General features: G+C 75.0%; 50 protein-coding genes and 1 tRNA gene. 11 read left to right on the top strand and 40 right to left on the bottom strand.

Annotated elements, in window-relative coordinates; translation table 11 throughout:
• Nucleotides 1-589 precede the first annotated feature (589 nt).
• The 3 genes from KJP73_RS08065 to KJP73_RS08055 are packed head-to-tail and all read right to left on the bottom strand — an operon-like array spanning nucleotide 590 to nucleotide 4,513.
• Nucleotides 590-1,528 (bottom strand): tetratricopeptide repeat protein, encoded by a 939-nt coding sequence (locus KJP73_RS08065; protein ID WP_213282280.1) that lies wholly within the window; start codon nucleotides 1,526-1,528, stop codon nucleotides 590-592.
• A gap of 37 nt (nucleotides 1,529-1,565) precedes the next feature.
• Nucleotides 1,566-2,606 carry a hypothetical protein gene (locus KJP73_RS08060; RefSeq protein WP_249669212.1) on the bottom strand — a complete coding sequence of 347 codons (1,041 nt, stop codon included), beginning with the start codon at nucleotides 2,604-2,606 and terminating at the stop codon, nucleotides 1,566-1,568.
• Nucleotides 2,603-4,513, bottom strand: coding sequence for a hypothetical protein (locus KJP73_RS08055; RefSeq protein ID WP_213282279.1), 1,911 nt, complete (start codon nucleotides 4,511-4,513; stop codon nucleotides 2,603-2,605). Before KJP73_RS08055 ends, KJP73_RS08060 begins: the two co-directional genes overlap by 4 nt.
• A gap of 220 nt (nucleotides 4,514-4,733) precedes the next feature.
• Between KJP73_RS08055 and KJP73_RS08050 the strand changes: the two genes are divergently transcribed.
• Nucleotides 4,734-7,025, top strand: coding sequence for a hypothetical protein (locus tag KJP73_RS08050; protein ID WP_213282278.1), 2,292 nt, complete (start codon nucleotides 4,734-4,736; stop codon nucleotides 7,023-7,025).
• Complete coding sequence (locus KJP73_RS08045; protein WP_213282277.1) at nucleotides 7,022-7,465, top strand: hypothetical protein; 444 nt, start codon at nucleotides 7,022-7,024, stop codon at nucleotides 7,463-7,465. Before KJP73_RS08050 ends, KJP73_RS08045 begins: the two co-directional genes overlap by 4 nt.
• Before the next feature lie 24 nt (nucleotides 7,466-7,489).
• Here KJP73_RS08045 and KJP73_RS08040 read toward each other — a convergent pair whose 3' ends face one another.
• The 9 genes from KJP73_RS08040 to KJP73_RS08000 all read right to left on the bottom strand — a co-directional run bounded on the left by KJP73_RS08040 (nucleotide 7,490) and on the right by KJP73_RS08000 (nucleotide 17,958).
• Nucleotides 7,490-8,287: an alpha/beta fold hydrolase gene (locus KJP73_RS08040; RefSeq protein ID WP_213282276.1), complete on the bottom strand. Its 798-nt coding sequence runs from the start codon at nucleotides 8,285-8,287 to the stop codon at nucleotides 7,490-7,492.
• Nucleotides 8,284-9,114, bottom strand: a complete 831-nt coding sequence (locus KJP73_RS08035; RefSeq protein ID WP_213282275.1) for an alpha/beta hydrolase — start codon at nucleotides 9,112-9,114, stop codon at nucleotides 8,284-8,286. The genes KJP73_RS08040 and KJP73_RS08035 overlap by 4 nt, the downstream gene beginning before the upstream one ends.
• A 41-nt stretch (nucleotides 9,115-9,155) precedes the next feature.
• Nucleotides 9,156-9,467, bottom strand: a complete 312-nt coding sequence (locus KJP73_RS08030; protein WP_213282274.1) for a hypothetical protein — start codon at nucleotides 9,465-9,467, stop codon at nucleotides 9,156-9,158.
• 71 nt (nucleotides 9,468-9,538) lie between these two features.
• Nucleotides 9,539-10,993, bottom strand: coding sequence for a glycoside hydrolase family 1 protein (locus tag KJP73_RS08025; protein ID WP_213282273.1), 1,455 nt, complete (start codon nucleotides 10,991-10,993; stop codon nucleotides 9,539-9,541).
• 297 nt (nucleotides 10,994-11,290) lie between these two features.
• Entirely contained in the window at nucleotides 11,291-13,564 is a 2,274-nt protein-coding gene (gene yicI / locus KJP73_RS08020; RefSeq protein ID WP_213282272.1) for an alpha-xylosidase, read from the bottom strand.
• Nucleotides 13,565-13,579: 15 nt separating this feature from the next.
• The gene (locus KJP73_RS08015; protein ID WP_213282271.1) at nucleotides 13,580-14,494 is read right to left on the bottom strand and encodes a carbohydrate ABC transporter permease; all 915 of its coding nucleotides are present in this window, start codon (nucleotides 14,492-14,494) and stop codon (nucleotides 13,580-13,582) included.
• Entirely contained in the window at nucleotides 14,494-15,465 is a 972-nt protein-coding gene (locus KJP73_RS08010) for a carbohydrate ABC transporter permease (protein ID WP_213282270.1), read from the bottom strand. The genes KJP73_RS08015 and KJP73_RS08010 overlap by 1 nt, the downstream gene beginning before the upstream one ends.
• 75 nt (nucleotides 15,466-15,540) lie before the next feature.
• Entirely contained in the window at nucleotides 15,541-16,851 is a 1,311-nt protein-coding gene (locus KJP73_RS08005; RefSeq protein ID WP_213282269.1) for an ABC transporter substrate-binding protein, read from the bottom strand.
• Between the two features lie 75 nt (nucleotides 16,852-16,926).
• Nucleotides 16,927-17,958 (bottom strand): LacI family DNA-binding transcriptional regulator, encoded by a 1,032-nt coding sequence (locus tag KJP73_RS08000; protein ID WP_213282268.1) that lies wholly within the window; start codon nucleotides 17,956-17,958, stop codon nucleotides 16,927-16,929.
• Between the two features lie 414 nt (nucleotides 17,959-18,372).
• Here KJP73_RS08000 and KJP73_RS07995 point away from each other — a divergent pair, with 414 nt between their 5' ends.
• Nucleotides 18,373-19,377 carry a LacI family DNA-binding transcriptional regulator gene (locus tag KJP73_RS07995; RefSeq protein ID WP_213282267.1) on the top strand — a complete coding sequence of 335 codons (1,005 nt, stop codon included), beginning with the start codon at nucleotides 18,373-18,375 and terminating at the stop codon, nucleotides 19,375-19,377.
• A 46-nt stretch (nucleotides 19,378-19,423) separates the two neighbouring features.
• Here the strand turns inward: KJP73_RS07995 and KJP73_RS07990 are convergent, their stop codons facing one another.
• From KJP73_RS07990 to rpmE, 17 genes are all read right to left on the bottom strand, one after another.
• Nucleotides 19,424-20,728 carry an N-acetylglucosamine-6-phosphate deacetylase gene (locus tag KJP73_RS07990; protein WP_249669210.1) on the bottom strand — a complete coding sequence of 435 codons (1,305 nt, stop codon included), beginning with the start codon at nucleotides 20,726-20,728 and terminating at the stop codon, nucleotides 19,424-19,426.
• Between the two features lie 132 nt (nucleotides 20,729-20,860).
• Nucleotides 20,861-21,556: an endonuclease NucS gene (nucS, locus tag KJP73_RS07985; protein WP_213282265.1), complete on the bottom strand. Its 696-nt coding sequence runs from the start codon at nucleotides 21,554-21,556 to the stop codon at nucleotides 20,861-20,863.
• Nucleotides 21,557-21,614: 58 nt separating this feature from the next.
• A complete protein-coding gene (locus KJP73_RS07980) occupies nucleotides 21,615-22,031 on the bottom strand; it encodes a DUF2550 family protein (RefSeq protein ID WP_213282264.1) in 417 nt (138 codons plus the stop codon).
• A gap of 10 nt (nucleotides 22,032-22,041) precedes the next feature.
• Nucleotides 22,042-22,323 (bottom strand): F0F1 ATP synthase subunit epsilon, encoded by a 282-nt coding sequence (locus tag KJP73_RS07975; RefSeq protein ID WP_213282263.1) that lies wholly within the window; start codon nucleotides 22,321-22,323, stop codon nucleotides 22,042-22,044.
• 57 nt (nucleotides 22,324-22,380) lie between these two features.
• On the bottom strand, nucleotides 22,381-23,859 hold the full coding sequence (atpD, locus tag KJP73_RS07970; RefSeq protein WP_213282262.1) for a F0F1 ATP synthase subunit beta: 1,479 nt from the start codon (nucleotides 23,857-23,859) through the stop codon (nucleotides 22,381-22,383).
• A gap of 59 nt (nucleotides 23,860-23,918) precedes the next feature.
• Nucleotides 23,919-24,809, bottom strand: coding sequence for a F0F1 ATP synthase subunit gamma (locus KJP73_RS07965; protein ID WP_213282261.1), 891 nt, complete (start codon nucleotides 24,807-24,809; stop codon nucleotides 23,919-23,921).
• A gap of 1 nt (nucleotide 24,810) precedes the next feature.
• Nucleotides 24,811-26,439: a F0F1 ATP synthase subunit alpha gene (gene atpA, locus KJP73_RS07960; protein WP_213282260.1), complete on the bottom strand. Its 1,629-nt coding sequence runs from the start codon at nucleotides 26,437-26,439 to the stop codon at nucleotides 24,811-24,813.
• Between the two features lie 73 nt (nucleotides 26,440-26,512).
• Complete coding sequence (locus KJP73_RS07955) at nucleotides 26,513-27,325, bottom strand: F0F1 ATP synthase subunit delta (protein WP_213282259.1); 813 nt, start codon at nucleotides 27,323-27,325, stop codon at nucleotides 26,513-26,515.
• Nucleotides 27,325-27,909: a F0F1 ATP synthase subunit B gene (locus KJP73_RS07950; RefSeq protein ID WP_428830393.1), complete on the bottom strand. Its 585-nt coding sequence runs from the start codon at nucleotides 27,907-27,909 to the stop codon at nucleotides 27,325-27,327. The genes KJP73_RS07955 and KJP73_RS07950 overlap by 1 nt, the downstream gene beginning before the upstream one ends.
• Nucleotides 27,906-28,151, bottom strand: a complete 246-nt coding sequence (atpE, locus tag KJP73_RS07945) for an ATP synthase F0 subunit C (RefSeq protein WP_282946475.1) — start codon at nucleotides 28,149-28,151, stop codon at nucleotides 27,906-27,908. Before atpE ends, KJP73_RS07950 begins: the two co-directional genes overlap by 4 nt.
• A gap of 97 nt (nucleotides 28,152-28,248) precedes the next feature.
• A complete protein-coding gene (gene atpB, locus KJP73_RS07940) occupies nucleotides 28,249-29,040 on the bottom strand; it encodes a F0F1 ATP synthase subunit A (RefSeq protein ID WP_213282283.1) in 792 nt (263 codons plus the stop codon).
• Nucleotides 29,041-29,160: 120 nt separating this feature from the next.
• Nucleotides 29,161-29,667 (bottom strand): hypothetical protein, encoded by a 507-nt coding sequence (locus tag KJP73_RS07935; RefSeq protein WP_249669209.1) that lies wholly within the window; start codon nucleotides 29,665-29,667, stop codon nucleotides 29,161-29,163.
• Nucleotides 29,664-31,028 (bottom strand): MraY family glycosyltransferase, encoded by a 1,365-nt coding sequence (locus KJP73_RS07930; protein ID WP_213282258.1) that lies wholly within the window; start codon nucleotides 31,026-31,028, stop codon nucleotides 29,664-29,666. Before KJP73_RS07930 ends, KJP73_RS07935 begins: the two co-directional genes overlap by 4 nt.
• Nucleotides 31,025-31,681 carry an L-threonylcarbamoyladenylate synthase gene (locus KJP73_RS07925; protein WP_213282257.1) on the bottom strand — a complete coding sequence of 219 codons (657 nt, stop codon included), beginning with the start codon at nucleotides 31,679-31,681 and terminating at the stop codon, nucleotides 31,025-31,027. Before KJP73_RS07925 ends, KJP73_RS07930 begins: the two co-directional genes overlap by 4 nt.
• Nucleotides 31,678-32,625: a peptide chain release factor N(5)-glutamine methyltransferase gene (prmC, locus tag KJP73_RS07920; protein WP_213282282.1), complete on the bottom strand. Its 948-nt coding sequence runs from the start codon at nucleotides 32,623-32,625 to the stop codon at nucleotides 31,678-31,680. The genes KJP73_RS07925 and prmC overlap by 4 nt, the downstream gene beginning before the upstream one ends.
• 14 nt (nucleotides 32,626-32,639) lie before the next feature.
• A complete protein-coding gene (gene prfA / locus KJP73_RS07915; RefSeq protein WP_213282256.1) occupies nucleotides 32,640-33,737 on the bottom strand; it encodes a peptide chain release factor 1 in 1,098 nt (365 codons plus the stop codon).
• A gap of 141 nt (nucleotides 33,738-33,878) precedes the next feature.
• Nucleotides 33,879-34,094 carry a 50S ribosomal protein L31 gene (gene rpmE, locus KJP73_RS07910; RefSeq protein ID WP_213282255.1) on the bottom strand — a complete coding sequence of 72 codons (216 nt, stop codon included), beginning with the start codon at nucleotides 34,092-34,094 and terminating at the stop codon, nucleotides 33,879-33,881.
• 127 nt (nucleotides 34,095-34,221) lie between these two features.
• On the opposite strand from rpmE, the gene KJP73_RS07905 reads away from it, so the two are divergent.
• Nucleotides 34,222-35,364 carry a glycosyltransferase family 4 protein gene (locus KJP73_RS07905; protein ID WP_213282254.1) on the top strand — a complete coding sequence of 381 codons (1,143 nt, stop codon included), beginning with the start codon at nucleotides 34,222-34,224 and terminating at the stop codon, nucleotides 35,362-35,364.
• Between the two features lie 178 nt (nucleotides 35,365-35,542).
• On the opposite strand, the gene rho is transcribed toward KJP73_RS07905, so the two are convergent.
• From rho to KJP73_RS07860, 9 genes are all read right to left on the bottom strand, one after another.
• A complete protein-coding gene (gene rho, locus KJP73_RS07900) occupies nucleotides 35,543-37,618 on the bottom strand; it encodes a transcription termination factor Rho (RefSeq protein WP_213282253.1) in 2,076 nt (691 codons plus the stop codon).
• A gap of 270 nt (nucleotides 37,619-37,888) precedes the next feature.
• Nucleotides 37,889-38,845: a homoserine kinase gene (thrB, locus tag KJP73_RS07895; protein WP_213282252.1), complete on the bottom strand. Its 957-nt coding sequence runs from the start codon at nucleotides 38,843-38,845 to the stop codon at nucleotides 37,889-37,891.
• 7 nt (nucleotides 38,846-38,852) lie between these two features.
• Entirely contained in the window at nucleotides 38,853-39,944 is a 1,092-nt protein-coding gene (thrC, locus tag KJP73_RS07890; RefSeq protein ID WP_213282251.1) for a threonine synthase, read from the bottom strand.
• On the bottom strand, nucleotides 39,944-41,308 hold the full coding sequence (locus KJP73_RS07885) for a homoserine dehydrogenase (RefSeq protein WP_213282250.1): 1,365 nt from the start codon (nucleotides 41,306-41,308) through the stop codon (nucleotides 39,944-39,946). The genes thrC and KJP73_RS07885 overlap by 1 nt, the downstream gene beginning before the upstream one ends.
• Entirely contained in the window at nucleotides 41,305-41,796 is a 492-nt protein-coding gene (locus tag KJP73_RS07880; RefSeq protein WP_213282249.1) for a HepT-like ribonuclease domain-containing protein, read from the bottom strand. Before KJP73_RS07880 ends, KJP73_RS07885 begins: the two co-directional genes overlap by 4 nt.
• Nucleotides 41,793-42,416, bottom strand: coding sequence for a nucleotidyltransferase family protein (locus tag KJP73_RS07875; RefSeq protein ID WP_213282248.1), 624 nt, complete (start codon nucleotides 42,414-42,416; stop codon nucleotides 41,793-41,795). Before KJP73_RS07875 ends, KJP73_RS07880 begins: the two co-directional genes overlap by 4 nt.
• A gap of 37 nt (nucleotides 42,417-42,453) precedes the next feature.
• Nucleotides 42,454-43,833, bottom strand: a complete 1,380-nt coding sequence (gene lysA / locus KJP73_RS07870) for a diaminopimelate decarboxylase (protein WP_213282247.1) — start codon at nucleotides 43,831-43,833, stop codon at nucleotides 42,454-42,456.
• Nucleotides 43,830-45,509: an arginine--tRNA ligase gene (argS, locus tag KJP73_RS07865; RefSeq protein WP_213282246.1), complete on the bottom strand. Its 1,680-nt coding sequence runs from the start codon at nucleotides 45,507-45,509 to the stop codon at nucleotides 43,830-43,832. The genes lysA and argS overlap by 4 nt, the downstream gene beginning before the upstream one ends.
• A 115-nt stretch (nucleotides 45,510-45,624) precedes the next feature.
• Nucleotides 45,625-46,902 carry an MFS transporter gene (locus KJP73_RS07860; protein WP_213282245.1) on the bottom strand — a complete coding sequence of 426 codons (1,278 nt, stop codon included), beginning with the start codon at nucleotides 46,900-46,902 and terminating at the stop codon, nucleotides 45,625-45,627.
• A gap of 107 nt (nucleotides 46,903-47,009) precedes the next feature.
• On the opposite strand from KJP73_RS07860, the gene KJP73_RS07855 reads away from it, so the two are divergent.
• From KJP73_RS07855 to KJP73_RS07825, 7 genes are all read left to right on the top strand, one after another.
• Nucleotides 47,010-47,663 carry a FadR/GntR family transcriptional regulator gene (locus KJP73_RS07855; protein ID WP_213282244.1) on the top strand — a complete coding sequence of 218 codons (654 nt, stop codon included), beginning with the start codon at nucleotides 47,010-47,012 and terminating at the stop codon, nucleotides 47,661-47,663.
• 71 nt (nucleotides 47,664-47,734) lie between these two features.
• Nucleotides 47,735-47,810: transfer RNA gene (locus KJP73_RS07850), tRNA-Arg, on the top strand.
• 123 nt (nucleotides 47,811-47,933) lie between these two features.
• On the top strand, nucleotides 47,934-48,407 hold the full coding sequence (locus KJP73_RS07845; protein WP_213282243.1) for a hypothetical protein: 474 nt from the start codon (nucleotides 47,934-47,936) through the stop codon (nucleotides 48,405-48,407).
• A 74-nt stretch (nucleotides 48,408-48,481) separates the two neighbouring features.
• A complete protein-coding gene (locus tag KJP73_RS07840) occupies nucleotides 48,482-48,778 on the top strand; it encodes a hypothetical protein (protein WP_213282242.1) in 297 nt (98 codons plus the stop codon).
• Nucleotides 48,778-50,067: a WXG100 family type VII secretion target gene (locus KJP73_RS07835; RefSeq protein WP_213282241.1), complete on the top strand. Its 1,290-nt coding sequence runs from the start codon at nucleotides 48,778-48,780 to the stop codon at nucleotides 50,065-50,067. The genes KJP73_RS07840 and KJP73_RS07835 overlap by 1 nt, the downstream gene beginning before the upstream one ends.
• Nucleotides 50,064-50,843, top strand: a complete 780-nt coding sequence (locus tag KJP73_RS07830; RefSeq protein ID WP_213282240.1) for a hypothetical protein — start codon at nucleotides 50,064-50,066, stop codon at nucleotides 50,841-50,843. The genes KJP73_RS07835 and KJP73_RS07830 overlap by 4 nt, the downstream gene beginning before the upstream one ends.
• Nucleotides 50,840-51,451, top strand: coding sequence for a hypothetical protein (locus KJP73_RS07825; RefSeq protein WP_213282239.1), 612 nt, complete (start codon nucleotides 50,840-50,842; stop codon nucleotides 51,449-51,451). The genes KJP73_RS07830 and KJP73_RS07825 overlap by 4 nt, the downstream gene beginning before the upstream one ends.
• A 128-nt stretch (nucleotides 51,452-51,579) precedes the next feature.
• Here KJP73_RS07825 and KJP73_RS07820 read toward each other — a convergent pair whose 3' ends face one another.
• Both KJP73_RS07820 and KJP73_RS07815 read right to left on the bottom strand, forming a co-directional pair.
• Entirely contained in the window at nucleotides 51,580-53,196 is a 1,617-nt protein-coding gene (locus tag KJP73_RS07820) for a methyl-accepting chemotaxis protein (protein ID WP_249669208.1), read from the bottom strand.
• Between the two features lie 135 nt (nucleotides 53,197-53,331).
• Nucleotides 53,332-54,447, bottom strand: a complete 1,116-nt coding sequence (locus tag KJP73_RS07815; protein WP_283770224.1) for a WxL protein peptidoglycan domain-containing protein — start codon at nucleotides 54,445-54,447, stop codon at nucleotides 53,332-53,334.
• Nucleotides 54,448-54,555 lie beyond the last annotated feature (108 nt).

Genomic DNA, 54,555 nt, shown 5'->3' with positions numbered 1-54,555 from the left:
CCACCCCGAATGAGGCGACCACCCGAGCCGATGAACCATCTTGGCATCAACTACTTGGCACACTGTTGAGTTCTCAAAGAACAGACGCGCATCCCCCACTCACCCTTGCGGGCTCCTGGCCGGAGGCAACCGTTCAAACTTATCCGATCTTCGTCATCCGGTCAAGTCCGTTCGGACCGTTCCATCTGAGATGATCGATCCTCGGCACGTTCGTCAGCGGGCGCATGTGTCCCGTCGAGGCCGTACCAAGGGGGTGGTCCCCCGCGGGACCAGCCACCGGGGTGATCCCTGGTGTCTGTTCCTCCCTGTCGGGGCGACGTCGTAGAACATTACGCACCCGCCGTCGGGACCGTCAACTCGGGTGGGCCGTGACCCCGGTCACCCGCATGATCACGCGGATCTGGCCCCATCGGGGGCGCTCAGAGGGCCGGTCGGACCTGCTCGCCGACGTGCGGGACGGGCGCCGGCGGGCGTGGACCGGGCCGCCGGACGACGGAGGCCCGGCCGACCAGGACGGTCGACCGGGCCTCGCGGACCTCCGCGCCCAGCGCGGCGGGCTCGCCGTGTCAGTGCCGGCGACGCAGCTTCGTCAGTACAGGGCGCTGGCGAGCGCGCGCCGAGCAGCAGCCACGCGCGGGTCGTCGCTCCCGACGACGTCGAACAGCTCGACCAGCCGCAGGCGCACCCGCTCCCGCTCGGGCCCGGAGGTCGAGCGCACCGTGTCCACCAGCCGGGCGAACGCGTCCTCGACCTGCCCGCCCAGCACGTCCACGTCGGCGACCGCGAGCTGCGCGTCGACGTCCGCCGGGTCGTCGGCCGCCGCCTTCCGCACCGCAGCCAGGTCGGCGTCGTGGGTCCGGGACAGGAGCCCCACCTGAGCGAGGCCGGCTCGCGCCATGTCGTCGCGGGGGTTCTCCCGGAGCGCCTGCTCGTACGCGGCCGCCGCCGCGGGCAGGTCGTCGCGCTCGATCGCGTCGTACGCCTCCTGGTGCAGCGGGGGCAGCGGCGGCTCCTCGGGCTCGGCCGGCACGGGAGCGGCGTCGCGCGGCTCCACGGTCCCGGTGATGCCGTTCGCCGCGGCCGCCTCGAGCACCTGGTCGAGCACGCCGCGGAGCTGGTCCGCCGGCGGGGCGCCCTGGAACAGCGGCAGCGGCTGGCCGGCGATGACGGCGATCACCGCGGGCACCGACTGCGTCTGGAAGGCGGCCGCGATCTGCGGGTTGGCCTCGGAGTCGATCCTCGCGAGCAGCAGCCTGCCCCCGTACTGGTCCACCACGGCGCCCATGTCCCGTGCGAGGTCGATGCTCGTCTCGCTCCACGACGCCCAGAGCAGGACGACGACGGGGTGCTGGGTCGAGGACTGCACCAGGGCGGGGAAGCCCTCGGTGTCGACGTCGACCGCGTAGGGCCCCGGTGCGGGCAGGCCGCCCGGGGTGCCGGGGGCCGGCGTGGCGGGACGCCCGAGACCGGACAGGTCGACCGCGCCGCGCACGTCGAGGCGCGGCTGGGGGGCCGGGTTCTGGCTCATGCTGCTCTGCTCCTGCTGTCGCGTGGTGTCGAGGATGTCACTGACCGGAGACTGCCGTGCGGGCGTGCTCGGCGGCCAGGACCTGGATGGGCGTGGTGGCCCCCGCCGGCGGCACGTACATCGCGACGACGTCGGTCCACGTCCGGACCAGGTTGCTGGTCACGCTGGGCTTCCCCGCGAGCGCCGCGTCGAAGGGGTCGTTGAGCGTGATGCTGCCCTGGCTCAGGGTCACCGTGGTGACCGTGCTGAGCTGCCCGACGACGATCGCTCCCCCGTCGGCGGTTCGCAGCGCCGTCACCTGGCCGTCGACCGGCGTGACCGTCTCGGCGACGGTCGCCACCGCCTGCAGGCTCGCCGCGGTCTGGTTGCGGGCCTCCGTCAGCGCGGTCCGGAAGAAGTCCGCCGGGAACGTCGCCGCGTAGCCCGAGGCGTCCCCGTTGGTGAGCACGTCCGCGTACTGGGCGAGGGCCTCGGCCGGCGGGACGACCAGGGACGTGTCGTCGGGTGCGACGGGCTCGCTCCCCACGGTCGGGTCGGCGGTCGCGGGCATCTGCACCGAGGGGCCGAGCCGCGCCCAGCTCCAGAGGCGGTAGGGGTCTCGCGGCCCGTTCTGCTGGAGGACCAGCAGCAGCGGCGCCTGCAGGTCGTCGGGCTGGACGGTGACGACCATCTGCGTGCGGGGCCAGGTGTCGGTGTCCGGGACGATCGTCGTCTGCGCGGACATCGGCAGCGACACGGGCGGGCGCTGCCCCGCGGTGGCGCTCGCCCGGACGTACTCCGCGGTGCGGATGGCCAGGGCGGGACCGCTGAGCCGGGCGGGCAGGCCCGCGGGGTCCAGCGCGGCGTCCCCGGCGGCCAGCACCTCGCCGACCTGCGTCAGCACGTCGGTGGACTGCGCGACCGTGAGGGCGGGCGGCGGGACCGCGGGGACCGCATCGGGCCGCGGCTCCGGGACGGGCTGGGCGCACGCGCCCAGCCCGAGGAGCGCGACGGCGGCCAGCGCGGTGCCGGCGAGGCGGCGGCGGGCCGAGCGGCGGACGCCGGCCCTGGCCGCGGGGTTCGTGGTGCGTGCGGTCATCGGCCCTCCTCCGTCCCCTGTGCGTCGTCCTGCGGTCGTGCGGTCCCGTGGTCGCCCTCGCCCTGGCCGGTACCACCGGCGGCGTCGGCGGGGAACCCCCACATCCGTCGCCACGCATCGGCGCGCTGGGCGCGGGACGCGGCGTCGTCCTCGGGGTCGGCGTCGCGTGGGCCTTCCGCCCCCGCGGCGCCCTGCGGAGTCGCGGCCGGTCGGGTGGCGGGAGCGGGGACCGAGGGCGCGGCGCCCGGCCGTGGGGTGGGTGCGGTGGGCGAGGCGGGTGCGGTGGGCGCTGCGGACGAAGCGCGCGCGCCCGGCGACGCGGGCGGGGCGCCGGGGACCGGAGTCCACGCCGAGGCGGGGGTCGCCTCGCCCGGGGCCGCGTCCTGCTGTGCCCCGCCCTCGGCGCGGCCCCGACGCCACGGCAGCCGGGCGGCGAGCCCGCGCGGCTTGTCGTCGTCCACCGGAGCGGGTGCCGCGGTGGGTGCAGGGGCGGAGCCGGCTCCGTCCGTCGCGGCCGGCGTGGTCGCGGCCGGCGTGGTCGCGGCCGGAACGGCAGCCGCAGGTGCCGGCGCGGTGGGTGCGCTCGTCACCTGTCCCCCGGCGGGGCTGCCCGGGGCCGCACCCGCGCCGGGGCGGGTGGACGTGGCGGAGCCGGTGGACGTGGCGGAGCCGGTGGACGTGGCGGAGCCGGCGGCGGGAGCCACGGTCGCGCCAGCAGGTGCGCTCGGGCCCGACGGGCGGGCGAGAGCGGAAGCAGCAGCGCTCGGGCCGCCGGCCTCCGGTGCCGCGCTCGGCGCTCCGGGTGTCGGCGTGGCGCCGGACGGGCGCGAGGCCGCAGCGCCGTCGGCCGGCCCGGCGGACGCGGTCTGCGCGTCGGCTGCGGGAGGCTCGGTGGCGGCGGGAGGCTCGGTGGCGGCGGGCTGTGCGGCCGCCGGGACGGAGCCCGTCACCGTGGGGATCGCTCCGGTGACGACCGGGATCGCGCCGGTCGGCGTGCGGCGCCCGCGTCGTCCGGCGGCTGCCGCCGCGGCGGCCTCGGCCTCGCGGATCTGCCGGCGGGTGAGCGGCGTGCCGTCGGGGGCGACGGTCGCGACCGGGATGGCGCCGGTGACGGTGCTCGTCGCGCCCGAGGACGGACCGGTGCCGGACGTCCCCGAGGCGGAGGCACCGGCGGCGGGGACCGCGGCGATCTGCCCGGTGGCCACCGAGTGCCACCCGGCGTCGGGGCCCTCGCGGCGCTCGCGCAGGATCCGCACGAGCAGGATCGCGGCGACGGCCAGCAGGAGGACGCCCAGCGCGACGCCCGGCCACAGCCACGGCGTGGTGACGGTCTGCGGCCAGGAGAGGTCGAGGGTGGGAGCGGTGTCGCCCAGGCTCACGGCGACGAGCGACCAGCGGCCCTCGGTCACCGGCCACTCGAGCGTCGCGGAGCCGTCGCCGGACACCTCCGCCACCCACATGTCCGAGCCGGTCGGGTCGGCGGCCTGCACCGGCGCCTCCTCGGCCCCTGCGCTCGCGCTCGGGGACGGGGTGGGCGCGGGGGTGGCCGCGGCAGACCCGGACGGCTCCGGCGCGGGCTGCTCCACCGCGGTGGTCGCGAGCGTGTGCCAGTCGGACAGGCCGGTCACGCGGACGTAGGGGTCGGTCCCGACCCACCCGGTGACGTCGGTGTCGCGGCCGACGGCGAGCACGACGGGCGAGCCCTCCGCACGGACGGTCACCGTCACCGGGTCGCCGGCGAGCTCGAGCACGCCCGGGTCGGTGACGAGGGTGCGGGCATCGCCCCCGGGGGCTGCGGTCGCGACCAGGGGGTCGTCGGCACGCCAGGCCGTGGCCGACGCGATGCCGAGCCCGATGGCGGCGATGCCGAGCACCCCGAGGAGGGCGGCGATCAGTCGCTGGAGCACGCGGTTTCCTCTCGAACGTGACGTCCCAGGATAGGCGTGCCACCTGTGGGCCGGCGCAAGTCGGGCCCCCGCGGCCCCTCACGGCGGCTGCGGGACGACCGGTGCCCGGTGCCGGGATCGTCCCGATACCCTGGGCGGCGGACGCGGGCCGACCGACGCCCTGAGCCTCCCGCCCGGAGGCCGTCCCCACAAGCGCACGCGCGCCCGCAGGAGGAACTTCGTGGCAGAGGACCGTACGCCCTTCCCGGTGGTCAACTTCCGTGGCTACGACCGCGCACCCGTCGACGCACGGATGGACGAGCTGGAGCGGGCGCTGAACGACGCCCGCAGCCAGGTGTCCTCGCTGGACGAGCGCGTGCTGCAGATCTCCGGCGAGCTGTCCGAGGCGCACCGCCAGCTGCGGGAGGCCGAGCGGCCCACGTACTCGGGCCTCGGTTCGCGGATCGAGATGCTGCTGCGGTCGGCCGAGGAGCAGTCCTCCGACGTCGTGCAGCAGGCCAACGCGCAGGCGTCCGACGCCCTCGCGCGGGCGCGGCTCGCCGCGGGGCAGCTCCGGGCCCGGGCCGAGAACGAGGTCGCTGAGATGCTCGCGACCGCCCGCCGCGAGGCCACCGAGGAGCGGTCGACGGCCCACACCGAGGCCGAGAGCGTGCTGACCGGCGCCCAGCGCCGCGCGGAGGAGCTGGTCGGGTCCGCCGAGCGCGAGGCCGCCCGCATCCAGGCCGCGATCCAGACCGAGGAGAGCGAGCGCCGCGCGACGCTGGAGCGGGAGCTGGGCACGCTGCGGGCGACCGTGGAGCGCGAGACGACGGAGCTGCGGATCAGCACCGAGCAGGCGGCCGAGGAGCTGCGCACGCGCACCGAGGCCGAGACCACCGCGATGCGCGCCGACGCCGAGCGCTACGACCAGGACCTGCGCCAGCGGGCGGACGCGGACACCACCGCGCTGCGCCAGCGCGTGACCTCCGAGCTCGCAGAGCTGCGCACCGAGGCCGAGCGGTGGGCCGCGATACAGCGGTCCGTCGCCGCCACGGAGATCGCCGAGGCGCGGCAGGCCGCCGGCGACGAGATCACGTCCCTGCGGGCGGAGGCGCAGTCCCACGCGGACGCCGTGCGGTCCGCCGCCGAGCGCGCCGCCGCCGAGCTGCAGCAGCGGGCCGTCGCCGAGACGACCGCGCTGCGCGCCGAGGCCGAGCAGTACTCCGGCTTCGTCCGGGCGAGCGCCGACCGGGAGACCGGCGAGCTCCGCGCGGCCGTCGCGGACGAGATCGCAGCCGCCCGCCAGGAGGCGGAGCAGGCGATCACCGCGCAGCGCGTCGAGGCCGAGCAGTACTCGGCCGACCTGCGGGCGACCGCTGAGCGCGAGACCACGGAGCTGCGGGAGCGGACCCAGCACGAGACCAGCCACCTGCGGGCCCTCGTGGAGCGGGAGACGACCGAGCTGCGGGAGCGCACGGAGCGGGAGACCGCCGACCTCCGGGAGCGCACGGACCGCGAGGTCGCGGAGCTGCGCGAGGCCACCCGCCTCGACGTCGAGCGGCAGGTCACCGAGGCGTCCCGCACGGCGGACGAGCTGCGGGCGCAGGCGCGCACCGAGTCCGAGGCCCTGCTCGCCCAGGCCCGCCAGGCGCTGGCGGACGCCGAGCTGTCCATCGCCGCCCAGCGCGAGGCGGCCGAGCGCGCGGACGCCGAGCGGCACGCCGTCGCGCGCGCCGAGACGGAGAAGCTGGTCGCGGACGCCGAGGCGCACGCCGCCGACGCGGAGCAGCGCGTCGCGAAGGCGCTCGAGCAGGCGGAGAAGATCCGCGTCGACTCCCAGGAGCACGCCAAGGAGCTGCTGTCGAACGCCCGGCAGAACGCCGACCGCGTCGTCGCCGAGGCCCGCGAGCACGCCGAGAAGACGCTGTCGGAGTCGATGTCCGAGGCCGAGCGCGAGCGCACCACCGCGCAGCGTCAGGTCGAGGACCTCAACCGTCAGCGGGAGTCGATCACGTCGTACCTGGACGAGCTGCGCAACCTGCTCGGCCACGACCCGGTCCCCAGCAGGAAGACGCTGGAGCGGGCGGACCAGGCGCAGGCGCAGTTCGAGCAGAAGCAGGCGCGCCCCGCCGCACGCCCCGCCCGCGGTGCCAAGGGCCGGCCGGCGCCGGTCTCCGCCGCTGCCCCCGCTCCTGCCCCCGAGGCGGAGCCGGCCCAGGGCGCGAAGGACGCGGGCGACGCGAAGCCGGGGACCGACGAGGCGGCTGCGGGCGAGGCGCCCGCCGACGCGCAGACCCCGGCCCCCGCGGGCGCCCAGCCGACGGGTGACCAGCCCGCGGTGACGCCGGCCGAGGACGCCGACGCCACCCCGGCCGACGCACCCGCGGGCGCGTCGGTCGCAGGCACGCCGGCCGCGGGCACGCCGGCCGAGGGCACGCCGGCCGAGGGCACGCCGGCCGAGGGCTCCGCGGCCCAGGGCTCCGCAGCGGAGGGCGGAGCGGACGAGGTCGCCACGGCGCCGGCCGACAAGTGAGCGACCCCGCCCCCGACGCCGGCGCCGACTGGCGGTCCCGCCGCCGGGAGGCCGCCGACGCGCACGAGGCGGCCCTGCGCGCGCGCCGGCAGGCGGAGTCCGCGAAGGCCCGTGAGCTGATCGCCCGGTTCGTCGCGGACGCCACCGCGCGGGGCGTGGCGCCGGTGCCGCTGCACGCGCAGGGGTACGGCGGCCGGGGCCGGTACCGCACGCCGCTGCAGGGTTGGTACCTGCGCCGCGACCAGACGGTCGCGGTGGGGACGGACGGCGGCTTCTACGTGCTGACCGTCCCGCCGTCCCTGGCCGCGCGGCTGCGGGGGGTCAGCCCGGAGCCGCAGGACCCGCCGCTCGTGCTGGGCGCCGGCGGCAAGGACGGCGAGTCCCTGGACCTGCCGGTCGCGCTGGCCCGCGCGCTCGGGGACGACGCCGCACCGCGCTGAGTCGGTCGCGGGTTCGGAGCAGGCTCAGGCGCGGGCGCGCGTCATCAGGTCGCCGAGCGCCGCGGCCACCCGGGCCGGCGCCTCCACAGCGGTCAGGTGCCCGGCGTCCGGGACCACCACGGGCTGCACGCCGAGGGCGTCCGCCATCCGCTGCGCCTCCGCGACGGGCGTCGGCACGTCCTCCTCGCCGACCAGCACCAGCCCGGGCCCGGGGAACCGCTCCAGGACGGCCGTGCGGTCCGGGCGGGCGGCCATCGCGCGCTGCGACCAGCCGACGCCGGACGGGGGCTGCGCCCCGATCCAGGCCTCCAGGCGCCCGACGAGCTCGGGCCGCTCGCGCGACGCCCCTCCCAGCAGGCCGGTCGCCATCGGGAGCACCTCGTCGACGGTGCCCGCGTCCTCGACCACACCGGCCACGCGCAGGCGGTTCGCCCGCGCCTCGTCGGTGTCCTCGATCGACTTCGTGTCCAGCAGGCCGAGGCCGGCGACGATCTCGGGGTGCCGCTCGGCGAGCGCCAGGGCGACGTACCCGCCCATCGACAGCCCGGCGACGACCGCCCGGTGGTGCCCGGCCTGGGCGAGGGCGGCGGCGACGGCGTCGGCGGACGCCTCGAGCGCGGGCTCGGGCAGCGGGACGCCCTGGGCCGCCCCGAGCCCGGGCAGGTCGAGCGCGAGGACCGGCAGCCCCGCCGGGAGCAGGGCGGCGACGTCCGCCCACATGCGGGAGTCGAGCGGGAAGGCGTGCAGCAGCACGAGCGGCACGCCGGTGCCCGGCCGCAGCGCGTGCAGGACCGCGGTGGCGTGCGGCCGGTGGTGCGTCATGCGTCCTCCTCCGCGGACCCGGCGAAGCCGGTGTCCTCCTGCGACCGCGGCACCGGCGGCGGGTCCGCCTGCTCGCTCGGCCCGTCCCACGTGGTCGGCAGCGGCACCGCGACGTCGGGCCGCACGTGCCGCACGATCTCGTCCAGCACCCGGCGCACGTACGGCTCCCCCACCCAGAGGTGCTTCGCGCCGTCGACGCCGACCACCTCGGCCTGGCGCACGCGGGCGAACCGCTGACGCGCCTCGTCGGGACGCAGGTAGTCGTCGTGCTCCGGGACCAGCACGACGAGCGGCTTGCCGTCGGCGTCCCAGGCGTCGAGGTCCGCGTCGGTGGCCCGGTGCAGCGGCGGCGAGAGCAGGACGGCGCCCTCGACGCTCGGGTCCAGGCCGTGCATCAGGGCCAGCTCGGTGCCGAACGACCAGCCGACCAGCCACGGATGCGGGAGGTCCCGGAACTCCGCGAGCTCGATCGCGGCGTGCACGTCGAACTTCTCCGACCGCCCCTCGTCGAACGCGCCCTGGCTGGTGCCGCGCGGGCTCGACGTGCCGCGGGTGTTGAACCGCAGCACGGCCAGGTCGGCCAGGGCCGGCAGCCGCCAGGCGGCCTTGCGGAGCACGTGCGAGTCCATGTAGCCGCCGTGCGTGGGCAGCGGGTGCAGCGTGACGAGGGTCGCCGCCGGCGTCTTCGGCGTGCCGTCCGGGTGCACCGGGAGGGCGAGCTCGCCGACCAGCGTCAGGCCGTCGGCGGTGTGCAGCTCGACGTCCTCGCGGTGCGCGGGCAGCACGGTGAGGGAGCGGATCGTGGTGGGCGCGGCGTCGGTGGTCATCGCCGTCGAGGGTAGTCCGGACCCCGGCGGGACCCCAGCGGTCAGCGGCGGGTCGGGCGGCGGCGCGCCCGCGCGGACCAGCAGGTGCTGTGCCAGTGCCGGCGGTCGGCGATCGCCGCCTCCGCCCCGAACAGCCCGTCGGACGCCCAGGCGACGACGTGCGGGGTGCCGGGCGCGATCTCCTGGTCGCAGCCGGGGCAGCGGTAGGTGCGCTCCGACCCGGCCACCCGCTGCACCGTCCACGTCCCGTCGGCGGCGTCCTCGGTCGTCCGGCCGCCGCGGACCCGCTCCGTGTCGAGCGGCACGTGCTCCGCGGAGTACGGGCGTTTGCTGGAGCGACGGCTGGACGGCACGCACCGATTCTCCCGGACGCGCCGGAGGGCGGCCACCGACGCGCGGTGACCGCCCTCCGGCGCGTGCAGGATCAGGACAGCGTGACGGCCGTCCCCGCCGGCGCGATGGTGCGCGTGGCGATGAGGTCCCGGTACCAGAGCGCCGAGTCCTTCAGGGTGCGCTCGCACGTGTCGTAGTCGACGCGGACGATGCCGAACCGGCGGTCGTACCCGTACGCCCACTCGAAGTTGTCCATCAGCGACCACACGAAGTACCCGCGCACGTCGGCGCCGGCATCCATCGCGGCACCGACCGCGTCGATGTGGTCGTGCAGGTACTCCACCCGGGGCAGGTCGTGCACCCGGCCGTCGGCCGACACCTCGTCGGCGAACGCCGCACCGTTCTCGGTGACCGCCAGGGGCAGCGAGGGGTAGCGCTCGTGCAGCGAGACCAGCAGCTCCGTGAGGCCGGCGGGCTCGATGTTCCAGCCCATCGCGGTGTGCGGGCCGGGCTGCGGCAGCCACTCCACGTCGTCGCAGCCGACCCACGGGCTGACCTCGGACGACTTGTGGCCGTCGACGCCCGGGCTGCCGTCCCCGACCACCGGCTCGCCCTGCAGGCGCTGGACCCGGCCCGTCGAGTAGTAGTTGACGCCCAGCAGGTCGATCGGCTGGCGGATCAGCTCCAGGTCGCCGTCCTGCACGAAGGACCAGTCGCTGACCGCGGCGGTCTGCGCGAACACCTGCTCCGGGTAGCGGCCCTCGAGCAGCGGCTGCAGGAACACCTCGTTGGCCACGGTGTCGACCTGCTGCTTCGCGGCGACGTCCTCCGGGGCGTCCGACGCCGCGCGGGTGACGTGCAGGTTCAGGGTGATGGACACCTGCGCGGAGTCGCCGAGCACGTCCCGGACGGCCCGGGCCGCGAGCCCGTGGGCGAGGTTGAGGTGGTGCACCGCCGCGAGCGACGCGGCCTGGTCGGTGCGGCCGGGCGCGTGCACGCCGGAGGCGTAGCCCAGGTACGCCGAGCACCACGGCTCGTTGAGCGTGGTCCACACGGTGACCTTGTCGCCCAGCGCCTCGGCCATGCGGCGGGCGTAGTCGGCGAACCGGTAGGCGGTCTCGCGGTTGGTCCAGCCTCCCGCGTCCTCCAGGGCCTGCGGGAGGTCCCAGTGGTACAGCGTCACGACCGGGGCGATGCCGGCCTCGACCAGGCGGTCGACCAGGTCGACGTAGAAGTCGATGCCCTCCTGGTTGAACTCCCCCGAGCCCGTGGGCTGCACGCGCGGCCAGGCGATCGAGAGGCGGTACGCCTGCAGGCCGAGGCCCTGCATGAGGGCGACGTCCTCGGGCACGCGGTGGTAGTGGTCGGCAGCGACCGCGCCGGTGTCGCCGTTGAGCACGGCGCCGGGCTTCGCGGAGAACGTGTCCCAGATGGACGGGCCGCGGCCTCCCTCGGTCGCGGCACCCTCGATCTGGTACGAGGCGGTGGCCGACCCCCACAGGAAGTCGGCGGGGAACTGGCGTCCGGACGGACGGGACGTGGTCATGGGGTTCCTCGGGGCTGTCGGTGGGACGGGACGACACTGTCGAATCGATACGATACACGAGCGTGGAAGCGCTCCCGCACGCGGTTCCGGCTACGCGCCGGACTGCGGCCGCACCCCACACTGCCCGGGCTCCGCCGAGATCGCACTCCTCGCCTGACGACCGGGTGGCGGTCGCAGGCCGGGAGTGCGATCTCGGTGAGGGCGGCGGGCGCGGGCGCGGTGCGGCGGCGGCGGGCGCAGCAGCGTGCGAGCGGCGCGCGCGGCGGCGGCGCAGCAGCGCGGGTCAGGCAGCGCGGGTCAGGCCGGGAGCGTCAGCTCCGCCGTGGCGCCCTCCGCGGCGACCGGGGCGCCCAGCCCGTCCGCGACCGACCACGCCGCGGGCACCGCGCCGCTCGCCTCGACCAGGACGGTGCTGCCCGCGCGGGTCACGTGGAACACCGCGTCACCGCGAGCGCCCGCGACCGTCACGACGCGCTCGTCGCCGTCGCCCAGGCCGAACACCCGCAGCGTGACGCCCTCCGCGTGGTCGTAGTCCGGCCGGTCGGTCCGCGCGCCGACCGGGAGCACCGTCCCGGGCCGCACGAGCAGCGGCAGCGAGTCGAACCCGTGGGTCTGCGTGTACCAGCGCGGGCCGGACAGCGTGGACCCGTCGAGCAGCGACGTCCACTCCCCCTCGGGCACGTAGACCTCGACCGTGCCGTCCGCCGAGAACACCGGCGCCACCAGCAGCGACCCGCCCAGCATGTACTGGGTGTCGACCGTCGCGGCGCCCGGCTCGTCCGGGAACTCCACGACCATCGGCCGCATCGCGGGCAGCCCGTCGGTGTGCGCCTCGCGTCCGACCGCCGACAGGTACGGCATGAGCGACAGCTTCAGCTCGGTGAACCGGCGCGTGACGTCCACGGACTCCTCGTCGAACGCCCACGGCACCCGGTACGACGACGACCCGTGCAGCCGCGAGTGCGACGAGAGCAGGCCGAACGCGAGCCACCGCTTGAACACGGCGGCGTCGGGCGTGCCCTCGAACCCGCCGATGTCGTGCGACCAGAACCCGAACCCCGACGACGCGAGCGACAGCCCGCCGCGCAGGGACTCGGCCATCGAGACGAACGTGGACTCGCAGTCGCCGCCCCAGTGCACGGGGAACTGCTGGCCGCCGGCGGTCGCGGAGCGCGCGAACAGCACGGCCTCGCCCTCGCCGCGGACCTCCTCCAGCAGCTCGAAGACCGCCTTGTTGTACAGGTGCGTGTAGTAGTTGTGCATCCGCTCGGGGTCGGAGCCGTCGTGCCACACGACGTCGGTGGGGATCCGCTCGCCGAAGTCGGTCTTGAACGCGTCGACCCCCATGTCCAGCAGCTCGCGGAGCTTGCCCTGGTACCAGGCGGTGGCGTCGGGGTTCGTGAAGTCGACGAGCGCCATGCCCGCCTGCCACAGGTCCCACTGCCACACCGAGCCGTCCGCGCGCTTCACGAGGTAGCCGAGCTCGCGGCCCTCCTCGAACAGGTGCGAGCGCTGCGCGATGTACGGGTTGATCCACACGCACACCTGCAGGCCGCGGTCGTGCAGCCGGGCGAGCATGCCCTTCGGGTCCGGGAACGTCGCCGGGTCCCAGACGAAGTCGCACCAGTGGAACCGGCGCATCCAGAAGCAGTCGAAGTGGAAGACCGACAGCGGCAGCCCCCGGTCGGCCATGCCGTCGATGAACGACATGACCGTGTCCTCGTCGTAGTCCGTCGTGAACGACGTGGACAGCCACAGCCCGTAGGACCAGTCCGGCACGCGCGCCGGCCGGCCGGTCAGCGCGGTGTAGCGGCGCAGCACGTCCTTCGGCGTCGGGCCGGCGATGACGAGGTACCGCAGCCGCTCCCCCTCGACGCTGAACTGCGTCCGGGACACGACCTCGGACCCGATCTCGAACGACACGTGTCCGGGGTGGTCGACGAACACGCCGTACCCGGCGTCGGTCAGGTAGAACGGCACGCTCTTGTACGCCTGCTCGGAGGCGGTGCCGCCGTCGGCGTTCCAGACCTCGACCGTCTGGCCGTTCTTGACGAACGGCGTGAACCGCTCGCCCAGCCCGTACACGTGGTCGGCGACGCCGAGCCCCAGCTGCTCGCGCACGAAGTGCCGGCCCTCGGCGTCGGTGACGACCCCGACGCCGCGGGACGTCGCCCCGGTGACGTGCCGGCCGTCGACCTCGACGTCCAGCGCCCACTCCCCCGACGTCGCGACGCGGGCGGTGAGGTTGCCGGTGGTGAGCGTCGCCCGCGGGTCCTCGGCCGTCGGCCCGGTGACGGTCACGTCGGGGCGGGTGCCCGCGAGCGCGAACGCCGGCCCGGGGTCGACCCCGCCGCGGTGGTGCTCGATGGTCACGCCGAGCACCCCCTCGGCCGGGGAGTCGAGCGTGAACGTGATCAGGGGGCTGTTCAGGGTGTCGCCGCGCGTCTCGAGGCGGCCGGTGCCCGCGTAGGCGGTCAGGGACCGCTCGCCGACCACGACCTCGTCGACCGCACGCGGCCGCAGGACCGTGACGCCGGGCAGGTTCTGCCAGTAGCCGTCGGTGAACTTCATGTGGTGGTACCCGTCCTACTTGACCGCGCCCGCGGTGATCCCGCGGGTGAGCGTGCGCTGGAAGATGAGGAAGAAGACGATCGCCGGGATCATCGACACGAGGGCGCCCGCGTTGGTCGTGGGGGCGTCCATCATCCGGTCGCCCTGCAGCGACGCGAGTGCCACGGGGATCGTCTGGGTGGCGTTCGTGGTCAGCATGACCAGCGGGATGAAGAACTCGTTCCAGGTCCAGATGAAGAAGAAGATCACCAGGACCGACAGGGTCGGCCGGACCACCGGGAACACGATGCTCCACAGCGTGCGCCACCGGCCCGCGCCGTCGAGCGCCGAGGCCTCGAGCAGCGCCTTCGGGAACGTCCCGAGCACCGACGACAGCAGGTACGTGCCGAACGCCGACTGGATGACGGTGAAGATGATGATCACCGACCACTGGTTGTTCGACAGGCCGCCCTCCTGCGCCATCTGGAACAGCGGGTAGACCAGCACCTCCTGCGGCAGCATGTTCGCGAGCAGGAACAGCGTGACGATCGACATCCGGCCCTTCACCTTGCCGACGCCGAGCGCGTACGCGCTGAAGAGCGACAGCCCGGTGCCGAAGATCGCGACCGTGGCGGAGATCCAGATGGAGTTGACCAGCTTCTCCGGGAAGTTCACGCGCTCCCAGAAGTTGCGCAGGCCCTCGGTGTAGAGCTCGGTCGGCCAGCTCAGCGGGCCGTTCTGCGAGTAGTCCGCCGGCGCCTTGAACGCGTTGAGCACCATGATGACGAACGGCACGAGCATGACCACCGCGACCAGCACGGCACCGGCGAGCACGAACCAGCGGGCGGTGCCGCGGCGGTGCCGGCGGTCGGCGTCGGTGGCCTTCGCGGGGGCGGGCGGCTTGCGCGACCCCACCGCCCGCGGCGGCAGCGTCTCGATCGGGGCAGCCATCAGCGACCCTCCTCCTCACGGCGGGCGCTGCGGGCCTGCAGCACCATGATGACGACGGCGATCAGGATGATGAGGACCGTCAGGACGTTCGCGATCGCGGCGCCGTAGCCGACCTTCGACTTGTCGAAGAAGTTCAGGTACGAGTAGTAGCTCGGCACGAGCGTCGAGGACTCCGGGCCGCCGCGGGTCAGCACGTAGATGGGGCCGAACACCTTGAGCGCGGCCACGGTGCAGGTCAGGGTGATGACGAACGTCTCCGGCTTGATCTGCGGGAGGGTGATCGCCCGGAACCGGTGCCACCAGCCCGCGCCGTCCAGCTCCGCGGCCTCGTACAGCTCCGGGTCGACGCGCTGCAGGGCGGACATGAAGATGACGACCGGGTAGCCGATCTGGATCCAGATCAGCACGACCATCACCGTCGGCAGGGCGGTGTCCGTCGACCCGAGCCAGTTCGGCGGGTTCGCGACGCCGATCTCCCGCAGGATCACGTTCACCGCGCCGGTCTGGGAGTTGAGGATCCAGTTCCACAGCACGCCGGCGACGGCGACGGGCAGGATCTGCGGCAGGTAGTACGTCGCGCGCAGCACGGAGGCCACGCGCGGGCCGAACCGCTTGCCCAGGACGTCGAACAGCGTCGTCGCGAGCAGCAGGCCGATCAGCGTCGGGACCACCACCATCGCGATGATCATCGCGATCGAGTTCCGGAACGACGTCCAGAACTGCTCGTCGGCCAGCAGGTCGGTGTAGTTGCCGAGCCCGTACCAGCGCAGCGGGGCGTTCCCGCCCTTCCACTTGTGCAGGCTGTAGTAGATGTTCATCCCGAACGGGATCAGGATGACGACGGTGAACGCGATCAGCCCGGGCAGCAGGTAGGGCAGGTACCCCAGCCGCTCCCGCGAGCGGCGCGGGCGGCGCGGGGTGCGTCCGGCCCGCGTGGCCGCGGGCGGCGCGGTGCGGTCGACGGTGGTCATGCGGCTCCTCGAGGTTCTTCCGGGGTGCCCGGCCGGCATCGCGGGTCGCGCCGCCGGCCGGGCGGGGTGCGAGGGTCAGCCCTCGAGCAGGTCCGTCTTGCCGTCCTCGTAGGCGGACGACAGGCCGTCCAGCACCTCGGAGGGGGTCTTGGACTGGTTGACCAGCGACTGGAGCTCGCTGACGATCACGTCGTAGTAGCCCGGGACCGGCCAGTCGGGGTAGTACGCCAGGCCGTCCTCGTCGAGGATCGCCTCGAAGTTCTCGGTCATCTCCTTGGTCTTCTCGTCCGTGATGGTCGAGGAGTCACCGGCGACCGGCAGACCGCCGGCCTGCCCGAGGATCTCCTGGACCTCCGGGCGCAGGGTGATGTCGATGAACTCGTACGCCAGGTCCTTGGCCGTCGCGTTCTCCGGGACGACCCAGAGGTTGCCGGACGAGCCCGGGTGCATCGTGTTCTCGGGGAACAGCGTCTGGCCCCAGGTGAACGGGATCTCCTCGGCCAGGCGGCCGAACCACCAGGAGCCGGAGACCATCAGCGGGTAGGTGCCGTTGATGAACGAGACGCCCATGTCCTCTGCGGTCAGGGCCGCGGAGTCGGACGCGATGTAGCCGGCCTTGATCCACTCGTCGAGCTTCTCGGTGGCCTGCGTGAACGCCTCGTTCTGGAAGTCCACGTCGGCGTTGAACAGCTGGTAGTCGTCGATCAGGTCGCGGTCGGCGTAGTGCAGCACCAGCTCGTACCAGAGCTGGCCCATCGGGTACTCGGCGCCGGCCTCGGCCAGCGGCGTGACGCCGTTGTCCTTGAAGGTCTTGAGCGCGGCCTCGAACTCGTCGAACGTCGTCGGCACCGCGATGCCGTACTGGTCCAGCATGTCCTGGTTGTAGTAGACGCCGACGAACTCGCCGTAGTTGGGGACGCCGTACCAGTCGCCCGAGCCCATCAGGCCCTGCTCGTCGTACGTCGCGGTGGTCTGGATGGACGCGGGGAGCGTCTCGTCCCAGCCGCGGGACTCGGCCTCCTCCGTCAGCGGGGTCAGCAGGCCCTGGGACGCGAGCTGGCCGGCCGTGGCGTTGCCCTTGTTGTACTCCATGACGTCCGGCACGTCGTCGCCGGTGAGGAAGATCTTGGCGTTCTTCTGGATCTGCTCGAACGTCTGGTTCTCGACGACGACGTCGACGTCCGGGTTCTCGTCCTCGAAGATCTCGATGGCCTTGGCCCACGCCTGGCCCATCGCCGAGTCCTCGTTCTCGTAGTGCCAGATGGTCAGCGTGTCGGCGTCCCCGCCGCCGCCGCTGCTCCCGCTGTCCCCACCGCACGCCGCCAGGGCCAGCGGTAGAGCGAGCACCAGGGCGCCCGCCAGGTACCTCCTGCGCTGAACTGCCATCACACGTCCTCCTCGTCGAGTTCCTGCTGTGCTGTCTCGGGCGGCCGGCGGGTGCCGGTCGCCGTGTCGTGCTGTCTAGGTGGCGGCGCCCGCGCGGACGGGGGCCGGTCCGGTGCTGCCGCAGTCCACGAGCCGGCACGGCACCAGCGCGGGCGGCGGCGTGCTGCCGTCGTCCAGCAGGGCGAGCAGCGCGTCGACGCCCGCCGCGCCGAGCCGGGCGCCCGGGGCGTGCATGGTGGTCAGCGGCGGGACGGTCTGCCCCGCGACCGCCGGGGACGACACCACCGCCAGGACGGACAGGCCGTCCGGCACCGTGACGCCCCGGGCGGCGAGCTCCGCGACGACGCCGAACGTGGCGTCCTCGTTCATCGTGATGACGGCGGTCGGGCGGTCGCCGGAGCCGAGCAGGCCCGCCAGCGCGGCACGCCCGCCCGGGACCGACTCCTCGGCGTGCACCTGCACGGGGGTCAGTCCCCGGTCCGTCATCGCCTGCTCGTACGCCGCCGACGCCCGCACCGTGGGGCCGTGGCCCTCGGCGACGCGGTGGGCGGCGTGGTTGACGAACGCGATACGGCGGTGGCCGAGGTCCGCCAGGTGCGCGACCGCCTCGCTCAGCGTGGCCGCGAAGTCCACGTCCACGCTGGGCAGGTCGGCGTCGCCGGCGGTCCGGCCGATCAGCGCGACGGGGACGCCCGCCGCGCGCAGGGCACGCACCCGCACGTCGTCCAGGTGCACCTCCATGAGGAGCACGCCGTCCGCGAGCCCCTGGCGGGCGACCTCGACGATCCCCTCGGCGTCGTCCACCGCGAACGGCCAGAGCACCAGCTGGTACCCCCGCTGCTGGGCGACCTCGGCCGCGCCGAGCACGAACTCCGCGGACGTGCGGCTCAGGCCCGCGTCGCCGACCGGGTAGGTGAGCGCCAGCACGCGGCTGCGGCGGGAGGCCAGGCCCCGGGCGAGCGCGTTCGGCCGGTAGCCGAGCTCGTCCATCGCCGCGGTGACGCGCGCCCGGGTGGCGACGGAGACGGGGCGGGCGCCGGTGAGCGAGGCGGAGACGGTCGAGAGGGCGACGCCGGCGCGGCGGGCCACGTCCTGCATGGTCACCATCCCTCTCGCCCTCCTCCTCGACGGCCGTCGCGACGCCTCGTCGATGAGGTGTCGAAGCGCTTCGCGCGCCGCCACTGTAGGACGGCTCGGTGCGTGGCGTCCAGACCCGGAGATATCGAATCGGTCACGACGTTCGTCGAAGCGATTCGATACTACGTCAGGCCGCACCGGTGGTGTCCACCCGGGTGATCCCGCCGCGGCGACCCCGCTGCTGCCGGTCGCATTGCGCTCCAGGACACGCCGCAGTCGAAGCGTTTGCACACGTCAGCGGCCGTGCGCGGCCGCCCGTCGACCGGCCGCGCAGTGGTGAGATCGACCCGGCTCGCCCGTGCGTGTCCGGCAGATCTCGCCACTCGGTGCGGCCAGGCCCCCGACCTGCACCGACGCGGGAGCACGCGCCACTACCCTGGGCGGATGGCGACCATCGGCGACGTGGCCCGGGCGGCAGGCGTCTCGGTGTCGACCGTCAGCTACGTGCTCAGCGGCAAGCGCACCATCTCCGCCCCGACCCGCGACCGGGTGCAGCGCGCCGTCGCGGATCTCGGCTACCGCCCGCACGCCGGCGCACGGGCGCTCGCGTCGAGCCGGAGCAACGTGATCGCCCTGATGGTGCCGTTCCGGCCGGGCATCAACGTGCAGATCATCATGCAGTTCGTCGGCGGCGTGGTGACGACCGCCCGGGAGCACGACCACGACGTGCTGGTGCTCACGCAGGACGACCCGCAGGGCATGACCCGGGTCGCCGCGAGCTCGACGGCGGACGCGCTGATCGTCATGGACATCGAGGCGGACGACGCCCGGCTGCCCGCCCTGCGGGCGCTGACCCTGCCGAGCATCCTCATCGGCGTGCCGGACGACACCACCGGCCTCAGCTGCGTGGACCTGGACTTCGACGGCGCCGGACGCCTCGCGGTCCGGGAGCTCGCGCGGCACGGCCACACGCGCCTCGCGCTGGTCGGGGCGTCCCAGGACCGGCTCGACCACCGCGCGAACTACGCGGTGCGCATGCGGCACGGCGTGCTCGACCAGGCGACGACGAGCGGCGTGGAGGCCGTCGTCGTCCCCGCGGACCCGACGTTCACCGGCGGTGCGCTCGCGATGGACCGGGTGCTCGACGAGCACCCCGGGACCACCGGCCTGGTCGTGCACAACGAGGCGGCGCTCGGCGGCGTGCTCGCGCGCGCCGCGGAGCGGGGGCTGCGGGTGCCCGAGGACCTGTCCGTCGTGGCGGTCAGCCCGGCGGACATCGCCGCCGCGCTGCCCGTGCCGGTCTCGACCATCGAGGTGCCGGGCGAGCGCATCGGCCGGATCGCGGTCGAGATGGTGATGGCGCGCCTCGGCGGCGAGGACCTGGCGGAGACCCGCCTGGTCGGGCCCGCGTACACCGACCACGGGAGCGTCACGACGCCCCGGACGTGACGCGGACCGGCACGGACCGCCGGCGCGACGCCGCGGTCCGGGCGGCTCAGTCCGTGACGAGCCGTCCCGCCCGGTAGACCGCCACGGGCGCGAGGTCCTCGTCCGTGACCACCACGTCGCCGCGACGGCCCACGGCCAGCGCCCCCAGGTCGGACCGCCCGAGCACCTCGGCGGGGGTGGTCGCCGCGGCGCGCACGGCGGCCACGATCCCGATGCCCGACGCCACCACGGTCCGCACGACGTCGAGCAGGTGCGCGGTCCCGCCGGCGATGGCCCCGGCGGTGCCGTCGTCCTCGAGGACCCGCGCGACGCCGTCACCGACCCGCACCGCCATCGGCCCGAGCCGGTAGTCGCCGTCGGCCATGCCGGCGGCTGCCATGGCATCGGTCACCAGCGCGATCGACCCCGGCCCGACCAGGTCGAAGACCGCCCGCACGGTGCCGTCCGCGAGGTGCGTGCCGTCCGCGACCAGCTCCACCACGAGGTCCCCGCGGGCCGCGGCGGCGAGGCACGCCGCGATGGGTCCCGGGTCCCGGTGGTGCAGCGGGCGCATCCCGTTGAACAGGTGCGTCGCGGTGGGGCGCGGCGAGCGACCGCGGCCGCCGCCGCCACCGGCCGCGGCGCTCCGCCGGCCGCCCGAGAGCAGGGCCCGGGTGCGCGCCACCGCGGCGTCGACCTGCTCGGACGACGCGTCGGTGTGCCCGACCGACGGCACCGCGCCGCTCCGCACGAGCGCGGCCAGCACGTCGTCGCCCCCGGTCCCGGGCCCGTCCGCGCCGCCGTGCCCGTCGGCGACGCCCGGCACCTCCGGCGCGACGGTCATCGTGACCAGGTGCCCGCGCGCGGCCGCGGCGAGGTCGACGACCAGTCCGGGGTCGCCCGCGAGCATGTCCGCCGGGTTCTGCGCGCCGCACCGGTCGACGGACAGGAACGGGCCCTCCGCGTGGATGCCGACGAGGTCGCCCGACTCGACGAGGTCCGCGAGCAGCGCGGCGCGGGACAGCAGCACGTCGCGGGGGGCGGTCACCAGCGACGCCACCAGGCTGGTCGTCCCGTGCCGCAGGTGCTCCCGGGCCGCGACCAGCGCGTCCTCGCGGGTCGTCGCGTCCGGGAAGCTGGCCCCGCCGCCGCCGTGGTCGTGCAGGTCGACGAGCCCGGGCAGCAGCGTGGTCCCGGGCGCGGGATCGGTCGGCAGGTCGTCGGCCCACGTGCCGGGCAGCTGGGCGGCGGGCCCGACCCAGGCGATCCGCCCCTCCGACAGGACCACGGCCCCGTCGGGCACGACCTCCGTCGGCGTCACCACCTCCCCGCGCAGCACGACGTCGGCGGCGGGGCTCTCAGCGCGGGTCACCCGCCCATTCTGGCCCACCGGAGGCCCCCGTCGGCCCATCTCGGACCTCGAGTGGACGGTTCGGGCGGGCACGCGGTCGGCGTGTCGGTCCGGACGTCCCACCCGAGCGGGTCGCGCCGCGGAACACCGGCGTCAGAACAGGCGGGAGTCCACGTCGTCGACGCCGCGCATCGCCTCGTAGTCCAGGACCAGGCACGCGATCCCGCGGTCGGTCGCCAGGACGCGCGCCTGCGGCTTGATCTCCTGCGCCGCGAACACCCCGCGCACCGGTGCGAGCAGCGGGTCGCGGTTGAGCAGCTCCAGGTACCGGGTCAGCTGCTCGACGCCGTCGATGTCGCCCCGGCGCTTGATCTCGACCGCCACGGTCGCGCCGGAGGCGTCCTTCGCCAGGATGTCGACCGGCCCGATCGCCGTCGGGTACTCGCGCCGCACCAGGGTGTGCCCGGACCCCAGCACGTCGATCTGCGCGGCCATCAGCTCCTGCAGGTGCGCCTCGACACCGTCCTTGATCAGCCCCGGGTCGACGCCCAGGTCGTGCTCCGAGTCGTGCAGCATCTCGTGCAGCTCGATCACGAGCCGGTCGTCGCTCTTCGTGTGCTGCACGGTCCACACCTGCCGGACGCCGCGCTCCAGGGCCTCCCCCGCGGCGTCCTCGGTCCGCAGGGTGCACGGCGGGCTCATCCAGTTCAGCGGCTTGTACGAGCCGCCGTCGGAGTGCAGCAGCACCGAGCCGTCGGCCTTGACCACGACCAGGCGGGTGGCGAGCGGCAGGTGGGCGTTCAGCCGGCCGCTGTACCGGGCCGAGCAGCGCGCGACGAGCAGGCGCATCGGGTTCTCCTTCGCGGCGACGGGTCGCCCGGGCTCGCGCAGCCCGCGAGGGCCCGGGTCAGATGACGGTGTGCGCGACCGGCGGCGCGGCCTCGAGCCAGGACGTCAGCCCGGCGTAGGCCTCGGCGGTCATCAGCAGGTCGACGGACTCGCCGCCGCCCACCTCGCAGCGCACGAGCAGCGGGCCGCGCAGGTCGCCGCCCGGAGTCGCCGGCCGCCGCTCGACGACCGCGAGGGCCCCGCGGGGCCAGACGTGCTCCGGGCGCGGGGCGAGCGACCGCAGCCGCCACCAGTACAGGTGCCGCGCGCCGTAGTGCGCGATGCCCCGCACCCCGCGCCCGCCCACCTGCACGGAGCAGCGGAACGAGCCCACCCGCCGCGTGAGCGTGTGCCAGCGGGAGACCCCGAGCCCGACCACGACGACCGCGGCCAGGACGAGCAGCAGCGCGACCAGCGCGATCTGGTGCCCGCTCACCGCCGGTCCGTCAGCGGCCGGACGTGCCGGAGGCCACCGCCTCGGCGGCGTCCACGACGACGGTCACCTGGTCGGCGTCGACGGAGAGGAACCCGCCCTCGACCGTCCACCGGTGCACGGCGCCGCCGGCCTCGATCACCCGGACCTCTCCGCGCCGGAGCACGGAGAGGACCGGGGTGTGACCTGCGAGGATGCCGATCTCACCGTCGGAGGCGGGCGCACTGACCTGGCGTGCCTCGCCGGACCAGATGGTGCCGTCGGTGTCGACCAGGTCGACCTCGAGCTGGGCCATGTGGGGGAACCTCCTGCGGTGACGGTGGGACGGCGGACGTGACGCGGTGCGTCAGCGTCAGACGCCGTACTCCTTCTGGATGCGGGCCCAGTTGCGCTCGAGGTCCTCGAGCCCGCCGATGTTGAAGAACGCCTGCTCGGCGATGTGGTCGAACTCGCCGTCCGCGATCTTCTTGAACGCCTCGACCGTCTCGGACACCGGGACCGTGGAGCCCACGACGCCGGTGAACTTCTCGGCCATGTAGGTGTTCTGCGAGAGGAACTGCTGGATGCGGCGCGCACGCGCCACGACCGTCTTGTCCTCCTCGGAGAGCTCGTCCACACCGAGGATCGCGATGATGTCCTGCAGCTCCTTGTTGCGCTGCAGGATCGACTTCACGCGGGTGGCGACGTCGTAGTGCTCCTGGCCCACGTAGCGCGGGTCGAGGATGCGCGACGTCGACGCCAGCGGGTCCACCGCGGGGTACAGACCGCGCGACGCGATCTCGCGGGAGAGCTCCGTGGTGGCGTCCAGGTGCGCGAACGTCGTGGCCGGGGCCGGGTCGGTGTAGTCGTCGGCGGGGACGTAGATCGCCTGCAGCGAGGTGATCGAGTGGCCGCGCGTCGAGGTGATGCGCTCCTGCAGGAGGCCCATCTCGTCGGCGAGGTTCGGCTGGTAGCCCACCGCGGACGGCATGCGGCCGAGCAGCGTCGACACCTCGGAGCCGGCCTGCGTGAACCGGAAGATGTTGTCGATGAACAGCAGCACGTCCTGCTTCTGCACGTCGCGGAAGTACTCCGCCATCGTCAGCGCGGACAGGGCGACGCGCAGACGCGTGCCCGGCGGCTCGTCCATCTGGCCGAAGACGAGGGCGGTCTTGTCGAACACGCCCGCCTCCTCCATCTCGACGATGAGGTCGTTGCCCTCACGGGTGCGCTCGCCGACGCCGGCGAACACCGACACACCGCCGTGGTCCTGGGCGACGCGCTGGATCATCTCCTGGATGAGGACCGTCTTGCCGACGCCCGCACCGCCGAAGAGGCCGATCTTCCCGCCGAGCACGTACGGCGTCAGCAGGTCGATGACCTTGATGCCGGTCTCGAACATCTGGGTCTTCGACTCCAGCTGGTCGAAGGCCGGGGGCTTGCGGTGGATCGGCCAGCGCTCGGTGACCTCGAACTTCTCGCCCTCGCCGAGGTTGAGCACCTCGCCCGTGACGTTGAAGACGTGGCCCTTGGTGACGTCGCCGACCGGGACGCTGATCGGGGCCCCGGTGTCGGTGACCTGCGCGCCGCGGACGAGGCCGTCCGTCGGCTTGAGCGCGATGGCGCGGACGAGCGAGTCGCCGAGGTGCTGGGCGACCTCGAGCGTCAGCGTGAACGACGTCTCGCCCTCGCCCTGGCCCGACAGGTCGATCGGGACGGTCAGCGCGTTGTAGATCTCCGGGATCTGGTCCGCGGGGAACTCGATGTCCACGACGGGCCCGATCACACGGGCGACGCGGCCCACGCCCGGCGTGCGGGTGGAGTCCTTCGCGTCGACGGTGGTCGCGGTCATGTCTGCCTCGCTTCGGTCGTCCGCCGGAGCCCGGCGGCGTGGTTCTGGGGGACTGCTGGTCAGGAGGCGAGCGCGTCGGCGCCCGACACGATCTCGCTGATCTCCTGGGTGATCTCGGCCTGGCGGGCCTGGTTCGCCAGCCGCGTGTACATGCGGACGAGGTCCTCGGCGTTCTCCGTCGCGGTGTGCATCGCGCGCTGGCGCGCGGCCAGCTCGGACGCGGCGGCCTGCAGCAGGCACGAGAAGATGCGGCTGCGCACGTAACGCGGCAGCAGCGCGTCCAGCACCTGGTCCGGGTCGGGCTCGAACTCGTACAGGGGCAGCGCCTCGCCGTTCGACGGGGCCACGCCCTCGACGACCTCGAGCGGCAGCATCCGGATGACCTGCGGGCGCTGGCTCACCATGTTGACGAACTGCGTCGACACGATGTGCAGCTCCCCCACGCCGCCCTGGTCCGCCGGGGCGGCGAAGGCCTCGAGCAGCGTGCTCGCGATCTCCTCCGCCAGGTCGGACGTGGGGGCGTCGGACTGCCCGGTCCACGTCGCCGCGAGCTCGCGGCGGCGGAACCGGTAGTAGGCCTCGGCGCGGCGCCCGCTCACGTAGAGGGCGACCTCCTTGCCCTCGCCCTGGAGCCGCTCGACCAGGCGCTCCGTCTCGCGGATGACGGACGCCGAGTAGGCGCCCGCCATGCCGCGGTCCGAGGCGATGAGCAGCACGGCGACCCGCTGGGTGTCCGTGCGCTGCACGAGCAGCGGGTGGGAGATGTCCGAGTGCGTGGCCACGGCCGAGACCGCCCGGGTGATGGCCCGGGCGTACGGCGACGCGGACGCCATCCGCGCACGGGCGCGCCCGATGCGCGACGCGGCGATCAGCTCCTGCGCGCGGAACATCTTCTTCAGCGACTGCGTCGACTTGATCCGCTGCCGGTAGACGCGCTGCTGCCCGGCCATGTCAGCCCTTCTTCTGCCGGACGATCTGCTCCTGCTCGACCGGGGTCTCCTCGTCCGGCTCGCCGGCGCCGACGAGCGGCGTCCCGTCGGCCTTGAGGAAGTTCGAGCGGAACGCGTCCACGGCGTCGGCGAGCTTGGCCTCCAGGTCGTCCCCGAGCTTGCCGGTGTCCGCGATGGACGTCAGCACGTCGGAGTTGCGACGCAGGTGGTCCAGCAGCTCGGTCTCGAACCGGCGGACGTCCTCGATCGGCACGTCGTCCAGCTTGCCCTTGGTGCCGGCCCAGATGGACACGACCTGGTCCTCCACCGGGAACGGCGAGTACTGGGGCTGCTTGAGCAGCTCCATCAGGCGGGCACCCCGGGTCAGCTGCGCGCGGGACGCGGCGTCCAGGTCGGAGGCGAACATGGCGAACGCCTCGAGCGACCGGTACTGCGCCAGGTCGAGCTTCAGCGTGCCGGACACCTGCTTCATCGCCTTGACCTGCGCGGCACCACCGACGCGGGACACCGAGATGCCCACGTCGACGGCGGGGCGCTGGTCGGCGTTGAACAGGTCGGACTGCAGGAAGATCTGCCCGTCCGTGATGGAGATGACGTTGGTCGGGATGTACGCCGAGACGTCGTTGGCCTTGGTCTCGATGAACGGCAGACCGGTCATCGAGCCGCCACCGAGCTCGTCGGACAGCTTCGCGCAACGCTCCAGCAGGCGGGAGTGCAGGTAGAACACGTCGCCCGGGTAGGCCTCGCGGCCCGGCGGGCGCCGCAGGAGCAGCGACACGGCGCGGTACGCCTCGGCCTGCTTCGACAGGTCGTCGAACACGATGAGGACGTGCTTGCCGGCGTACATCCAGTGCTGGCCGATGGCCGAGCCGGTGTACGGCGCCAGGTACTTGAAGCCGGCCGGGTCGGACGCGGGGGCCGCGACGATCGTCGTGTACTCCAGGGCGCCGGCCTCCTCGAGCGCGCCGCGGACGGCGGCGATCGTGGAGCCCTTCTGGCCGATGGCGACGTAGATGCAGCGGACCTGCTGGTCCGGGTCGCCCGTCTCCCAGTTGGCCTTCTGGTTGAGGATCGTGTCGATCGCGATGGCCGTCTTGCCGGTCTGGCGGTCGCCGATGACGAGCTGCCGCTGGCCGCGGCCGATCGGGATCATCGAGTCGATGGCCTTGATGCCGGTCTGCAGCGGCTCGTGCACGCTCTTGCGCGCCATGACGCCGGGCGCCTGGAGCTCGAGCGCGCGGCGGCCCTCGGACTCGATCTCGCCCAGGCCGTCGATCGGCTGGCCCAGCGGGTCCACCACGCGGCCGAGGAACGCGTCGCCGACGGGGACGGACAGGACCTCGCCGGTGCGGCGGACCTCCTGGCCCTCCTCGATGCCGGTGAACTCGCCCAGGACGATGACGCCGATCTCGCGGACGTCCAGGTTCTGCGCGAGACCGAGCGTGCCGTCCTCGAAGCGGAGCAGCTCGTTGGCCATCACACCGGGCAGGCCCTCGACCTGGGCGATCCCGTCGCCGGCGAGGGTGACGCGGCCGACCTCCTCGGCGGCGACGCCGGAAGGCTCGTACGTCGTGACGAAGCTGTCCAGCGCGGCGCGGATGTCCTCCGGCCGGATCTGCAGCTCGCTCATGGCATCTCTCCTGTCGTGTCGCACGCCGGGGGCGTGCGCTCCCACGTAGTTCCGGGCTGGGCCGTCGGGCCCGTCAGCTGGCAAGTCGTCGTCGTGCGTCCGCCAGCCGTGCCAGCACGGTCGCGTCGATCACCTCGGGGCCGACCTGCACCCGCAGGCCCCCGAGGACGTGCGGGTCCACGAGGACCTGCACCTGCATCTCCCGCCCGTACGTGCGGGCCAGGATGTCCGCGAGCCGCTGCCGCTGGGCGGTGCCCAGCTCCGCGGCGCTGGTGACGTTCGCCACCGTGCGGCTGCGCCGCTCGGCGATCAGGTCACCCAGGTGGCCGAGCGTGGCGACGTACCGGCGGCCTCGCGGTGCCACGGCGGCCCGGCGCGCGAGCACCTGGGTCGCGGGGTTGCCACCGCCGGCGAGCAGCTTGTCGACCAGGTCCCCGCGGGCGTGGGCGTGCACCGTGTCCGAGTAGAGCAGGCGGCGCACCTCCCGCTGCCCGGCGAGCGCACGGCCGATCCGGAAGAGCTCCTCCTGGACCGTGCCGATCGTGCCGTCCGCCTCGGCCGACGCGAGCACGGCCGAGAAGGCCAGGTGCTCGACGGCCTCGGCGAGGTCCGGCTCGGCGGACCAGCGGGCCCGCACGAGCCCCTGCGCGGCCTCGACCACGCGGGGGTCGGCCGCCGACAGCAGCCGCGCGACCAGCGTGGCCTTGGCCTCGGCGTCGGCCGACGGGTCGGTCAGGGTGCGCCGCAGCGAGCCGGACGAGTCCAGCGCGTCGGTCAGCGCGAACAGCTGCTCGCCGAGCAGCCGCCCCTGCGCGCCGGCCTCGCGCAGCACCGGCTCGAACCGGCCCTCCGCGGCGACCAGCGACGCCCGGCTCGTCCCTCGCATCAGTTCCCCTTACCCGCGGTCGCCGTGGTCTGCTCGTCGAGCTCGTCCAGGAACCGCTCGACGACGCGCGAGCGACGCGCCTCGTCCGCGAGCGACTCGCCGACGATCTTCGACGCGAGCTCCGTGGCGAGCGTGCCGACCTCGGTGCGCAGCGAGACGGCCGCCTGCTGGCGCTCCGCCTCGATCTGGCGCTGGGCGTTCTCCGCGATGCGCGCCGCCTCGGCGGTCGCCTTCTCACGGGCCTCCGCGACGATCTGACCGGCCTCGCCGCGCGCGTCCTCGCGGATGCGCGCCGCCTCGGTCCGGGCGTCCTGGAGCTGCTGCTCGTACTCGGCCTTGGCCCGGGCAGCGTCCTCCTGGGCGCTGGCGGCCTTGGCGAGACCGCCCTCGATCTTCTCCGTGCGCTCGTCGAGCACCGCCTGGAACTTCGGCAGCACGAGCTTGTAGAAGACGACGGCGATGACGACCAGGACGACCGTGGACCACAGGATGTCGTAGCCGGCCGGGAGCAGCAGCTGGACGCCCTCGACCTCCTCGGTCTCCGCGGCCAGGATGCTCGCCGCGGGGAGCGCGGCGGTGATCACGAGAAGAGGAAGCCCGTGATGAGGCCGAGGAGGCCGAGCACCTCGACGAAGCCGATGCCGATGAACATGGTGGTGCGCAGCTGGCCGGCGACCTCGGGCTGACGCGCCATGCCCTCGACGGTCTTGCCGATGAGGATGCCGAGGCCGATGCCCGGGCCCAGGACCGCGAGGCCGTAGCCGACGGTGGCGATGTTGCCGGAGACGGCGTTCTCGGCCGCGAGGATGACGCTGGGGTCCGTCAGAAGAGACACGCTTGCTCGTTCCTTCCGTTTGGCCGCCGGCCGGTCGGCCGGCGGTCGTGGGGGCGGGGGTCCGTGAGGACCCCCGGGTGGTGCTGGGTCAGTGCTCCTCTTCGACCGACTGGCTGAGGTAGACAGCCGTCAGGACGACGAAGATGTAGGCCTGCAGCGCGGCGACGAACACCTCGAACAGGGTGATCGCGAAGCCGCCCGCGAGGGTGAGGGCGCCGAACGGCTTGAGGCCGCCGCTCGCCTCGAAGAGCAGGTACTGCGTGGCCGAGAAGCACAGCACGAGCATCAGGTGCCCGGCGACCATGTTGGCCATGAGCCGGATGGCGAGCGTCACGGGCCGCAGGACGAAGACCTGCAGGAACTCCACCGGCGCGAGCAGCCCGTACAGCGGCCACGGGACGCCCGGGGGGAACAGGCTGTTCTTGAGGAACCCGCCGACGCCGTGCGCCTTCACGCCCGCCCCGATGTACATGACGTACACCCAGAGGGCCAGCATGATCGGCAGGCCGATCACGGACGTGCCCGCGATGTTCAGCAGCGGGATCACGCCGGTGATGTTGAAGGCGAGGATCGCGAAGAAGATCGTGGTCAGGAGGGCGACGTACTTGTGCGCCTTCTCCTTGCCGATGATGTCCTCGGCGACGTTCACGCGGACGAAGTCGAGCAGCAGCTCGGCGATGTTCTGGCCGCGGCGCGGCACCAGGCGCGCGCGGCGGGCGGCGATGACCATGACGGTCAGCAGCACGGCGACGGCGACGAAGCGCACGACCTGGATGCGGTTGATCTCGAAGAGCGTGCCCTCGAACCAGATGGCCGGGGGGAAGAACTCCGCGATCGACGGCTTGTGGAACCCGGACTCGCCTTCGGCAGCGAGCGGCAGGATCGTCGCAAGGCTGGACAGAGCAGTCTCCTGTAGGTCGAAGGCTCCGGGGACTCGCGCCCCGTTGCACACGGGTCGCGCCACCGGGACCCGGCCGTCGTGGGTGGTTCGGCAGGAAGCCTAACCTACGGAGCGGCTGCCGCCGTCCGGGTCGTCCTGATTCGAGACGGTCCCGGAGGTACCTGCAGGGGACACGTAAGGCACCCGCCCGCGCGCCACGGCGCGGTAGTCGAGCAGGGCCGATCCGATGACCGCCACCGCGACCACCACGGCCAGCACGTACCGGTCGTAGAAGTCCATGCCGCGCAGCACCGCCAGCAGCACGACGACCACGACCAGCTTGCCCAGCCAGGTGCCCATGATCACGGCCATCATCGTGCCCGGGGCGGTGCCCGTGGTCTTGAGCATCGACAACGTGGTCGTGCCGGAGAAGAGCAGGGCGATGGCGGCGCCGATCAGCGCGCCCCACACCCCGGGCAGCCCGGCGACCAGGTAGCCGATCCCGACGCCGAGCACGGTCACGCCGGCGACCAGCACGACCATGTCGCGCAGGGCGGTGCGGAAGACGGCGGACACCTCGGGGCTGTCCCCCGCGCGGGGCGTCGGTGCGGCGGTGGGCTCGGTCATCGGTGGTCCGTCCTCGGGTCGGCGTCGTTCAGGGCGGTCAGCGGCGCGCCGGTCCCGTGCCACGCCCGGCGGTGCGGGTCGGCGGCGTGCCGGGCGGGCGCGCGGTGGTCGGCGGCGCGGGCGTGCGCGTCGTGCGGGCGGGCCGTGGCGGTGGTCGGGGCGCCCGCGGTCGGGGCGGCGGTGGTCGGCGCGGCGGCGGGCGCTGCGGGCCGCGGCGGGCCGGCGTCCCCGCCGCCCCCGGCCGTCCCGGTGCTGCCGGTGCTGCCCGGCGTGGTGCGGCCGCGCAGGGGGCCGAGCGTGAGCGCCAGGGCGGCGAGCACCCCGACGGCGAGGCCGACGAGCACCGCGGTCGTGGAGAACCACACGAGGGCGACCGCCGCGCCGGTGAACACGAAGGTCCAGACGTACAGGATGATCACGGCCCGCCGGTGCGAGTGCCCCAGGGCGAGCATCCGGTGGTGCAGGTGCATCCGGTCCGGGTGGAACGGGGACTTGCCCGTCCCGACGCGCCGGACGACGGCCAGGCCCATGTCGAGCAGCGGCAGCAGCAGCACGGCCAGCGGCAGCAGGATCGGCAGGAACGCCGGGAACGACTGGCGGGTGGAGGCGACGGCGGGGTCGATCTGCCCGGTGACCCGGATGCCGGCGGCGGCGATCACCAGCCCGATGAGCATCGACCCGGAGTCGCCCATGAAGATCCGCGCCGGGTGGAAGTTGTGCGGCAGGAACCCGACGCACGCCCCGACCAGCAGCGCGACGACCAGCGTCGCGAGGTTCGAGTAGTCGCCCGGGCTCGCCTCGCGGGTCAGCTGGTAGGAGTACAGGAAGAACCCCGCGCCCCCGATGGCGATCAGCCCCGCGGCCAGCCCGTCGAGGCCGTCGACGAAGTTCACGGCGTTCATCGCGACGACCACGATCAGCACGGTCAGCCCGAGCATCACCCGGTTCGACCCGAGCACCACCCCGTCGATCGGCAGCGAGTACAGCTGCACGCCCTGCCACGCCAGCACCAGGGCCGCCAGCACCTGCCCGACCAGCTTGGTCATCCAGTCCAGGTCCCAGATGTCGTCCGCGACGCCCAGCGCGCACACGATCGTGGCGGAGGCGGCGATGCCGACGATCGGGCGCGGGTTGGACGCGAACACGTCGGCGAGGAACGGCAGCTGGCTCGCCATGAGCAGCCCGATCATCAGGCCCGCCCACATCGCGAGCCCGCCGAGGCGCGGCGTCGGGATCGAGTGCACGTCCCGCGACCGCACCGCCGTGATGGCCCCCCACCGCAGCGCGCACCACCGGGCGACCGGCGTCAGCAGGTAGGTCGCCGCCGCGGCGATCAGCAGGAGCAGGAGGTACGCCCTCACCGGCCGGGGTCACCCACCACCGGCGCGACCTCGCGGAGCCGCTCCAGGCTGATCGCGCCCTGGCGGACCACCCGGAGCTCGTCGCCCGTCGCGTCCACGATCGTCGACGCCACCTGGCCGGGCGTCCGGCCGCCGTCGAGGTAGACCTGCACGCTGTCCCCGAGCTGCTCGTGCGCCTCGGCGACCTCGAGCGCGGAGGGCTGCCCCGTGCGGTTCGCGCTCGACACGGCCATCGGGCCGGTGCGGGTCAGCAGCGCCAGCGCGACCGGGTGGTCCGGGACCCGCAGCGCCACCGTGCCGTGCGTGTCGCCCAGGTCCCACGCGAGGGAGGGCTGCGCGACGACGATGATCGTCAGCCCGCCGGGCCAGAACGCCTCCGCGAGGTCGCGGGCCGCGGCCGGGACGCCCATCGCCAGGCCGTCCAGGGTGCGCACGTCGGGCATCAGCACCGGCGGGGGCATCTGCCGTCCCCGGCCCTTCGCGGCGAGCAGCGCGGCGACCGCGTCGGGGGTGAAGGCGTCGGCGCCGATCCCGTACACGGTGTCCGTCGGGAGCACCACGAGCCCCCCTCGGGAGACCGTGTGCACGGCGGCGTCGAGGGCGGGACCCCAGGTCGCGGGGTCGGTGGCGTCCAGCACGCGGTCGGCACTCACGGCTGCGAGTCTTTCACGCCCGGGCGGGGCTCCGGTCGCGGCTCGCCCGCGGGTGCGCCGGCGACGGCGCGCGGGCCGTCGGGTGCCGGGCGGCGGCGGGCGACGAGCATCCGCGGCCGGCCGGTGAGGTCGGGCCGGCTCTCGATCGCCTCGAACGCGCCGGTCGCCTCGGCTGCGGCGCGGGCCGCCGCGTCCTGGACCTCGGCGTGCTCCATGACGAGGAGCCCGCCGGGCACGAGCAGCCGGGCGGCGGCCGCGAGCACCGCGCGCGGCACCTCCAGGCCGTCGACCCCGCCGCCGTACAGGGCGAGGTCGGGGTCGTGGTCCCGCACCTCCGGGTCGACCGGCACGGCGTCCGGCGGGATGTACGGCGGGTTCGACACGAGGACGTCGACGGTGCCGTCCAGGTCGGCCAGCAGCGCGGGGTCGCGGACGTCCCCCTGCTCGACGCGGAGCGACAGGCTCCCGGCGGCCCCGCTGTTGTGGCGCGTCAGGGCAACCGCCTCGGGCGACGCGTCGACCGCGACGACGCGGGACCCGGGCACCTCGGTGTCGACCGACAGCGCGATGCCGCCCGCTCCGCAGCACAGGTCCACGACCAGCGGGGACTCCCCCAGCGTCGCCAGGCGCGCGGCCTCGTCGACCGCCACCTGCGCCACCGTCTCCGTCTCGGGGCGCGGCACGAACACGCCCGGCTCGACGCGCAGCGTCAGGTAGCGGAACACCGTCGAGCCGACGATGTGCTGCAGGGGCTCCCGCCGGCGCCGCCGGTCCACCAGGCCCGCGAACTCCTCGGTGAACCCGTCCGGCACGGGCGGCGCGAGCACGAGGTCCAGGCGGGGCAGCCCGAGGGCGTACGCGGCCAGGGCGGTCGCGTCGTGCCGCGGCGACCCGACCCCCGCGTCGGCGAGCACCCGGGCCGCGGCGTCGACCAGGGCCCGCATCGTCGGGGCGGCGGTCACGCGCCCGGCTCCCCGGCGCTCGCCAGGCGGGCGGCCTCGTCGGCGTCGACCGCGGACTGCACGACCGGGCCGAGGTCGCCGTCCAGGACGGCGTCCAGGTTGTAGGCCTTGTACCCGGTGCGGTGGTCCGCGATCCGGTTCTCCGGGTAGTTGTACGTCCGGATCCGCTCCGAGCGGTCCACGGTGCGCACCTGCGACCGCCGGGCCGCGCTCGCCGCCGCGGCGGCCTCCTCCTGGCGGGCCGCCAGCAGCCGGGCGCGGAGCACGCGCATCGCCTGCTCGCGGTTCTGCAGCTGCGACTTCTCGTTCTGCATGGACACGACGATGCCAGTCGGCACGTGGGTGATCCGCACCGCGGAGTCCGTGGTGTTGACCGACTGCCCGCCCGGGCCGGACGAGCGGTAGACGTCGATGCGCAGGTCGTTCGGGTCGATCTCGACCTCGCCGGCGTCCTCCGCCTCCGGGAAGACCAGGACGCCCGCGGCCGACGTGTGGATGCGGCCCTGGGACTCGGTGACCGGCACGCGCTGCACGCGGTGCACTCCGCCCTCGTACTTCAGGCTGGCCCAGACGCCCTCGGCCGGGTCCGTGACCGAGCCGCGCGCCTTCACGGCGACCTGCACGTCCTTGTACCCGCCCAGGTCGGACGCCGTCGACTCCAGCGTCTCTGTCCGCCAGCCACGCCGCTCCGCGTAGCGCAGGTACATCCGCAGCAGGTCGGCGGCGAACAGGGCCGACTCCTCGCCGCCCTCCCCCGCCTTGATCTCGAGGATCACGTCGCGGGCGTCGTCCGGGTCGCGCGGGACCAGGACGCGGCGCAGCCGCTCGGCCGCGCGCTCCTCGGTCGCGGTCAGCTCCGGCAGCTCCGCGGCGAACGCGTCGTCGGACTCCGCCAGCTCACGGGCGTCGGCGAGGTCCTCCGCGGCCGCGCGCCACGCCTGGTGCGCCTGCGCGACCCGCCCGAGCTCCGCGTACCGGCGGCCCAGGTTCCGGGCGAGCGCCTGGTCGGCGTGCACCGCCGGGTCCGAGAGCTGCCGCTCGATCCGGGCGTGCTCGTCCAGCAGCGGGCGTGCCGCCGCGAACGGGTCGGTCATCGCTGTCTCCTCGGGGGCGCTGCGGGCTGTCGGGGCACTGCGGCCGGGCGCCGGGCCCGGCGTGACGCAGGGGCCCGGACATGCGAAGACGCCGGTGACCGCGGCCCTCGGAGGGGCCGCCGGTCACCGGCGTCGAGTTCGCTAGTTGGCCGAGCGCTTGCCGTAGCGCGCCTCGAACCGGGCCACGCGGCCACCGGTGTCGAGGATCTTCTGCTTGCCCGTGTAGAACGGGTGGCAGGCGCTGCACACGTCGGCCCGGATCTCACCGGAGGTCGAGGTGGAGCGCGTGGTGAACGTGTTGCCACAGGTGCAGGTCACCTGGGTCACCACGTACTCGGGGTGGATGTCAGTCTTCACAGGTGTTCTCCTCGGGTTGGGCCTCCGGGTCGTGCGCGCGAGCCGCGCACGTGAACCGCAGACCGACGGAACAGTCTGCCAGAACAGCGGCGCACCGCGAAATCTTCCCGCCACCTACGATGAGGCCATGCTCCGCATCGGCCTGGTGATCGACGACGGCCTCGACCGCCCCGACGGGGTGCAGCAGATCGTCCTGACACTCGGCCGGCGGCTCACGGCGCTCGGCCACGAGGTGCACTACCTCACCTCGACCACCACGCGGACGGACCTGCCGAACCTGCACGTGCTCGGCCGCACGGTCGGCGTGAAGTTCAACGGCAACCGCCTGGGGACGCCCCTGCCCGCGTCGCGGGCCGGCATCCGGGCGCTGCTCGACGCGGTGCCGTTCGACGTGCTGCACGTGACCATGCCGTACAGCCCGGTGCTCGCCGGGCGGGTCGTGTCCGCCGCGCGCCCCGGGACCGCCGTCGTCGGGCACTTCGTCATCTACCCGCAGGACGCCGCGACGCGCTGGGGCATCCGCGCGCTCGGCCTGCTGGAACGTCGCCGGCTGCGGCGGTTCGACGCGATCAGCGCGCTGTCGTCGGCCGCCGCCGAGTCGGTCCGCGAGGCCTACGGGCGCGAGGTGCCCGTCATCGGCGGCCCCGTCGAGCTGCCCGCCGAGCACGCCGCTCCCGCGCACCGGCCGGACGACGCGCCGGTGCGGATCGTCTTCCTCGGGCGCCTCGTCGAGCGCAAGGGGCCCCGCGAGCTGCTCGCCGCCGTCGCCGCCATGCCCCGCACCCAGCGGCCGTGGACCCTGACGCTCGCCGGGCGCGGCCCGCTGCTGGACGAGCTGCGCGAGCGCGCCCGCGCCGCCGGGCTGGCCGACCGCGTCGACTTCCCCGGGTTCGTGGCCGAGGAGGACAAGGCGGCGCTGCTCGCCGGCGCGGACGTCGTCGCCCTGCCGTCCACCGGCGGGGAGAGCTTCGGGATGTCCGTGGTCGAGGCGCTCGCCGACGCCGGCGGTGTCGTGCTCGCCGGGGACAACCCGGGTTACCGCACCCCGATGGCGGGGCTCGAGCCGCAGCTCGTCGACCCCCGGGACACCCCGGCGTTCGCGCGGACGCTGGCGCGCTGGGTCGACGACCCGGCCGCGCGGCGGGCGGCGACGGGCCCGCAGCGCGTCGCCGCGCAGCGGTTCGAGGCCGGGGAGATCACCCGGCAGACGCTCGCCTGGTACGAGGACGCGCTGTCCGCCCGCCGGGGCGCCCGCACCCGCGGCGCCTGAGGCGCCCCACAGCCCGGCGCGCGTACGCCGGCTGCGCCGAGGTGGCAGTCCGCGCCTCTGGGGTACCCGCCGCGCGCAGGCGCCCGGTGTCATCTCGGTGACGCCTCGCGTGCGTCCGGACGCGCGGCGGGGCGGCACCCCCCGTGAGGGAGTGCCGCCCCGCTGACGCGTCGTGGCGTCAGTCGTCGTTCTTGCCGCCCATGCCCGGGGTGGTCTTCTGCACCTGGAGCAGGAACTCCACGTTCGACTTCGTCTCCCGGAGCTTGCCGAGCAGCAGCTCGATCGACTGCTGCTGGTCGAGCGCGCCCATGACGCGGCGGAGCTTCCAGACGATCTTGAGCTCGTCCGGCGCGATGAGGATCTCCTCGCGCCGCGTGCCGGAGGCGTTGACGTCCACGGCCGGGAAGATGCGCTTGTCCGCGAGCGAGCGGGAGAGCCGGAGCTCCATGTTCCCGGTGCCCTTGAACTCCTCGAAGATGACCTCGTCCATCTTGGAGCCGGTCTCCACCAGCGCCGAGGCGAGGATCGTCAGCGAGCCGCCGTTCTCGATGTTGCGGGCCGCGCCGAAGAACCGCTTGGGCGGGTAGAGCGCCGAGGCGTCGACACCACCCGAGAGGATGCGCCCGGAGGCCGGGGCCGCCAGGTTGTACGCGCGGGACAGCCGGGTCAGCGAGTCGAGCAGCACCACGACGTCCTGACCGAGCTCGACCAGGCGCTTGGCCCGCTCGATGGCCAGCTCCGCGACCATGGTGTGGTCCGAGGCGGGGCGGTCGAAGGTCGAGGCGATGACCTCGCCCTTCACGGTCCGCTCCATGTCCGTGACCTCCTCGGGGCGCTCGTCGACGAGCACGACCATGAGGTGGACCTCGGGGTTGTTCGCGGTGATCGCGTTCGCGATCTGCTGCATGATGATCGTCTTGCCGGCCTTCGGCGGCGCGACGATGAGGCCGCGCTGGCCCTTGCCGATCGGGGCGACGATGTCGATCACCCGCGGCGTCAGCTGGTGCGGGTCGTTCTCGAGCCGCAGACGGTCCTGCGGGTACAGGGGCGTCAGCTTGGAGAACTCCGGGCGCTGGCGCGCCTGCTCCGGCGACATGCCGTTGACCGTGTCGAGACGCACCAGGGCGTTGGCCTTGTTGGGGCGGTTGCCGCCCTGCTGCGGCTGCGCCTCGCCCTCGCGGGGCGCGCGGACCGCACCGGTGATCGCGTCACCGCGGCGGAGACCGGCCTTGCGGACCTGGCCGAGCGGCAGGTAGACGTCGGTCGCGCCGGGCAGGTAGCCCGTGGTGCGGACGAACGCGTACGAGTCCAGCACGTCGAGGATGCCGCCGATCGGGACCAGGACGTCGTCCTCGTCCACCTCGACGGGCTCGTACGCGTCGACGTCGGTGCCCCGCGTGCCACGGCCCCGCTTGGTGCGGTCGCGGTCGCGGTACCGGTCACGCGAGCGCCGGCGGCGGCCGCCGCGCTCGTCGTCCTCGTCCTGCGGAGCGCGGTCCTGCTGCTGCTGGCCCCGGGTCTGCGGCTGCGCGCGGTCCTGCCGGTCCGGCTGCGCGGCCGGCTGCTGGCCCTGCTGGCCCCGGTCCTGCTGGCGCTGGCGCTGGCCGTCACGGCCCTCGCGCTCGCCGCGGGAGTCCCGGTCGCCGGCGGTGGTCGGCCCCTCGGGGAGGGTCACGTCGACCGTCGGCGCGCCGGCACCGCGGCCGGCGCGGCGCGAACGGCGCTCACCGGTCACGGAGCCGACGGCCTCGGCCGCACGGGCAGCGCGGTCGTCACGCGGCTCGCCGGTCTGCTGCCCGCCCTGGCGGGAGTCGAGCGCGGCCTCGAGGTTCGCGAGGACGTCGACGGCGCGGCCGCGGGAGTCCCCGGACTCGTCCGCGGCGGGCGCCTCGGAGGCGGCCCGCACGGGGCGGCGGCGCCGCGCACGGGGCTCGTCGCCGGAGGCGTCGGCGGTGGGGGCGGGCTGCTCGGCCTGCGGCGCGCTGTGCTCCGCCTGCGGCGCGGTGTGCTCGGCGGCGGGCGCGCCGGACGGGCCGGCGGCGCGGGAGGCGGCACGGCGCGCGGGGCGCTCGCCACCGCTGTTCCGGGCCTGGATGGCGTCGACCAGATCGCTCTTGCGCATCCGGGACGTGCCCGTCACGCCGAGCTGGGCGGCGAGCGCCTGCAGCTCGGGCATGCGCATCGCGGAGATGGCACCGCCACGGGCTGAGCCGCCGGAGCCGGTGCTCACGGCGGTCTCGATGGTGTCTGTCACGAAGGACCCTTCCCCCTCGTCGGGGACCGCCACCCACCGTCGGGGCGCGGTCCGCGTCCGGTCCCTCGTGGGGGGCCGGCGCGTCGGTGAAGCCGCACGTGTCGCGCTGAGCGGCGACTCACGTGGGCTGGATCGTTCCCGGTCTCGGATCTCCGGGGACCCGGGCCTTCGCGGGGCGGGGCACCTGAGCGGCGCTGCACCGGAAAAAGGCTGAGCGGATATCAGGACGAGGTCCGGGGAACGGGCTCAGCATAGCACCGGGCCCACCCCTCAGGGCAGCTTCCGCCACGCCGCACCGGCCGTGTCGATCGCGAGCCGCAGGATGCGCCAGCCGCCCATCGCGCCGCCGAACACCTGGTCGAGCGCGGTGTCGGCGTCGGTCGCCGCCGGTGCCCCCTCCGCAGGTTCACCCGCACCGCGAGCCAGCACCAGGACGGTCGGGCCGGCGCCGGACACCACCGCGGGCACGCCGCGGGCGCGCAGCGCGTCGACCAGCGCCATGCTCTCGGCCATCACCGGCCGGCGGTAGCCCTGGTGCAGCCGGTCCTGCGTGGCGGGCAGCAGCAGGTCCGGCCGGCGACCGAGCGCCTCGACGAGCAGGGCCGCGCGGCCCGCCTGGAACGCGGCGTCCCGGTGCGGCACCGTCTCCGGCAGCACGCCGCGGGCGTGGGACGTGGCGAGCCGGGTCCCGGGGACCACGACGACCGGGGCGATCGTCTCGTGCACCGCGAGGCGCGCGGCGTGCACCGTGCCCGCGGCGTCGTCCGACCACGCGACCGTCGCCCCGCCCAGCAGCGCGGGCGCCGCGTTGTCGGGGTGACCCTCCAGCTCCGTGGCGAGCCGCAGCACGACGTCGTCGTCGAGCGACTCGGGCTCCGCGACGAGCGCGCGCGCCGCGAGCAGCCCCGCCACGACGGCGCCGGCCGACGAGCCGAGCCCCCGGCCGTGCGGGATCCGGTTGCGGCAGGTCAGGTGCAGGCCGGTCTGCGGCGCACCCACGTGGTCGAGCGCGTGCCGCAGGGCCCGCACCACCAGGTGGTCGTCCCCGGTGGGGACGTCGTCGGCGCCCTCCCCCACCACGTCGACGACCACGTCGGGGGACCCGAGCGCGCGCACCTCGACGTCGTCGTACAGCGCGAGGGCCAGCCCCAGGGCGTCGAAGCCCGGGCCGAGGTTGGCGCTCGTCGCCGGGACGCGCACCCGCGCCCGGTCGGCTCCCAGTCGCACGGCCGCGTCAGCCGAGGCCGAGGGCCGCGGCGATCTCGACCACGTCGGGCCGCACGCGGGTGGTCTCGACCTCGGTGCCGTCCGCGGTGCGCAGGGCCCACTGGGGGTCCTTGAGGCCGTGGCCGGTGACGGTGACGACGATCCGCGCGCCCGCCGGCACGCGCCCGGCCTCCGCCATCTTGAGGATGCCCGCGACGCCCGCGGCCGACGCCGGCTCGACGAACACGCCGACCTGCGAGGACAGCACGCGGTGCGCGGCGAGGATCTCGTCGTCCGTCACCGCGTCGATGAGCCCGCCCGACAGGTCGCGCGCCGCCTCGGCCTGCGTCCAGGACGCGGGGTTGCCGATCCGGATCGCCGTGGCGATGGTCTCGGGCTCGGTGATCGGGTACCCGCGCACGATCGGCGCGGCGCCGGCCGCCTGGAACCCCCACATGATCGGCGTGTGCGTGGCGACCGCGCCGTGCTCCGCGCCGGCGTCGAGGCCCGCGTACTCGCGGAACCCCTTCCAGTACGCGGTGATGTTGCCGGCGTTGCCGACGGGCAGCGCGTGGATGTCGGGGGCGTCGCCCAGGGCGTCGACGATCTCGAACGCGCCGGTCTTCTGGCCCTCGATGCGGTCCGGGTTCACGGAGTTGACGAGCTCCACCGGGTACGCCTCGGCGAGCTTGCGCGCGGCGACCAGGCAGTCGTCGAAGTTGCCGTCGACCTGCAGCAGCCGCGCACCGTGCGCGACGGCCTGGCTGAGCTTGCCCATCGCGATCTTGCCGTCCGGCACGAGCACCGCGCAGACCATCCCGGCGGCCGTGGCGTACGCCGCGGCCGACGCCGAGGTGTTGCCGGTGGACGCGCACACGACGGCCTTCGCGCCACGGCCCGCGGCCGCGGACATCGCGGTCGTCATGCCGCGGTCCTTGAAGGACCCGGTCGGGTTCATGCCCTCGACCTTGACGTACACCTCCGCGCCGGTCAGCGCCGAGAGCGCGGGGGCGGGGACGAGCGGCGTGCCGCCCTCGCCGAGCGTCACGACACGCTCCTGGACGTGCGCCGGCAGGCGGTCCGCGTACTCGCGGATCACACCGCGCCACTGGTGGGCCATCAGGCTCCCTCGACTCGCAGGACGGACACGACCTGGCGGACGGAGCCGAGGTCGCCGATCGCGGCGACGGTGGCGGCCAGCGCGGCCTCCGGCGCCTCGTGCGTGGTGATGACGAGGCGGGCGACGCCCGGAGCCTCGTCGGTGCTGGTCACGTCGGCGGGCGACTGCCGCACGGCCTCGATGGACACCCCGTGCTCCGCGAGCACCGCGGACACCTGGGCGAGCACGCCGGGGCGGTCGTCGACGTCGAGCCGCACCTGGTAGCGGGTGCGCGCCGACTCGGCGGGCAGCACCGGCAGGGCGGCGTACCAGGACTCGGCGGGGCCGCGCCCGCCGTGCACCCGGTGCCGGGCCGCGGACACCACGTCGCCGAGCACGGCCGACGCGGTCGGCGCACCGCCGGCGCCCCGGCCGTAGAACATGAGCTCGCCGGCGGCCTCGGCCTCGACGAACACGGCGTTGAACGCGCCCCGGACGCCGGCCAGCGGGTGGGCCAGCGGGACCAGCGACGGGTGCACGCGCACCTGGACGCCGTCGCCGCCGCCGTCGGTGGTGCGGCGCTCGGCGATCGCGAGCAGCTTGATGACGTGCCCGGTCCGGCCGGCCCACGCGACGTCGTCCGCGGTGACCGCGGTGATGCCCTGGCGGTCGACGTCCTCGAGCGAGACCCGGGTGTGGAACGCCAGCGAGGCGAGGATCGCGGCCTTGGCCGCGGCGTCGAACCCCTCGACGTCGGCCGTCGGGTCGGCCTCCGCGTACCCGAGCGCCTGCGCCTCGGCGACGGCCGCGTCGAGGTCGAGACCGTCGGTGGCCATCCGGTCGAGCACGTAGTTGGTCGTGCCGTTCACGATGCCGAGGACGCGGTGCACGCGGTCGCCGGTGAGCGACTCGCGCACGGGCCGGACCAGCGGGATCGCCCCGGCGACCGCGGCCTCGAAGTACACGTCGACGCCCGCGGCGTCCGCGGCCTGGTAGAGCGTGGGGCCGTCCTCGGCGAGCAGCGCCTTGTTCGCCGTCACGACCGCGGCCCCGTGCTCGATCGCGCGCAGCAGCAGCGACCGGGCGGGCTCGATGCCGCCGACGACCTCGACGACGACGTCCGCCTTCGTGACCAGCGCCTTGGCGTCGGAGGTCAGCAGCGACCGGTCCACGACGGGGTCGCGGTCGGCGTCGACGTCGCGCACGGCCACGCCGACGAGCTCCAGCGGGGCGCCGACGCGGGCGGCCAGGTCCTCCGCCTGCGTGGTGAGCAGCCGCACGACCTCCGTGCCCACGACGCCGCAGCCGAGCAGGGCGACCCGCACCGCCGGGCGCTCCGTCGTCGCGGGCCGGGCGTGCCGGCCGGTCTCGTCGCGTGCAGTCACCGCGTGCGCCTCTCGATCACGCCCGGACGTCCCGGGTCCGCTGGGATACGGCCGGCGCTGAGGCGCCCGGCCGCTGACACAGGATAGGGGCGAGGCCCCCGCCGCCGGCCGGGTATCCACAGCGTGGTCGCCGCGCTCCCGCGGCGGACGTCACGGCACCGCCGGCAGCTCGTCCGCCCCGCGAGCAGTCGGGCCCGGAGCGGCCCGACGTCGCGGTCGACCGCCATGCGGACGACCTCCGCGTCGACGGTGAAGTAGCCGTGCACGATGCGGTTGCGCGTGGCGCGCACCGACGGCCAGCTCCCGCCGCAGACGGTGTCACGGAGCACCGGGGGCAGCTGGGCGATGCAGTCGATCGCCACCGCGAGACGCAGGCACACCGCGTCGAACCCCGCCTGGTGGTCCAGGCCCAGCACCGCCACGTGCTTCCGGAGCGCGTCGACGTGCTCGAGCGCCTCGGCCACGAGGTCCGCCGTCGTCCGCGTCACAGGGCGATCGCCTCGACGGTCGCAGCGACGCGCGGCTTCAACATGCGTGCGGGCACCACGTCCACCGGCCGCCCGAGGATCTCCACCAGGTCGACCTCGGCGCGGCCCAGGTCGAACAGGCTGACGCCGGGAGCGAGGTCGACGAGCAGGTCGACGTCGGAGTCGGGCCGGTCCTCGCCCCGCGCGACGGAGCCGAAGACGCGCACGTTGGACAGCCCGTACCGCTCGGCTGCTGCCACGATCGCGTCACGGTGCTCCCCCAGCACGCGGGCCAGCGTCGAGCTGTCCGCGCCTGCGGAGGGCACGTGCGCACCGCGCCCGTGGTCCTTGCCGCCCCGCACCTCGACGGCGACCGTCGGCGGCACCAGGTCGATGCGGCGCAGCAGCCGCGCGACCTCCGGCTGGCTCCGGCCGAGCGCGGCGGCGATCCGGCGCTGGCTCCACCCGAGGTCCGCCGCCTGCCGCGCCGCCAGGACGAGTGCGCGAGCGGCGTCGGCCCGCAGCCTCTCGGCTCGCGCCGCCGCCTCACCGAGGTACGCGGCGAACGCCTCCTCGACCGGCGACGGGCTCGGGTCCCCCGCGGGCTCCTTCTGACCGTCGTCCACCGCACCTGACCCCATGGCCGCCACCTCCGATAGCACATGCTATCGGGCAGGGTCAGCCGAGGTCGAGGGCCAGGAGGTCGTCCTCGGTCTCGCGCCGGACCAGCACCCGGGTGGCACCGTCGGCGACCGCGACGACCGGCGGCCGCGGCACGTGGTTGTAGTTGGAGGCCATCGACCGCCCGTACGCGCCGGTCGCCGCGACGGCGAGCAGGTCGCCGGGCGCGACGTCGGCGGGGAGCTGCACCTGGTGCACGACGATGTCGCCGCTCTCGCAGTGCTTGCCCACGACACGCGCGAGGACGGTGTCCGCCGAGCCCGTGCGGGACACGACGGCCGCGTGGTAGTGCGCGCCGTACAGGGCGGGGCGGATGTTGTCGCTCATCCCGCCGTCGACCGAGACGTACAGCCGCTCGCTGCCGTCGTCCAGGCGCACGGGCTTCACCGTCCCGACGGTGTACAGGGTGAGCGTGGTGGGGCCGACGACCGCGCGTCCCGGCTCGAACGACAACCGCGGCACCGGCGTGCCGAGCGAGGCGCAGGCGGAGTCGACGGCCGCGGCGATCTCCTTCGCGATGCGCCCGGTGTCGAGCGGCACCTCCCCCGGCAGGTAGGCGATGCCGAACCCGCCGCCCAGGTCCACCTCGGGCACCAGGTAGCCGGTGCGGGCCGCCAGGTCGGCGCGCAGGCCCAGCACGCTGGCGGCCGCGACGGCGAACCCGGCGGGGTCGAGGATCTGGGAGCCGATGTGCGAGTGGATGCCGAGCAGCCGCAGCTCGGGCCGGCGCAGGATCTCCTCGAGCGCCGCCATCGCGGGGCTGACCGGGTCGTCGCCGCCGGTCCGGGCCGCGACCGACAGGCCGAACTTCTGGTCCTCGTGGGCGGTCGAGATGTACTCGTGGCCGCCGGCGTGCACGCCCGTGGTGACGCGCACCATCACCGGCGCGGGCGGGGCACCGGCGCCGCGGGCGCGCACCGCGGCGACGACCCGCTCGATCTCCCCGAAGGAGTCGACGATGATCCGTCCGACCCCGGCCTCGAGCGCCCGCGCGATCTCGGCGTCGGACTTGTTGTTCCCGTGCAGCCCCAGGTGCTCCCCCGGGACGCCGGCGCGCAGGGCGACCGCGAGCTCGCCGCCGGTGGAGGTGTCGACCCGCAGGCCCTCCTCGTGCGCCCAGCGCGCGACGGCCACGGACAGGAAGGCCTTGCCGGCGTAGTAGACGTCCACGCCGGCGCCGATCTCGCCGAACGCGCGCTCGAACGCCCCGCGCAGGTCCCGGGCGCGGGCGCGGAAGTCCGCCTCGTCGAGCACGTACGCGGGCGTGCCCTGCTGCGCCGCCAGGTCGCGCACGTCGACGCCCGCGACGCGCACGGCGCCGTCCGCCCCGCGCGTGGCGTTGGCGGACCACGGCAGGCCCAGCGGCTGCGCGGTCACATGCGCTCCGGTGCGCTGACCCCGAGCAGGTGCAGGCCGTTCGCCAGGACCTGGCGGGTGGCGTCGTTGAGCCACAGGCGGGTGCGGTGCACGTCACCGACCTGCTCGTCCCCGAACGGCAGGACGCGGCGCTGGTCGTACCACTTGTGGTACGCCCCGGCGAGCTCCTCCAGGTAGCGGGCGACGCGGTGCGGCTCGCGGAGCTCGGCGGCCTGCGCGACGATCCGCGGCAGCTCGGCGAGCCGGCCGAGCAGCACCGCCTCGGACTCGTGGTCGAGCAGCGCGGCGTCGAAGCCGTCCTCACGGCGCACGCCCGCGTCGGCGGCGTTGCGCGCCACCGAGCACGTCCGGGCGTGCGCGTACTGCACGTAGTAGACGGGGTTCTCGTTGGTCGCCCGCGTGAGCAGGTCCAGGTCGAGGTCGATCGAGGAGTCCGCCGAGGACCGCGCCAGCGAGTACCGCGCGGCGTCCACGCCGACGGCCTCCACCAGGTCCTCGAGAGTCACGACGGTGCCCGCGCGCTTGCTCATGCGGACCGGCTGGCCGTCCTTGACCAGGTTGACCAGCTGGCCGATGAGGATCTCGAGGTTGACGCCCGGGGTGTCGCCGAACGCGGCGCACATCGCCATCATGCGCCCGATGTACCCGTGGTGGTCGGCGCCCAGCATGATGATCACGCGGTCGAACCCGCGCTCCCGCTTGTCGAGGTAGTACGCCAGGTCGCCCGCGATGTACGCGGCCTCGCCGTCGGACTTGATGATGACGCGGTCCTTGTCGTCCCCGAACTCCGTGGTGCGGAGCCAGGTCGCGCCGTCGGCGTCGAAGATGTGGCCGAGCTCGCGCAGCCGGGCGACCGCGCGCTCGACGGCGCCGGTCTCGTGGAGCGTGTCCTCGTGGAAGTACACGTCGAAGTCGACGCCGAACTCGTGCAGGGCCTGCTTGATCTCGCCGAACATGAGGTCGACCCCGCGGGCGCGGAACACCTCCTGCGCCTCGGCGTCCGGCAGCGTGCGGGGGTCGGGCTCCCCGGCTGCGGCGGCCTGCGCGATCACGGCGTCGGCGATGTCGGCGATGTACTGACCGCCGTAGCCGTCCTCCGGCGCCTCCTCGCCCTTCGCCCGGGCGAGGAGGGAGCGGGCGAACCGGTCGATCTGCGCGCCGTGGTCGTTGAAGTAGTACTCGCGGCCGACGCGGGCGCCGGACGCCTCCAGCACGCGCGCCAGGCTGTCCCCGACCGCGGCCCAGCGGACACCGCCGATGTGGATCGGCCCGGTGGGGTTGGCGGAGACGAACTCGAGGTTGATGCTCTGCCCGGCCAGCGAGGTGCCGCGCCCGTACGCGGGCCCGGCCTCGACGACCGACCGGGCGAGCTCGCCCGCGGCGGCCGTGTCGAGCGTGATGTTGAGGAAGCCGGGGCCCGCCACGTCGACCTTCGCGACGCCCGGGGCGTCCGCGAGGCGGCGCGCGAGCTCCTCCGCGAAGGCGCGGGGGTTGGTGCCGGCCTTCTTGGCCAGCTGCAGGGCCACGTTGGTCGCCCAGTCGCCGTGCTCGCGCTGCCGGGGTCGCTCCACGTGCACCGTCTCGGGCAGGTCGGCGGCGGGCAGGGCGAACGTCCCGTCGGCGACGGCACCCGCGAGGGCGGCGCGCAGGGACTCGGAGAGCTCAGCAGGGGTCACCGGACAAGCGTAGCGACGCCCCGCACCTGCCCCGACCGTCGTCCACAGGCGGCGGACCCGGGCGGCGGACCCGGGCGACGGGCCCAGGCGGCGGACCCGGGCCGCCGCGGCGGGGTCAGGCGGGCGGCGTCGACCCGCGCGGGCCCCAGGTGTCCTCGAGCATGACCGGCCGGCACGCGACGGTGGCCGCCGCCAGCAGCACGACCAGCGTGCCGATGAGGAACAGCAGCGCCGCCGTCCAGCCGCCGGTCGCGTCGTACAGCACGCCGATCAGCAGCGGGCCGGTCCCGGCGATCGCGTACCCGACGCCCTGGGTGAAGCCGGACAGCGACGCCGCCCCGGCCGAGGTCCGCGTCCGCAGGTTGATGAGCGCCAGCAGCACCGGGAACGCGCCCGGGCCCAGCCCGCCCAGCACGATCCACAGCCACAGCGGACCGTCCGGCGACACGAGCAGCCCGACGTAGGACGCCACGAAGCACGCGACGAAGAAGACGATCAGCCCGATCGGGTTCCGCATCCGGGCCGCGGCGATCGGGGCCACCAGCGCGGGCGGCAGGCTGAGGATCGCGTACACCGACAGCCACGTCCCCGCGGCGTGCGGCGACGTGCCGTCGTCGATGAGGATCTGCGGCAGCCAGGCGAACATGGCGTAGACGTTGAGCGAGTTCATCGCGAACGTCACGCCCATGCCCCACGCGAGCGGGCTGCGCCACACCCGCCCGCCGGAGCGGTGCCGGGACGTCAGAGCGGGCGTCGTCGTGGGCGAGCGCCGCAGCACGCCCGCGAGCTCCGCGCGGGCGGCCGCGGACCGCACCACCACGACCACCCACGGCACCGCGGCGAGCACGCCGACCACCGACCAGACCGACAGCGACACCCGCCAGCCCAGGCGCTCGGCCACCGGCACGGCGAGCAGCGCCGGGAGCGCCGTGCTGACCGACATCGTCACCGAGTAGACGGACGTGACGACGCCGATGCGGTCCGGGAAGTACCGCTTGACCACCGGGGGCAGCAGCACGTTCCCCATCCCCATGCCCGCGAGCGCGATCACGGTCCAGCCCAGGAACCCCGTGGCGGTCGACGTCCCGGACCGCACGACCTCGCCGGTCACGGACAGCAGCATCGCCAGGACCAGCAGCGGCTCGAGCCCGAGGCGCCGCGCGAGCACCGGGGTCAGCGACCCGAACGCCGCGAACGAGATCACCGGGATGGTCCCCAGCAGGCCCGCCTCGGTGGCCGACAGCGCGACGTCCTCGCGCACCAGGTCGAGGATCGGGGACACCGACGCGACGGCGATCCGCAGGTTCAGCGCGACCAGCACGACGCCCAGCAGGACGATCCGGCGACCGCGCCAGGGCGCGGTGGAGCGGACGGGCACAGGGGCAGACGGCATTGCGGCCTCGGTTCGAGCAGAGGGAGGGCGCGCTGCGGCGGGCGCTGGCGGACGGGTGCCGGCTTCGTGTTGAATCGCGGCACAACTGACCAGGGAGACTACCCCGCATGACGCGACGCACCGGCCTCATCGACGCGACGGTGGCCCAGCTCAGGGCGCGCATCACCTCAGGCGACTGGCCGGTCGGCACCCGCATCCCGCCGGAGCCGGCGCTGGTGGAGCTGCTCGGCGTCGGCCGCAACACCGTGCGCGAGGCGGTGCAGTCGCTGGTGCACGCCGGGCTCGTCGAGCGCCGGCAGGGCTCCGGCACCTACGTGCTGTCGACGTCCGAGCTCGCGGTGAGCATGGGCCGCCAGATCGCCGACGCCCGGCAGCGCGACGTCATCGAGGTCCGCCGCAGCCTGGAGGTCGAGGCGGCCCGGCTGGCTGCGCGCCGCCGCACCACGACCGACGTGGGCACCATCACCGCGCTGCGCGACCAGCGCGCGGAGGCCTACCGGTCCGGCGCGCTGGACGCGATGGTGGCCACGGACCTGGCGCTGCACCGGGCGATCGCCCGCGCCGCACGGAACCCCGTGCTGCTGTCGCTCTACGAGAACCTGATCGACGCCGTCACCGACAACATCCGGTTCAACTTCGCGCAGATCCTGCAGGACGGCGACAACCACGACGCGCTGGTCGAGGCCATCGCCGCCGGTGACGACGCCCGTGCCGTGGACGAGGCGAGCTCGTACCTGTCGGGGCTGCTCGGGGAGGACTGAAGGGCTGGTAGTCTCATGCATCGCGCCGGTCGGTACGACTCGGTGCGATGCAGGTCCGATGCAGGTCCAGCGCCCTCGTAGCTCAGTGGATAGAGCGTCTGCCTCCGGAGCAGAAGGTCGTAGGTTCGAATCCTATCGAGGGCACCATCGAGGCCCGGGTTCCCGTCACGGGGGTCCGGGCCTTCGTCGTCCCCGGCCGCCCTCCGGCGTGGCTCGCTGTGTAGCGTGGCTCCCGGCGCAGCCGACGCCGCGAACAGGAGGGACGCCGACGTGACGGGAACGGGAACCGCGGGGGGCCGTGCGGCCGACGTCGTGCTGCTGCGGGAGCTCGACCCGTCGGGCCGCGGGGCGGTGCACGCCACGCTCGACCGGGCGGCCGGCGTCCTGTCCCCCGAGCGGCGGTCGTTCCGCGTCCGGCCGGTGGCGCTGGACCGGCGCGCGTACGCGGTCGTGACGGCCGGTCGCTCGCAGGTGCAGCTGACGGTGGAGCGCGCGGCCGGCTGGCGTCGTGCGAGCGTCCCGCTGCTGGACATGCGCTCCGGCCGGGAGGCCGCGCAGCCCGCCGACGCGGCACGGGCGCTGGCCGACGCGCTGGAGTCCCGCGGCGTCGGCAACGGCGCCCGCGTGGTGGCCGACCTGCGCGCGCACGCCGCGCACCTGGAGCGGGGCGGTGCGGTGACGTCGTCGCCGCTGGCCCGGCTGGTGGGGCTCGGCGGGGGCGGCGCGATCAGCGCGCTGGGCTGATCCGCTGGGCCGGGCTGGGCTGATCGAGGGCTGATCGACATCGGTACGACGAGCGCACGGAGGAACGGGCGAGCATGAGCGTGGACGTCTCGATCGCGGCGCTGGACACCGCGGCGACGGATCTCGAGGCCGCGGCCGCGGCGCTGCAGGAGGTGGACGTCGCCGGCCCCTTCGCGGGCATCGACGGCGCGCTGCCGGGCTCCGCGACGGCCGGGGCGGCGGTGTGGGTGTCGACCCGGGTCGCCGCGGCGGTGCAGGTGCTCGGCGAGAACGTCCGCGGGATGTCGGCCAGCGCGTCGGGGTCCGCGGCGGGGTACCGCGGCGCGGAGAGCTCCGTGCAGAGCCGCTTCGGCGCGATGGCGGTGCAGTGATGGCGGCGCTGACGCTGGCGGTCGTGCGCGGGTGGCGGCCCGAGGCGCTCGCCGAGGCCGCGACCGGTGTCGCGACCGCGCAGCAGACGGTCGAGTCGCAGGTCGAGGCGGCGCGGTCCGCGATCACGCGGCTGACCGACGTGTGGGACGGCGACGCCGCGCGCGCCGCCTCGGAGCGGATGGCGCGCGAGGCGACCACGGGGTTCGAGCTGGCGGACGCGCTCGAGTCGGCCCGGTCCGCGCTCGCCGCGGGTGCCACCGACCTGGGCCGTGCGCGCTCGGCGGTGCTGTCGACGGTCGACGCCGCGGTCGCCGCCGGGTTCCGGGTCGACGACGACGGGCGGGTCACCGCCCCGACGCTGCCGCCGGTGATGACGGCCGCGGGCGACCCCGACGGCGCGGCGGCCCGGCGCGACGCCGACCAGCGCGCGCTCAACGACGAGGCCGAGCAGCACGCGGAGGCGATCGGGTCGGCCCTGACGGCGGTCGCGACCACGGACCAGCAGGTGGCGGACCGGCTCTCGGCGGTCGAGGTCCCGCAGACGCTGGCCTCCGCGGTCGACGCCTACCTGCAGCGCGCGTTCGAGAGCGGCGACGTCATCGCGGCCCTCGGCGGGGTCGGTGCCGGTGGGGTGGCGCTCGCGCAGGTGATCCAGGGCGTCGTGAAGTCGGCGACCAAGTCGACGGCGTACCTGCAGTTCCTCAAGGCCTCGGGCGCGCCGATCACGCACTACCAGGCGATGCTCGACAACTTCGCCAAGGCGGACGCCGCGCTCGACACGTTCAAGAACGGCAAGCCCGGGGGCGGGTTCCTCGGCAAGATCATCGGCTCGCGGGCCGCCGGCCTCCTCGGCAAGGCGTTCCTGCCGCTGACCGTCGTCACCGGGGTGGTCGACACCGTCACCGGCGGCGGCTACGACGGCGCCCGCGGGTGGGCGACGCGCGCCTTCGGCCTCGGCGGCGCGGTCGGCGCGGGCGCTCTGCTCGCGGCGGGCGCGGGCGTCGTGGCGCTCGGGCCTGTCGGCCTCGCGGTCGCGGGCGGCGCGGTCCTGGCCTACGGCGCGTGGAGCGTCGGGAACCTCGTGTGGGACAACCGCGAGGCCATCGGGGACTTCCTCGGCTCCGCGGCGGGTCACGTCAAGGACGCCGCCGTGGGGGCGTGGAACGCGACCACCGACGCGGTGTCCGACGCCGCCGACTGGGCCGGCGAGCAGGTCGACAAGGCCAAGGACGCCGTCTCGGACTTCGGCAAGGGCGCCCTCGACGTCGTCTCGTTCGGGCTGCTGTGAGCGCCGGGACCCCGGCCACGGAGGCCGCCGCCGTGCCCGTCGAGGTGCTCACGGACGAGGAGCTCGCGGTGCTGCACGGCCCCGAGAGCCTGGTCGTGCAGCCGCACCTCGCGACGCTGCCCGACGCGGACCGCGCCCTCGCGCTGCGCACCGCCTACCGCGGGCTGCTGGCCCGCGGCATCGTCGACCCCCCGACCGCGGAGGCGCTGGCCGCGGCCGTCGGCGAGCCGACCGTCGAGCTGCAGGTCCGCGAGGACGTGCTGTCGCTCGTGGCGCTGCGCCGGGGCGCGCCCGCGGTGGTGTGCGTCGCGCGGACCACGGTGGTCGGGCAGGACTTCTGGTACGCCCACGTGGTGCGGGACGTCGTGCTGGTCGAGCAGGTGAGCGGGGACGGCCTGCACCGGTTCGCGCTCGCGCGGGCCGAGACGCTCGGCGACCTGCTGCTCGACGCCGCCGTGCACCCGGGGACGTCCGACGGGTCCGGGCCCGCGATCGACCTGCCCGACCCCTCCGAGCCCCCGCTGGAGATCACCGAGCGGCTCGGGTCGGCGCTGCTGCGCGCGGACGTGGTGGTCCGGACGGTCGACGACCGGCAGCCGCCGCTCAGCGGCCTGTTCACCGGCCCCGGCGGCGCGTGGCTGCTGTCCGCGCGGGAGGGCGACCACGGGCCGGTCACGGCGGCGCCCGTCAGCCGCGAGGACCTGGAGGCGCACGTGCGGGACCTCGCCGCCGTCGCCGTCGCAGCGGCCGTCCCCGCGGGCGGGGCCGGCCGGTGAGCGCGCCCGACGCCGTGCGGCTGCCCGTCCCGACGTCGCGCTCGGGCCGGCGCTGGCTGGTCGCCACGGCGGTGGCGGTCCTGGTGGTCATGGCGGTCATCGCCGTCACGCAGCCGGAGAACCGGCCGGCGGTGCTCGTGACGGTCCCCGTGCTCGCGCTGCTCACGGCCGGGCTGCTGTGGCGCTCGACCTGGCTCGAGCCGGCGGGCGGCGCGCTCGTCGTGCTGCGCCTGGGCCGGTTCCGCCGGCGCGTCCCCCTCGGCCCGACCACGAGCGTCGCCCTGGTGCCGAACGGTGCCGGCGGGCTGCTGCTGGGCGCCCGTCCGCAGGGATCCCGCCGGCGGCTGTTCGTCTCGGTGCTGTCGCTCACGGACTACGTCGAGGCGTCGCTGCCCCCCGAGCTGCTGCGCTCCCTCGCCGACACCCTCGAGCGGCACCGCGCCGGTGGCGCGCCCGCGGTGGCCCGTGCGCTGCGCGCGCAGGCGGAGCACCTCGAGGCGGGCGGCGACCTGCGGGGCTCCCCGCTCGCCCCGCTGCTCACCTACGGCGCGGTGAACGCGGCGAAGGCGGGCGGCGCGGGGGCGGTGGGCTCGCAGCTCGGCGGCTGACCCGCGGCCGGCCGGCGCCAGGCTGCGCGCCGAGGTCGTCAGTCCGGCACGAGGTCGTCAGGTGTGCGGGACGACCTCGTGCGCAGATGACGACCTCGGGGCGGCGCGGCCGGGCGTCGGCCCGCACGTCAGACGCGGAACGCCGCGATCTTGCCCGCCATCTCGTGCGACAGCGCCACGACGCCGTCCATGCTGCCGTCCACCTGGGTGAGCGCCTGCGCGCTCGTCCCGGCGCTGGCGGCGACGGCCGTGACGTTCTGCGCGATGTCGGCCGCGCCCTGCGCCGCCTCGGCCACGCCGCGGGACATCTCGTTGGTGGTGGCGGTCTGCTGCTCGACGGCCGAGGCGATCGTCAGCTGGTAGTCGTTGATGCGGGCGATGATCTCCGCGATCTCGCCGATCGCGACCACGGCGCCGGACGTGTCGGCCTGGATCGCGTCGACCCGGCGGGCGATGTCCTCCGTGGCCTTGGCGGTCTCCTGCGCGAGCTCCTTGACCTCGCCGGCCACGACCGCGAAGCCCTTGCCGGCCTCACCGGCGCGCGCGGCCTCGATCGTCGCGTTCAGCGCCAGCAGGTTCGTCTGCTCCGCGATGGACGTGATGACCTTGACGACGTTGCCGATCTCCTGGCTCGACGCCCCCAGGCGCGCCACCTGCTCGTTGGTCGCCTCGGCGACGGCCGTGGCCTCGCCGGCGACGCGGGCGGCCTGCGCGGAGTTCTGCGCGATCTCGCGGATGCTGGCCCCCATCTGCTCGGTCCCCGCGGCGACGGTCTGCACCGTCCGCGACACCTGCTCGGCCGCCGCGGCGACCGCGCCGGCCTGGGCCGACGTCTCCCCGGCCGCCCGCGCGCCGTCGCGCGACGCGTCCCGCAGCGCGGCCGCGGTCCCGCTGGTCCGGTCCGCCGTGCTCGCCACCTGCCCGACGACGGCCGACATGGACTCGATCGCCGCGTCGAGCGCCGCGCCCGCGCGGGTGATCTCCCCGCCGCCCGTCAGGCCGGTGCGCCGGGTCAGGTCGCCGTCGGCCATCGCGGCCGCGACGTCCCGGATGCGGCCCGCGGGCCCGGCGATGTCCCGGGTGACCTTGCGCGCGGCGAACACCGCGAACGCGGCGGCCGCGGCCCCGACCAGGACCAGCACGAGCCGGCCGCGCTCCTGCGCCGCGCTCTGGGCCTCCTGCAGCGCCGTGACCCGGGCGCCGGCGGACGCCTGGACCTGCTCCGCGAGCCCGAGCACCTGGGCGTACGACTCCCCCGCGCTGCCCTCGTTGATGCTGGTCAGCGCCGCGCGGTAGTCGTCCGGGTCGCCGGTGGCGAGCAGCGCCACCACCTCGGCGTCACCGGCGAAGAACGAGTCCCACGCGGGCTCCAGCGCCGCGAACGCCTGCTGCTCCTCGGGGGTCGCGCCGGTCAGGTCCAGGTCCGCGAACCAGGCCTGCACGTCCTGCTGCGCCTGCAGCACGCCCGCACGGTTCTGGGAGTCGTCCGCGAGCGCCGCCTCCGGGCCGAACGCCGTGACGTCGGCCAGGACCAGGCCCTGCCACCCGGTCGCGTCGGCGATCTGGAACCGGGCGTCGTCGGCCAGGCGCAGCACGCGGTCGGCGGCCGCGACCTGGTCGGCGTACGAGCGCTGCGTCTGCGCGGTCACGATGCCCACCGCGATGGCCAGCACGAGCACCGCGATCAGGGAGCCGAACACCGCGGACATCCGGCGGCCGATGGACTGGTCACGCCAACCACGCATGGAGGGGCCTCGCTTCGAGCACGTGAGGCGCTGGGAGGGCGCGCCTCGGGTGCCCTCCCGATCGGCCGCCGACGGCGCGGTCTGACCCGTGACCGGCGAGACGCGCGTCACCGTGCCCGTGCCGTCGCAGCGCGCTCAGCGCACGCGCGGCGTCGGCACCGCCTCCCCGGCCGCCCGCGCCCGGAGCTCCGCGTCGACGCGCTCCTGGACCCGGCGCTCCTCGGCCGCGTCCCGGTCCCGCCGGCGGCGCCGCGCGAGCCGCGGCAGCAGCACGGCCGCGGCCGCGACGAGCAGCAGGACCACGAGCAGCGTCCACGGCACCGCCCAGGTGTGCGCGGTGCCCGTCACCGGCGTCAGCGACGACGTCGACCCCGCCGCGTCGGTGAGCGTGGGCGTGACCGTGACCTCGGCACCGAGCCGCAGGGTGGGCCATGCGCCCGGGACCGGCACGGACACGGTCCACTCCTCCCCCGGCAGCAGCTGCGGCGGCGCCCCGACGTCGCCGGCGTCGACCCGCAGCAGCCCGAACGGGCCGGAGACCGCGACGTCCTGGTGGGCGGACAGGGCGGTGTTGCCGGTGTTGTGCAGCGTGTAGGTGACCGTCGCGTCGCCGCCCGCGGCCGGGTTCGGGGTGCCGCTGTACCCGACGCGCACGTCCTCGACGGCGAGCGCCGGTGCGAGCTCGCCGCCCACGCGCAGGTCGACGCGGATGCCGAGCCGGCGGTCGACGGTGATGCCCTCCGCCGCGTCGGCCTGGACGAGCGAGGTCAGCACCCCGCCGGCGTAGTCGCCCGGCGTCGCGTCGTCCGGGACCGCGACGGTGAACGGCAGCTCGACCGTCGCGCCGGGCTCCACGGTGACGCTGCCGGTCCCGGTGGTCAGCCAGGCGCCGACGCCCGTCGACTCCAGGTCGGGGGTGAGAAGGTCGAGCTGGCCGCTCTCGGTGGTGTACCCGTCGGCGGCGTAGACGGCGAGGTCCAGCGGCTCGTCCCCGTGGTTGGCGACCACCAGGGCGTCGTCGACGGAGGAGCCCGGCTCGACGCTGTACGTGAAGCCGGTGCGGTCGGAGCCGAAGTCGTTGGACGCGGTGCGCACGGTCCACGTGACGTCATCGGCCCCGGCCCCGGCGGCGGGGTCGGCGGCGGGGTCGCCGGCGGCCGTCGCGGCGGTGCCGGTGCCGACGAGCGCGGCCACGGCGGCCAGCAGGACGAGGAGGCTGCGGAGGGCGGCCGGCGTGCGGGGGTGCGTCATCGGGACCTCGGGGGGGGGGGGGGGGGGCGGGGGGCCGGCACGGGCGGGGGGGGGGGGGGCGGGCCGGCCCCCCCCCGGGGGGGGGGGGGGGGGGGGGGGGGGGGGGGG

Source organism: Cellulomonas hominis, from assembly GCF_901521055.1.
Taxonomy (GTDB): domain Bacteria; phylum Actinomycetota; class Actinomycetes; order Actinomycetales; family Cellulomonadaceae; genus Cellulomonas; species Cellulomonas endometrii.
The sequence above is the reverse complement of the archived record's forward strand: the minus strand, read 5'-3'. Positions and strand labels throughout refer to the sequence as shown.

What these genes read in the sequence shown, in the direction of transcription:
- prfA (WP_213282256.1), bottom strand. Translation starts at nt 33,737, where the DNA reads ATGACCGACCCGTTCGCGGCGGCACGCCCGCTGCTGGACGAGCACGCC.
- yicI (WP_213282272.1), bottom strand. Translation starts at nt 13,564, where the DNA reads ATGAAGTTCACCGACGGCTACTGGCAGAACCTGCCCGGCGTCACGGTC.
- KJP73_RS07995 (WP_213282267.1), top strand. Translation starts at nt 18,373, where the DNA reads ATGGCGACCATCGGCGACGTGGCCCGGGCGGCAGGCGTCTCGGTGTCG.
- KJP73_RS07820 (WP_249669208.1), bottom strand. Translation starts at nt 53,196, where the DNA reads ATGCGTGGTTGGCGTGACCAGTCCATCGGCCGCCGGATGTCCGCGGTG.
- prmC (WP_213282282.1), bottom strand. Translation starts at nt 32,625, where the DNA reads ATGCGGGCCCTGGTCGACGCCGCGGCCCGGGTGCTCGCCGACGCGGGG.
- KJP73_RS07935 (WP_249669209.1), bottom strand. Translation starts at nt 29,667, where the DNA reads ATGACCGAGCCCACCGCCGCACCGACGCCCCGCGCGGGGGACAGCCCC.
- KJP73_RS08025 (WP_213282273.1), bottom strand. Translation starts at nt 10,993, where the DNA reads ATGACCACGTCCCGTCCGTCCGGACGCCAGTTCCCCGCCGACTTCCTG.
- KJP73_RS07840 (WP_213282242.1), top strand. Translation starts at nt 48,482, where the DNA reads ATGAGCGTGGACGTCTCGATCGCGGCGCTGGACACCGCGGCGACGGAT.
- KJP73_RS07815 (WP_283770224.1), bottom strand. Translation starts at nt 54,447, where the DNA reads ATGACGCACCCCCGCACGCCGGCCGCCCTCCGCAGCCTCCTCGTCCTG.
- KJP73_RS07955 (WP_213282259.1), bottom strand. Translation starts at nt 27,325, where the DNA reads ATGCGAGGGACGAGCCGGGCGTCGCTGGTCGCCGCGGAGGGCCGGTTC.
- KJP73_RS08005 (WP_213282269.1), bottom strand. Translation starts at nt 16,851, where the DNA reads ATGGCAGTTCAGCGCAGGAGGTACCTGGCGGGCGCCCTGGTGCTCGCT.
- thrC (WP_213282251.1), bottom strand. Translation starts at nt 39,944, where the DNA reads ATGGCCCACCAGTGGCGCGGTGTGATCCGCGAGTACGCGGACCGCCTG.
- KJP73_RS07835 (WP_213282241.1), top strand. Translation starts at nt 48,778, where the DNA reads ATGGCGGCGCTGACGCTGGCGGTCGTGCGCGGGTGGCGGCCCGAGGCG.
- KJP73_RS08065 (WP_213282280.1), bottom strand. Translation starts at nt 1,528, where the DNA reads ATGAGCCAGAACCCGGCCCCCCAGCCGCGCCTCGACGTGCGCGGCGCG.
- KJP73_RS07860 (WP_213282245.1), bottom strand. Translation starts at nt 46,902, where the DNA reads ATGCCGTCTGCCCCTGTGCCCGTCCGCTCCACCGCGCCCTGGCGCGGT.
- KJP73_RS08010 (WP_213282270.1), bottom strand. Translation starts at nt 15,465, where the DNA reads ATGACCACCGTCGACCGCACCGCGCCGCCCGCGGCCACGCGGGCCGGA.
- atpD (WP_213282262.1), bottom strand. Translation starts at nt 23,859, where the DNA reads ATGACCGCGACCACCGTCGACGCGAAGGACTCCACCCGCACGCCGGGC.
- atpA (WP_213282260.1), bottom strand. Translation starts at nt 26,439, where the DNA reads ATGAGCGAGCTGCAGATCCGGCCGGAGGACATCCGCGCCGCGCTGGAC.
- KJP73_RS07975 (WP_213282263.1), bottom strand. Translation starts at nt 22,323, where the DNA reads ATGGCCCAGCTCGAGGTCGACCTGGTCGACACCGACGGCACCATCTGG.
- KJP73_RS07965 (WP_213282261.1), bottom strand. Translation starts at nt 24,809, where the DNA reads ATGGCCGGGCAGCAGCGCGTCTACCGGCAGCGGATCAAGTCGACGCAG.
- KJP73_RS08015 (WP_213282271.1), bottom strand. Translation starts at nt 14,494, where the DNA reads ATGGCTGCCCCGATCGAGACGCTGCCGCCGCGGGCGGTGGGGTCGCGC.
- KJP73_RS08060 (WP_249669212.1), bottom strand. Translation starts at nt 2,606, where the DNA reads ATGACCGCACGCACCACGAACCCCGCGGCCAGGGCCGGCGTCCGCCGC.
- KJP73_RS08035 (WP_213282275.1), bottom strand. Translation starts at nt 9,114, where the DNA reads ATGACCACCGACGCCGCGCCCACCACGATCCGCTCCCTCACCGTGCTG.
- KJP73_RS07905 (WP_213282254.1), top strand. Translation starts at nt 34,222, where the DNA reads ATGCTCCGCATCGGCCTGGTGATCGACGACGGCCTCGACCGCCCCGAC.
- KJP73_RS07855 (WP_213282244.1), top strand. Translation starts at nt 47,010, where the DNA reads ATGACGCGACGCACCGGCCTCATCGACGCGACGGTGGCCCAGCTCAGG.
- KJP73_RS08000 (WP_213282268.1), bottom strand. Translation starts at nt 17,958, where the DNA reads ATGGTGACCATGCAGGACGTGGCCCGCCGCGCCGGCGTCGCCCTCTCG.
- nucS (WP_213282265.1), bottom strand. Translation starts at nt 21,556, where the DNA reads ATGCGCCTGCTCGTCGCGCGCTGCTCGGCCCGGTACAGCGGCCGGCTG.
- KJP73_RS07875 (WP_213282248.1), bottom strand. Translation starts at nt 42,416, where the DNA reads ATGGGGTCAGGTGCGGTGGACGACGGTCAGAAGGAGCCCGCGGGGGAC.
- KJP73_RS08040 (WP_213282276.1), bottom strand. Translation starts at nt 8,287, where the DNA reads ATGACGCACCACCGGCCGCACGCCACCGCGGTCCTGCACGCGCTGCGG.